The organism is Rossellomorea sp. ABR4_004, from assembly GCF_056159585.1.
This window is the reverse complement of record NZ_JBSWVM010000002.1, coordinates 745,086-799,350: the sequence shown is the minus strand read 5'-3', so window position 1 is coordinate 799,350 and position 54,265 is coordinate 745,086. Positions and strand designations below refer to the sequence as shown.

The window sequence follows — 54,265 nt, the reverse complement described above, 5'->3', positions numbered from 1 at the left end:
ATCCCTGTTCCGCTCAGTGCGTCCATGTCCCTGTAAATCGTCCGCTCGGAAACTTCCAATCTCTCTGACAGTTCTTTTGCGGTCATTTGGCCGTGTGTTTGTAATAATAAAAGAATGGATACCAGTCGGTCGCCTCTCATTTTCTCACCTTTTTTCTAAATGGATTAGTTTTATTTAATTAAATATGACAGTTGGTGTCAAGAATAGGATCGTATAATGAACGTATCTTGTAGATGAAAGGAATGGGATATATGAAATCACTGACTGGTAAGGTTGCACTTGTAACGGGAGGAAGCAGGGGAGCAGGACGCGCGATTGCCGTTGAATTGGGAAAAGCGGGAGCGACGGTATATGTCACGGGACGCAGCACAAAAGGGAATTCCACGCAAAACTTTCCTGGAACAATCGACGACACAGTTTCCCAAATAGAAGAGGCTGGTGGGAAAGGGATTGCGGTCCGTTGTGATCATACCATTGATTCAGAAACAGAAGCGGTCGTCAAACAAATCCGTGAAGAACAAGGGAAGTTGGATATTCTAATCAATAATGTGTGGGGAGCCCATGACATCGGAGTGAATCCGGGTCCGTTCTGGGAACTGCCCCTCACCAATTGGGATACGATGTTCACTGCCGGGGTGCGGGCTCAGCTGGCGACGAACCACTTTGCCATCCCGTTGCTCCGTGAGAATAAAGAAGCGCTTATCATTCACACGACTTTCTGGGATGATGGCAAGTACACGGGGCAGTTCTATTATGATCTGGCGAAAAATGCACTGGTGCGTATGGCGTACGGACTTTCAGAAGAACTAAAAGAGGATCATATCACGGTCCTTGCCGTTTCGCCGGGATTCATGAGAACAGAGCTTGTACTCGACCATATGGGAGTGGACGAGGAAAGCTGGCAGGAATCTGAAGACTTAAGGAAATCGGAGACCCCTTATTATGTTGGACGTGCCATCACGGCGCTCTCGATGGATCCAGGGGTGATGGAGAAGACGGGTCACGTGTTGAAAGCCGGAGACTTGGCGAAGGAGTATGGATTCACGGATGTGGATGGACGTTACATTCCGCCGTTTACGATGTAGGATGGGGGTCCCCCTTTTAAAGGGGGCTTTTTCTATTTGTAAACTCCATTCTTAATCAACCTATAAGCCGAATAGACTATTCATGATAACCACTTTCAAAAGGAATAGGGGTGGCATGATGTTTTCGGTGACAGAGATGCGTACGTTCGAGTTGTTTTCTGTTCCACATATTGCTGTGCTTTTGATGTTTGTGGCTATATCGTTTATGCTTGTCTACTTTAGACGCTTCCTGAAGAGGTATCAGTCATACATGAAGGGGACGTTCTTCTGGATGTTGGTTCTGTCAGAAGTATCGTGGCATATCTGGCTCGTCGCAACAGGGACTTGGGAGGTGGGTGATCTGCCTCTGCAGCTTTGTTCCGTCAGTACCTTTATCGCGATTTATTTATTCCTGAAGCCTAATCAGAAGGCATTCTATCTGCTGTTCTTCATCGGATTTCTTCCTCCGATCTTAAGCATGGTAACACCTGAAATGGCATATCAATTTCCTCACTTTCGCTTTCTTAAATACTTCCTTCACCACGGAGCCATTGCGTGGTCCGTCCTATATTTCATCGTGTATGAGGGATACCGGGTGCCAAGAAAAGCGGTATGGACCGGCTTCCTGATGGTCAATCTTCTTGCCCTGCCGATCTTCTTTCTTAACCTTCTTCTCGACACGAATTTCTTCTATTTAGCCAATCCTACGGAATCTAAAACGATCCTTTCCTTTTTCGGTTCGGGTGTCATGTATTATATCAATCTGGAAATTGCGGCACTTGTGGTGTTTTTCATGACGTATCTTCCGATGGAGATGCTTGTGAAGCGGGAGAAGATGAATGGGTAACTCTTTTCTGATTTCTTTTTCGGTGGAAGTAAAATATGTGAATCTGAAAGGCTCTCCCACCATTACGGTGGGAGAGCCTTCTTTCCTTAAACTTGAATCTCAAACTGCTTTGTATACAGTCGGGAATAAGGACCAACTTGTTTCAGTAACGCTTGATGGGTTCCTTCTTCAACGATCTTTCCATCTGACAACACCACTATTCTTTCAGCGTTCCGGATGGTCGATAAACGATGGGCAATCACGAGGGTCGTTCTTCCTTTTGCCAGTAACTCCAGGGATTCCTTGACGATGCTTTCGCTTTCGTTATCCAGGGCACTCGTGGCTTCATCGAGAATGAGGATGGGCGGGTTCTTTAAGAAGACACGGGCAATACTGAGCCGCTGCTTCTGACCTCCGGATAATCGCACGCCACGCTGTCCAATTTCGGAATGATACCCTTGTGGCAAAAGGGTAATGAATTCGTGGGCGTTCGCCTGCTGAGCAGCCATCATCACCTCTTCGTCTGTCGCTTCCGGATGCCCGTAGCGGATATTATCCATGACGGTTCCTGAAAAAAGGTACACATCCTGCTGAACAATCCCGATGTTGCTTCTGAGAAAATTCAAGTCTAAATTTTTCACATTTTCACCATCTACATAGATCCCGCCACCCGTGACGTCATAAAAGCGCGGGATGAGGGAGCAAAGGGTCGTCTTTCCGGCTCCGGATGGTCCAACGATGGCTGCGTATTCACCTGGAAGGATCTCCAAAGATAAATCGTTGAATACCGGCTCTAGGGACGAGTCGTATTGAAATGAGATGTTTTTCAATGAAATGTGTCCCTTCACGTTAGAGAGAGACTTTGCTTCAGGCTCATTTTCAATAGCCGGTTTGGTGTTCATGATTTCCATGAACCGCTGAAAACCTGTGATCCCCTCCTGGAATTGCGTACTCATATGGGTGAGCCTCTGGATCGGTTCGATCATAAAGCCTATATACAGCAGAAAGGTAATCAAATCAGCCAGGTCAAGGGACGCATTCACAATCTGAATGGATCCGAAGATGACGATGGTGATCGTGATCAGTTGAATGAATGCTTCCGTCCCGTTATAGAAGTAAGCTTCTGCACGATAGGTTCCCTTCCGGCTCTCCAGAAATCGTTGATTCTCCCGGTTGAATTTACTGATTTCAAGAGATTCATTGGCAAACGACTGAACGACGCGAATGCCGGATAAGGAATCCTCCACCTGGGCATTGATATCGCCGATCCGCTCTTTGTTATCCGTCAACGACCGGTTCAGCTTCTTATTGAAATAAAGCGGAAAGAAACCGAGGACCGGAAAGAAACAGAAGACGGTAAGGGTAAGAGGAGCATTGATCCAGAACAGAATCACAAACGCTCCAAGAAAACGAACGAGGTATTTCACATAATCTTCAGGACCGTGATGATAAAGCTCCGATACCATTAAGAGATCATTCGTCACCCGGCTCATCAACCGGCCCGTCTTCTCTTTATCATAAAAGTTGAAAGAAAGCTTCTGCAGGTGAGCGAATAATTCACCTCTCATATCGGTCTCCATTCGCGCCCCGATCTCATGCCCCTTGTAGTCCACAATATAATTGCCGATATTTTGGGCAATCACAAGAAGAACCATCAAAACGCCTACCCAAAGGACATCGGCAAAAGCCGTGGAAAGACTTCCGGCCAGAACATCCTTCGTCACATAACGAACAAGCAACGGAAAAACGAGAGTCAGGGAAGACGTGATCAACGCACAGAACAATACAATCAGAAAAATTGAACGATACGGCTTGTAATACGAAAGAAATTTTTTCACTGGAAATGACATACTATACCCCTTTATGTGTTAGTTCACAAAACACATATAAGAGGGAAAACCGTCAACGTTAAAAAGGTGTTCCACCCTTATATGTTTGTACGGTTACCATATCAATGTTTCTCATGAAAACAGCCTCCTTTAGTTTCGATATTTACATTGTATGATGGGGAGGTAAAAATATAAAGTTAATTTTCTGATAATAAAGGTGAACATGTGCAAACAACAAATGGATAAAAACTTTTATCTCAAGGCATCCAGTTTTGATTCAAATCTCTATATAAAGGTCGAGGGTGAATGGGTGATCAGTGGAAGGGGGTAACGCAAAGTGGTGATATGGTACGAATTCAATTACTAGAGGCAGGGGTATACACCTAAAATGGCGACCCTCCATTCCCCATGCCCGAAACACAAGAAAACTGAACCTCTTTTTGTGCTGGACGTCCATTACAGGGGTGAAAAGATTTTAAGTATGAAGGTGAACATGCGTGAAGAACAGGAGAACAGGTGGGGGAATGCTACTGAATGAAGCAAAGTCTTTCTTTCAGGTGTCACCCGAAAGGAAGACTTCATAAGTATTGATTTAACTTCTCGTAAATCGATAATAGATAGTGTCTTTCCTCTTTGGTTAGCTTCTCAAAAAGGTTTTGCCGCAGGGCTTGTCCTTCTTGTGAGGCTTTGTGGGTCATTTCGATTCCGAGATCCGTAATTTCCAGGTAGCTGATTCTGCGATCGTTCTCATCGATGAGACGGACCACCAGTTTTTTTGTCACTAGTTTTTCGGCTAAGTGGGTCAGGGATGGGGGAGTAATGCCCAGGTTCTTAGCGATATCAGACGGACGGCTTTTGCCGTTTACCCGCAAATGACTTAGGACAAGAATGTGGGAAATTCCAAGGCTTTCTTTAAATCCCTTGTTCCATTGGATTATTAATTTATTTGTAACTTGGTCCATTGTATGGAGCAATTCAAATATTGTTTGATCTTTCATAATGGGAAGGGCCTTCTTTCTGTTTAAGGATAAGAAGCCCCTAGTAGGAAAGGGGCTTTAAGCATTACTTTTCTTACCATACCATATTATTGAGCGGAAAATCCTCCATCAATGACTAATTCGGCACCTGTGATAAATGAGGATTCGTCTGACGCAAAATATAATGCTGCATGGGCGATGTCCTCTGGCTTACCTAAGCGTTGCAAAGGGGTTGCCTGAACCAATTGTTGAAGAAGACCTTTGGATTCTTGCAGGGCTTGAGTCATTGGAGTTTCAATAATTCCAGGAAAAAGGGCGTTTACTCGCACGCCTTGGCGACCGAATGTAGTGGCCGCTGCTTTTGACAGGGATCGCACAGCTCCTTTGGAGGCTGTATAATGATTAAACCCCTGACCGATTTGTGCTGTATAGGAAGATATATTAATAATGGATCCCGTTTGCTTTTGTGCCATCAAAGGTGCTACATGCTTGATACCTGCGAACGGACCATAACCATTGATTGATAGCATCTTATCCCAATCTCCCAGTCCGATTTCCTGGTAGGGCTTTTCTGATGAAATACCAGCATTATTGACCAGGATATCGATTTTACCAAATCGGTTATTTACGTCATGGGCAAGCGTCTCCCATTCTTCATCGGACGTGACGTTTAACTTCATTCCATACACATTCTTCTTTTCGCTTGCTTTTTTTAATGCCATTTCATTAATATCTGCAGCGATCACAATCGCACCCTCTTTACTGAAGAGATCGACCATCTTTTCACCTATACCTGAAGCACCGCCTGTAATGATTGCTACTTTATTGTCCAGTCTTCCCATCATGTTTCCCTCCATTACCTTCTTTAATTGATCTATTTTCGTTTCTATCGACAATGGCAGCCTGAGCCTCCTTGCTTTTATTTAGATGTCTAATTATTAGACATCTAAATAATATCATCTTTCACATCAGAAATCATGGGGTTTGATTTGAATAATTTTACCAGGGAAGAGGTTGTGCTAGCTTCAGATATAGAAGGGAAGCATGATAATCACGTGAGGCTTAGGGTGATCCCTGATCACTGTTTGTGTGGCGAGGGGTCGAAGACGGAAAAATAGTTGGAGGAACCAACATGTACAGGTTTCCTGCTTTATTAAGTGGTGGATGGCCAGATGGTTTATGTTCCTTGGAACCGGTTAAACTAGCTTTAACCAATAGCCACACTGAGGAGGAAAAGGATGTTCTTGCAGGGGCAAATGATAACAGGTGAGTTTGACTCAACCATGAATGAATTTTCTTTACAGAAAGTGAAAGAATTCGATACACAAACGGTCCTTAATAAAAATCAGATCGATAGTATTTATCACTATTTAAAAAAGCATGAACACGAGATGGATGGGCAGATCATCACGTTAAACGATCAAGTACTTGTACGCTTATCTCACAGTGAATTAAACCAGTTACTTGGTGATATGGAGAGAGTGTTGTCTATGTATCACTAGTATGGAGTTGGGGAATAGGATGCTGCTGCATACCGGAGCCCTTAGAATTTGGTGATTGATTAGTAAAGAAGGTCCGTCCCTCATGTGGATTGAGGGACGGACCTTCTTTACTTCCCTATAAATTGATGTACCGAGTAAATGAATGCTTACTGCCTCGGACCAAGCAGCATCACACCAACCCCAACCAAACAAATGCCGGCACCCACCCAGTCATACACATCTGGAGTCTTCTTATCGATTCCCCATCCCCATAGGACGGACAACACAATGAACACCCCGCCATAAGCGGCGTAGACCCGCCCGAATGAGGGGAAGGACTGGAAGGTTGCGATGACACCGTACAGGGCAAGGGCAATTCCGCCGGCGAGTCCCCAAGAGAGTGGTTTCCCTTCCCGGAGCCATAGCCAGATGAGGTAGCCTCCGCCGATTTCCGCAATCCCGGCAAGGACGAATAAGATGATGGCATTTAGCATGAGGATCACTTCCTTTACAAGTTTAGGTACTTGGATTATAACGCACTTCGATGCCTAAGGTTTAAAATCCAGCTTTCCAAACATTTGTCTATTTCCACCAAACCTTCTACAATAAGAGGAACAAGAGATGTTCACTCGTCTCATGACGGAGGTGGAAGTGAAATGGATAACACCGAAAAGCATTTTTCAGAGGAAAAGTTTTGGGATAAGTTGAAAAGGTATGGCTTGAAGGCGGGACATTCCGTTGTGTATACGGCGCTGCTTCTTTATTTTGTCCTGCAAAAACCGGATGTTCCGAAGAAGTCGAAGATGATCATCATCGGGGCACTTGGCTATTTCATCCTTCCGACAGACTTCATTCCCGATATGGCAGTGGGAGTTGGTTTCACTGACGACTTTGGTGCGCTGGGTATTGCTTTACTGCAGGTGGCCATGTATATCGATGATGAAGTGAAAGCGAAGGCCAAGGCGAAGTTGAGTGACTGGTTCGGGGATGATGTGGATACGTCTGAGGTTGATGGGAAGTTGTAGGGAGCCCCTTTGGAAGAGATTCATCCCTTTGCTCCCAAATAAAAGGCGCCTGGTTCTGATGAGTTTTCTCTTCAGGCCAAGTGCCTTTTTTAATGGGTATTCATCATGTGATCAATCTGCACCCGGTCATAATCCAATATCCAATCATGACATTCTCTGTATAGGGAACGCAGGTCCTTTTTATCAGACGCGATGATGTCGCAACCACGGTCATCGTAAAGATGGAAAATCATCTTTCGTGTGACATTCACGAAGTAAATATCGATACCCGCGTGTTGGGAACCTTTTAAGAGTTGAGTCGGATGTGGGAAGTCCTCGTAGGAAATCGCCATTAGGAGTTGTTGATACCGGATATCAAGCTTTTGACAAGGCAGGATGAACCGATGGGTGACCATGTTTTCATCCTCTTCTTCAATATGGAAGAGCTCATAAAAAAGCTTGTACCTAGTTTCTTTACGCCTGATATATTTCTGATACACTTTTGTGGGTCTATTCTCAAGAAATCGGTCATGCTTTATCGTATGAACATCCGTAATAAGAAGGATATCATCTGAATCCTTGAATACCTGATCGAATAGACGAGTGGTTCGATCCTTTATTTGCTTCAGGTTCCTCTTGTTTAAATGTTCGACGCCAGGAATGGATATTTCAAAGCGCAGACCATATGTAGACGAATAAAATAGGGATGGCCGAAGCACTAGACCGTCGAAATGATTTTGCATAAAAGGGTATAATTTATTCTGCATACAAGACTCCTATATGAAATGATTGAGATGGATCATACATGGTCCAACGTCTTCTGTTCCTCTTTTTTTTCATATTTTTTCGTAAAGTAAAGCGTAAGGATCACACCGAGTACCACTATGCCGATACAAACAGATAGAGGGAAGTCCCACCGTGTATAGAGGACTGTCGAAGCCCCGATGATCGTGATCCATTCGAAGGCTAAAAAGGATTTAAGGTATTTCATTGTATGCGCTCCTTTTGTTCCAATATTTTAATTTGAGATAGTAATTGATAATCATCCATTACTTTTCATCGAATAAATCCTCGTCTCCTTGTGGTTCTTTAATTCCATGCTTATCTTCGAGGAATTGCCCGATGGAGGAGTTGTTGATGCCGTCTCTAACGGCTCTTTCAATAACCAGGTAAAAGATTAGTAGGCTAAAAAGTGCCCCCAGAATCATAAATGGGAGTTCCATACTAACACCTCCGAATAAATTAATCCTATTCGATTCTTTGAATCTTCAAACCAGGTACAGTGTGGATTAATTGTCTGTAATAATCAGACCGAATGGAAAAGCCACCAAATTCCTCATGGGTGGTGGATGAAAACCAGGTGAACGAATTTTTGATAAAGGTTAAGTCTTCCGGCAAATTTGGAGCCACCCAGTCATATAAACCATTGGCATGTTGTTGCAGTAACTTGCAGGTTTGTTCATTTGATTCCATTAGATAAACGGTGGCCGGTGGTCCCATGGTGATGGTATTTGCCCATTCTTTTGTTTGGTATGATTCGATGATGTGTTGTTTAAACTCTGCAAGAACATCCTGATCATAAGAAAGTTCTTTTCTTGTGATGAAGTAAAAAGTATCTGAATGGTCGCAAAGCACTTTGATGAGGGCTTGGTACGTTTCATCTATGGGGTTGGTGGTCAGGTCCCAGTATTCTATTTTATTCATCTTATTTTTCTCTCTCTTTCTTGAAGAATCCAAAACTAATGTACCCACCCATTCAAGAAGGATGATGCCTGCTAAAAACAGGGCGGCCGAACATATAAGGGAAATCGATTGCTGTGAACGAATCATCTGGCCCCCTTTGTTATCCCTGAAAATATTTTAGCATAATTTTCCTTTTTAAATGAACTCTTTTTTACATTGTAATGGTGAGTGATTTGTATGTGGTAAAATAAGGATAGTTTAATAAAGGGGGAATGACCATGTACAAACATATCATTTGGGACTTCGATGGCACACTTTTTGATACATATCCCGTGATGGCGGGCAGCTTCAAGGAAACGCTGGATAGTCATGGATTCGAAGAGCCGTTAGAGGAAATTATGAAACAGATGAAGGTATCGATTTCGTCTGCTCTAAAACACTATGAAAAAAAGTATGGCATTGGGAAAGAATTCGTCATAGCCTACGATTCCCGGAGAAAAGAAGTGGAATTCGATTTGTCCAAGCCCTTTGTAGGGATCGGGGAGCTTTGTAAGTATATTCATGAAACAGGCAGAAAGAATTATTTGTACACTCACAGAGGCGAGTCTTCGATCAAGATGCTGGAGAATTCCGGGCTGTCGTGCTATTTTTCTGACTTCATCACCTCCCAGCACGGGTTTGAGCGAAAGCCGAGTCCGGATGCCATACGGCACTTGATCCAAACCCATCATATCGATCATTCGGAAGCGATCATGATCGGGGATCGGGATTTGGATTTAGAGTCTGGGAAGAATGCCGGGATCAGTTCCTGCTTTTTTACGGATAAGATGGAAGAGAATCCTCATGCTGATTTTGTTGTGACGAGTGCGGAAGAATTGTATTCAATCATTTGAGGTTTGTGATTGGGTTCAATGGCTGCAGTGAGTGACAAACTTAAGTGAGCCGAGCAGGAAGCATTTGTCATTAGCAAGACAAGCGGTTCGTCCTATAGGATGACCGCTTTTTATACTGCAAAAACATAATCGGTCATTTTCATGCTCATACTATAGCATATACGTTTGAAGGAGCGAGTACCATGACTGAATCCCAGCAGACCATGCTTGGCCGTTTAAAAGAGATCCAGGAGAATCAAACTGAAATGTGGACCAGCTACTGGCAGCAATATTCTGATTTTGCCACCTGGCCATTTTGGGTGTTGGCAGCATTGTTTATTCTTCCATTGATTGTGCTATTTTTTGTGTTGGATAAGCGAAAGGCCCTTCTTATAGGATTCTATGGGTATAATGTCCATGTATTCTTTACATACGTAGATGCCATAGGAGCCAACATGGTGGAATGGTTCTATCCATATAAAATTTTCCCGGTGCTCGCGAGCTCGGTTTCATTGGATGTGTCCTTGGTCCCGGTTGCCTATATGCTCATGTATCAATTTACATTAAATCGTCATAAAAATTACTACCTGTTCATGTTTCTACTCAGTGCAGTCTTTGCATTTGCTTTCAAGCCATTGCTTGTTGCGATAGGTCTGTTTGAGATGAGCAGGGGGACGAATTATTTCACCTTATTCATTGGATACGTAGTTGTCGGACTGATTGCAAAATGGATTACGAATGTCTTTGTTTATTTTGAAAAGAAAGTCCATTGATTTTTCAGGGTTTTCCATCTGCCTTTCCCATGACATTGATAAAATCCTCGACAAACATTGGATAGTCCAATTCAAGGAAAATGTTGATGTTTTTTTCAGCCGGCTTGGAACTGGGCCTGAAATCTGCGATGGACGTTCCCATTCCTGTTCCTGTGGTCAAGATGTTGATCTCCCTTCTGATGGACTTCCCCATTTCCGGGTTCACCATCAGCGATAGGGTCACGACATCGTGCATGGGTGCCCCGTTTATTCCGGGAACGAGCTTTTTATAAGCAGCAATATAGTATTCCATGACTTCATCCATGATTTCAATCAATGGGTTATCTGACATCTGCTGGATGTAACGGATTTGATCCATGGTGATGATGGCTTTGTTCGAGACATTCAAGGGAACGACGTAAAGGTTGTTCAGATCCCTGACCACCACCTGTGACGCAATGGGATCTCCATAGAAGTTCGCTTCTGCAGAAGGGGTGACGTTTCCGGGAACCAAAAAGGCGCCTCCCATAATGTAAAATTCCTTGATGTCCTCGACGATGTTTTCACCTAATAAGTAAAGGGAGGCAAGGGATGTATTCCTCCCCACGTCAACGATGGTGATATCGTCCTGGTCCTTGATGATTTTGTAGAGTTCTGAGAAATTGGTCAGTTCACCAGATAAGCTCTCAGGGGGTCTGATTGGACCGAGCCCTTCCTGTCCGTGGATCTCAGGATAGTACGTTGGGATTTCCCCTGACGATGGACTATTGGTTCCACCGATGATCGGGACATCCTCTCGTCCGGCAAGCTTGAGTAAGTAGGCGATATTATCCGTTGCCTGCTCTTTTGAAGTGTTCCCATAACTTGATACGATGGCGAGTACTTTGATCTCGGGGTTCAGTAAGGCGTACATGATGGCAATGGAATCATCAATGCCGGGATCCGCAAACAAAATGATTTTCTTCATCGGACATTCTCCTAATCAATTATGATGTATTTATATAACGTATCGATGGGAAAAAGGGTTTATGCCTTTGAATGAAACTACTGCCCAAACAGAAGATTTGTCATCATTCACGAAACATGTGATGATTAATTCATATCAAATTTATCGGAATAAGGAGATGAGGTTATGAACGTAGCAGTAGTAGGGGCGAACGGACAAATCGGGAAGCAAGTGATCGGGCTCTTAAAAGAAAGCAGCGAGCATACGCCAAGGGCCATCGTGAGAAAGGAAGAGCAGGCCCGGGCCTTTGAACAGGATGGGGTCCAATCTTCACTGGTTGATTTGGAAGGGACGGTGGATGAGATTACACATGGTCTCAAGGGTGCGGATGCCGTTGTATTCACAGCCGGATCCGGTGGCAAAACGGGAGCGGATAAAACCTTGCTCATTGATTTAGACGGAGCGGTAAAAACGATGGAGGCGGCCAAACAGGCAGGAATCGACCGGTTCATCATGGTGAGTGCCCTGCAGGCTCACAATCGTGACAACTGGAACGAGTCTTTAAAGCCGTATTATGTGGCAAAGCATTTTGCCGACCGTGCATTGGAACAGAGCGGATTAACCTATACCATCATCCGTCCAGGCGGTTTGTTGAATGAAACGGGTACAGGAAAGGTGACCGCAGGAGAGAATCTATCAAGAGAATCGATTCCACGTGAAGATGTAGCGTCCACGATCGTAACGAGCCTGGACGAAGAACGAACATTTAATAAGGGCTTCGATTTGATTTCAGGTGATGAGGAAATTGAAGAGGCGGTTCGAAACGTATAAATAGAGAAGAAGGAATGATCATCCTCAGGGTGGTCATTCTTTTTTTTTTAAATGATTGGGTGTAGAAGACTCCTTTTTTGAACCATTCAGGCTTAGAGATGCAAATATCTCCAAGCTTTTTTGAATTTTCTTTTTTCACTAAATATCCGTAAGTTGTACAAGTTCATGAGACGCTAAAGCGGGGCGAGTCTGATAAATAAGCGGAGAATTTACTCTTAATTAGGAAATAACACTGAAAATAGCTTAAATAGGCGGAAAGATTTCCCCTATTGAGTCAAAAACGTGAGAATCGTAAATTTTGCTTTGCATAAAGGAAAAAACTCCGCTTATTTACCCGAATAGAGCTCTATTATACAGAATAGCGGGAAATTCTCCGCTTGTTTTACATATCACTGGTTGCTCAATTAACGATAAGATTTCTTACTAAATCACACCTAATACACATATCCTCCAATAATTATTTCACCCCTGTGATTTAGTATGTGAATCAGGAAACCATAAGCAATTAACATTCGTCAAAATGCTGCTGAATCAAAAAAAACGCACTGTGAATTATAGTGTGAATTCAAGTGCGTTTTCCTATGTGTTTTACAGTGTTTGCACCTCTAAAGTAAACCCGTTTTCCTGAAGAGGGATCATTCCTTTTTTGTGAAAATTAATGATTGTGATCAGCAGCCTATTTTGAAATAATTGGTAGTGAGCTAGGGGGAGTCAAATGGAATGTACTCATTGTAAAAGTGAAATTGATGATTATAAACAATTCAGAGAGTAGACTAGACAATGGCTGGAGAGTCGTTGCCATGCATACTATTATAAAACTACTGCAATTCCGGGGTTTCTTAAAAAGAGGGAAGCTTTCATGGAATAATATATTGAGTTCACTAACTAGTCAAACGAGGGTGAGATATAAATGGAATTCAAGATTAATAAAAGGAGAGGTTTCACTCCACAGATAGGGCATCTTGTCTCTCAAATGGATTATGCCAGGCACACAACATTGGAAGCTGTAAAGGGTCTGACGACGTCTGAATTGGATTTCTTGCCGAGTGAGGACGGGAATAGCATCGGAGCCCTTTTATTACATATGGCCGCAATTGAAAAAGGGTTTCAAATCGAAATATTCGATGGGAGACGTCCGAATGAACAAGAGATGGAGGAGTGGGGAGCCCCGTACAGCCTCGGGGATAAAGGTCGAAAGAATATCAAGGGTAACCCGCTGGAGTTCTATATCGAAAAGCTTGATGAAGTAAGGCGCAGAACGCTGGAGGAATTCGCCAAACTGCATGATGCTTGGTTGTATGAGGATAGACAATGGGATGGTCGTCCTTCTAATCACTATTTTATATGGTTTCACGTCTACGAGGATGAGATATATCATAGAGGACAGATAGGATGATACGAAAGATGTTGCCAGCGGGTTGAGTCTCCATAGAGGGTTGAACAGAATGTCATTAAATGATCTGAAGGCTGCATCGAAGTGCTACTAATAAAAACATAAGGGAGGGAATCATGGGCTTTGTTATTACTTTTATGAGCATATGGTTATGTAGTTTTTTGATAGCCAGATTACTTAGTCCGTTTGGGAAGACACATTGGAAAAATGATATAACGATTACTTGTGCACAAGCATTTCTGATTACCATCCTCTTGTTCTTATTTTCAAGATGATTCACGGACGTTAATGGAATTAAAATGGTAGCCACTTAAAAAGAATACCGGATTGACGTTCTGTTCTATGAAGAGGTTATAACGAGTTTCGAAGGGAAGCTCATGGATGGAAATAGATTGGTAGAGGAGTATTTTCAAATGCTGAAAAATAAAGAAGATGTCATCAAATTGATTGAGAACGACCCTGGAATGATGGAGATTATTAAGACTGCAAGCTCATTGGTTCTTCCCGATTGGTGGGTATGTGCTGGATTTGTACGTTCAAAAATATGGGATACTCTCCATGGATATATAGAAAGAACCAATCTTCAAGATGTGGATGTCATCTATTTTGATAAAGAACATTGTGATGAAGAGATCGAAAAAAGGTTAGAAGCAGAATTACGATTTATCATGCCTCACATTCCCTGGTCTGTTAAAAATGAGGCAAGGATGCATGTTGTAAACGACCTTCCCCCTTATACGTCTTCTGAGGATGCGATTTCAAAGTTTCCTGAGACAGCCACTGCTCTTGGAGTAAAGATGGACAAGGAAGGTCAATTGGTACTTACGGCTCCTTGTGGATTGGATGATGTAATCAATTTGGAAGTGAAGCCGACTCCCTTTTTTAGAGAGACGGAAGAGCGGGTGTCCATTTATGAAGAACGGATTAGGAAGAAGGATTGGAAGGGGACTTGGCCTGGGATTAGGGTTCATCATGTATAAAAGGGGAGAAGACACTCTTTTTGAATAATGAGGGAGTTGAACTGTCAACTGGGAAAACATAGAAACGATTAATTTGAAATTCTAGCAAGTTTACATAAAATATGAGAAACAAAGGGAAAGGCCATGAGAAAAGGAGAGGTGACTCCCATGTACAACGTCATTTATTTATATCCTGTTCCAGAACACAATATGGATAAATTCATTCAGATTAACAAAAAAGCATCTTTTATTTATAAACAGCATGGAGCGATTGAGGATGATACGTTTCAAAGTGCTTTTGTTGATCCTGTATATGGTTGTGATGGAATGAAATCATCAGTGACTTTAGATGAAAATGAAATGTTGATGGTGTCGATTTCTACATTCTATGATCAAGATCATCATAATCGTGTAATGGAAAAGGTAGATAACGATAAGGAGATCATAGATTTATATCATGAGATGTTGACCTTGATCGATATGAGTCGTGTGGTTCGAGGAGAGTTTGAAAAAGTGTGAGCAGAGGCTATAAAATCTATTCAAGGGAGAACAATGTATGGAAGATAAGAAGGTACTAACACTAGAATCATTTTGTCATGCTGACATCCCGGGCCTCATTGACCTCTCTGCCTCGGTGGGATGGGATTATCATCAAGACGAGATTGATACAGTTCTAACATCGGGGAGAATATTCGGGCACCGAAATGCTGAAGGAGTCATTGTGTCAAGCGCAGCCATCATACTATATGAGAAGGTGGCATCACTTGGAATGGTCATTGTCAACGAACACTATAGAGGCTGGGGTTAGGAAAATCAGCTACCCAGAAATGCATAGATAGTGTTTCGAAAGACACAACCATCCTGTTAATCGCCACGGAAGATGGTGTTCCATTGTATGAAAAAATGGGCTTTATCATGGTGGATCATGTTCATAAGTATGTAAGTGATGGTATGAAGGGGCTGAATCCATCCAAACTATATCTTGACGAATATAAGGAAAGTGATTTAGTGGGTGTAATCAAGGTTGATGAAAGAGCATTTGGTGACAACAGGAGGCCATTTTTGATCAATAGGATCAAACAATCGAAAACCTGTGTAGTGGTAAAAGATGAGGATTCCCATATTGTTGGCTACGGGATGTCTATTTTGGGACCCATCAATCTGATTGCAGGTCCGATCGTTGCACCTGATCACGAAACGGCGGCACACATCATCCAAAGATTAGCTTCCACCCATCAAGGGAAGCTAAGGATTGATGTACCGGCTGGTCAGGATATGTTTAGACGTTTCTTAGAGGAACATGGATTTACTCAAGTTAATGAACCTCCCGTTATGGCTTTGAATGCAGTCTCTATGCCAAATCGAAACCGTCAGTTATATGGTATTGCTGCTCAGATTTTCGGGTGATCCTTCCTGATACATAGAAAGGAGAAAAGGTGAAAAACGCTACAATTCTAAAATATGTATTTTTATTTATAGTGGTTATAGCCCTAACTGCTTCTTGGGCTTATGCAGAAAGCCAGGACTCGTATTCGGAACCGCACAAAGCCATTCAAGCGGTGGATAAGGATCTTCGGTTGATTCCTGTCTATAAGATAGGGGATGAATTCCTGTACTTTTTCATTAAAGATAAGACCAATCTTGGGGCTGCGAGGGTTCGAAAGGGCATATTCGGCTGGAGAAGCGGGATGTTTACCTGGGGGCCGTTAGATCCTGACCGAGATTTTGAAAAGCTGCAAGGAATCCAAGGACATGGAGAGGGCTTGGTTTATGGCTTAATCAGAAATGGTGATGAGAGAGTCGTGACCGTTGATGGACAAGAAGCTTCGATGGTAAATTTGTCCTTGTTATCTCCCTCTGTAGTAAAGGAATATCAATTGGAGGGATTGTACGTTTGGTATTTTGAGAGTGATGCCCATGCACAGGTTAAGTTGCTGCGTAAGGATACACGGGAAATCATCGATTCGGTAGATTTATAGAATCTAATACATACAGGGAGGGGAGGACGTAAAATGGATTCAGTATGGTTGAAATTCATTCTGTTTATCACGAGTTATGCTTTATTGATCTTTTTGTTTAATAAAGGAATGAGAAAATTGTTTAAAGTAGAAAAGAAGAAGCTCTTCTCCTATCATCATTTGAATGGGAAGCACAAGAAGATAGATTGGACGATCAGAATTACTTTCGTTATCTTGATTTTTGTTGGCGGTTTTTACAATGCTACCCTGCCTCCACTAGATAGAATGTGGTTCTTGGAATCTCATATCCTGCTTATTGTCTTCGTCCTTTTGTCTGAAACGGTTAGAGCGGTTATGGAGAAGCAATACGCAGGAAATAGGGATGATTATAAATTCACTATTTCGCAGTTAGCCTTTCTTTCATTGTCGTTGATCCTGTTTTTTAGCACTGATTTTTTTGGTTTGTTTGATTAAATCGTTGTTTTTATATCCGGAAAATTCGCGTTAAAGGGAGAGAATCTGGTGAAGGAAATGAATATTTTCTTTTCTTTATTTATGTTGTCATTGCTTTTCTTGAGTGGATGCCATTCAAGTCCTGTTCAAGAGGAGGAGGATCTATTTCAATTTAAAGATTCGTATGTAGGGGATAACGGTGCTGTTGGCCAAATTACCAGGAGACTTCCGCACCCGGATCGTGAACATGTCAGTGGATTGGAGCTAAAAACGACTGAAGAGCCATACGGCATTGTATTAAATTATACCAGTGTAGAGAAAAGTGAAGGGGTCGAAACAAACTATAAAGAGCTTGCTCTCCATAATGCCACTTATATTCTTGCGTTAGTTCAGAATGCAGAATGGGTGGAATTTCATTTTGTTGAACAGGAATTCAACGTAACCAGAGAGGAACTTCAACACTTGTATGGTAAAGACATAAGACAATTTTCTAGCGAAGAAGAACTGAGCAAGTTTACCCAAGGATATTTGGAGGATTCGGATAGAGTGAACGAGTTTTTTGAGTGAAGAGATATTTATATGGAGAAAGGGTTATGAGAAATGAAACAACTACTGGAAAAAATTATTTACTTTGCCTTCACTCTATTTATTTTTATCGTGCTATGGAAATTGATGGCTCTATTTTGGGACACTTTTGTGCCATGGAATTATAAGACGGACTTAATAGGAATATTTTTTGTAATACCAATACTTATAGCAACGGCATTTATTTTATCGAGCTTGTCTTTAAAGGTGATCATGGAAAATGAAAAGGATTGAATGAAGGCACATTTAAATAAGGACAAATAAACGGTTACAGCTTTAGTTAAATAAGTCATTTGATCTTCAGCTTTCTTTGCTTTTTTCCTATAAATGAAACCTTCACCGGTTTCAAACGTATGTAAGAAAAAGTAAAATGCGCAACAGGATAAAAGGTGCAATTGTCCATTTTAAGGAAAGAAAAGAGGCTGGAGAGCGTGGTTGAAAAGGAAAATGTGGTATTAGAATGGGTTAAAGCTTTGGTGATAGCGTTAGTCGTTGTATTTATTGTCCGTACTTTTCTGGTCACACCAATCATGGTGAAGGGATCTTCGATGAATACGACTCTGCAAGACCGGGAACGGATGATTGTGTCCAAATTAGGGGATACAGAGCGATTTGATATCGTCGTGTTTCACGCAAATGAGGAACAGGATTATATTAAGCGTGTGATTGGTCTGCCTGGGGATAAAATCGAGTATAAAAATGATACGTTGTATGTGAATGGAAAAGCGCTTGATGAGCCGTACCTTAATGAGCAAAAAGAGAATGTACAGGGTGATCTGACCAGACCCTTTACCTTGCGGGATACGGCTGTTGGACAATCGACCGTTCCTGAAGGCCATCTGTTCGTAATGGGGGATAACAGAAGGGATAGTAAGGACAGCAGACATATTGGGGCGATTCCAATGGAGGAGATAGTTGGGACTACGAATGTTGTGTTTTATCCGCTTAAGGATATGAGGATTGTTGGGGAGTAGTTTATGGGAGGAGAGGTTACTGTGAAGGGGACTTTGTTGTTTTTCATGATTGCCATGCTGGTGTGTGTGGGGTGTTCTGATAAGCGCGACCCCGATCAACCTACCATTTCCATGAACACAAATTCAAAATACGAAGATACGTTTAAAGATTTAAACTTAGGGATTTTATTCGATTTTGATTTTACTTTGCCTCATGCAGATAAAAGGTGGGTAAATCTGTGGGTGGAACGTTACAGTAATGGAAAAAAAGATTCTGAGCCATTAACGGAATTATCATATGGAAATAACCCGGAAGAAGTGGAAAAAGGGCAGATAGGGTTTGGAATAATCAATCCGAGAACAGAAGACACGTCAGTTTTTCTTTACGGACCTGGTGTAATCATACACCCCTTAAGGTTTGAACAAGATCTTAGGACGAATGTTCAGTCCTCTTGGGATTATGGCATAGGAAAAGAAAAAGTGGAGTTGAAATTAGGAGAAACGAAAATACTGGCAGCTTATAAAGAGACGGGGAGTAACTCAATGCGTTCATTTGATCTTCAAGATGAGGAATCGGTCAATAATATGATCAAGGAAAATGATACGGTACTGGTACTGAAGATAAAAGTAGAAGAGAAAAAGGAGGATTCTTAATAAAGATATTATTTAGAGAGTTGTCCGAAAGTTCGTGGCCATCTGATGAGGGAACCCCATGAAACATAAGGATACTATCTTGAAGAAAATGGATTGAAGGAAATTTAGGTTGTAAAATACACCTTGGTTAAAAGGAGCATTAAACCAATGCCCCTTTAACCAACTAAACCATCTTTACCTAATCCTTAAAGATAACTTGTTACAATGAATTTGCTCATGTCAGTTAGTCGCTCGTTTCGCATAAGGATAAATGGGATCTACCAAACTGAACTCATATGTTTCACCGTTAACAATTCCAACGACTTTTTCACTATCATATAGATCCAGCATGAACTGAGCCATTTCCTTTGCAGTGTGGAATTGAGGGACGGTGCCTTTATATTCGAACATATGGAATTAAAAGTATCAAAAAAAGACGAAAACTTAAATATCAAATGGCAATTAAGCAACATCACTATTCCATTACCTGATATTAAAGAAGTGCGAGATGATGATACATATAGCGGTAAAGAGAAAACAGCAATGAGAATAGGTTATCCATATGGACACACGGATAGAGTCGTGATCCAAACAAGTTCAGAAACGTATATTCTGTTCACAAGTAATGGTGGTTTGAAAGAGAAGATTTTGTCGTACATTGGGGCATAAAGAGCACAGTCCTGAACAATACGAGGACATCGAATTAAGGAAGCAATATAAACAGGGGGAACTACATATGAACAAAACCATCACCATTCTTCACACCAATGACCTTCACGGAAACTATGATCTGGTCATACGCCAAGCTGCGTACATAAAGAAACGTGTCAGGGAGCTTAAAGCGCAAGGGGAGAGTTACTTATTGCTGGATGGCGGGGATCACATGGATATGAGTATCAATGAGTGCCTGGCGACGAATGGCCATTTGCATTTAGAGATGCTTGCGGATGTCGGGTATCATGCGATGTCGGTGGGGAATAATGAGCTGCTGAGATCGACACCGGCGTTGGTTCGAAAGCATAGCCTGGAGTCCAGTGTTCCGTGGTTGTTATCGAATATTGTAGAGGGCGATGGGACTCACATCGGCGGGATGAAGGAAACGCTCCTCGTGACAGTGGATAACGGAGCGAAGGTTGGGCTATTTGGAGCGACCGATCAATTCGGGGATCTTTATGAGAACAAGCATGGATTCAGGAATCGGGAAACCCTTAAGGCCATCAAAAAAGCGGTGGCGGACTTGAAAGCGCAGGGTGCGGATGTCATCGTCTTTCTATCCCATCTGGGGTATGGTGCCGATGTGGAGATCGCGAAAGAAGTCAGTGGCCTGGTCGATGTAATCGTAGGGGCTCATTCTCATACGGTGCTTCAAAGTCCCGTTGTGGAATCAGGCGTCGTGATTGTTCAAGCGGGGTCTCACGGGCAATTTGTCGGGGAGTTGCAATTGGATGTACATATAGAGAACGGTCTTCATACGATTGAATCATTCGAAGGGAAATTAGTGGAAATCACACTCGAATCCGAAATCGATGCCAGCATGGGAGCCATTTTAGAAAAGGGTCGCGAGGAAACGAATGAATTTCTGTCTGAAGTTTTGTTTACGACGAGGGAAGATCTAACTCATGTTGATATCATTCAATTAATGGCAGATTCTGTTCGGGACTACTGGAAGTCTGAGGTTGGCATTATGTATGGTGGAGCCGCAGTGGACCAAGGCTTGGAATCCGGCGATGTGACGAAGGGGGATGTGTACAACAGATGCAAAAGCATGCATTCTCCTGTGTTGATGGAGCTTAAAGGTGAACAAATTGTGAGATTGATAGAAGATAGTTTTAATGGGGAGGTTATCTCCAAACAGGTATACGGAAATGGATTCAGGCCACACGGGATCCCGATTGGGGCTTTAGCGTTCTCTGGAGTCACGTGGTGTCACCATGACGGGATAATTTCAGATGTTAAAGTGAATGGGGAAAGCCTGGTGGAAGAGAAGGTCTACAGGGTAGGGACAGGGTCTCCGTTATTGTACGAAGAAGTATGTGGATATTCTTCGGTGAAGGGGAATCAGTTGATCGAGGTTGGAAAGACAGTGATGGTGAAGGATGTGTTTATGAATTATTTAAGAGCCAACAAGGAAGGTTCAGTCATGTTCAATTAGGTGGTGTGTAATCTGGAAATATGGAGCTTATGGCCCCTTTATTGAAAAAAGAAGAAAAGATCAGCAGTTCAGGTGCTGCCGATCGTTCTTCTATACCTAACCATGGGCTGCTTTTTCTTTTCTCGACTTCCAGAATACCATTACGCCCAGTATCAGCGGGATAACGAATTGTACTGGAATATGGAGGTAGTAGGGGACGAGTTTCAACCCCACATATAAGTGCTCGGCGATATTGTCACTTCGGTGGAGGGAAAGCAGGTAGATGGCCACCATGAAAAGGAGGACATGCCAGCTCTTTTGTTTCAACTTGAACAATTGTGTCAGTACGACCTGTGCTGCGTAAAGGAATATAGATACTTTCATAAAGCCTCCGCCGATTAATAGCAGGTAGGTGAAAATTTCCAAGTGTTCGACGATGCCTAGATAGGTAACCAGTTCCATCGCTTTGACAAATGGAAAGTAATACGTGTTGGCGAAGGGGGCATGGAGGATACCGATGATCATCTCCATGGTGATCATGACGACCAGACCGGCGATGACGATGGGAATCCATACAATTTTTTGAAGCTTTTCTTTTCCTGCAATGGACGGTAGTAAGACGAGAAACACGACCAATTCACCGTAGGGAAAGGTGAGACCGGTCGGGAAGATCATTTTCTTCAGAGGCTCCCATCCTTGTGAGAAAAATGGAAACAGATATTGGATGTGAAATTCTTCCGACAAGAAACCGAGTAGCCATAAGAACACCAGGATGATGAAGGAAAAAAAGGACAGGATGACGGCACTCCTCCCAATCGCTTCTATCCCAAGCATCGTACAGTAGCCAACGACAAGCAGGAATGGGATGGAAGCGATCCAATTGGGGGCATCGGGATAAAGGATCTGGGTAGTAAAGAAGGCGAAATCATTCATCACCCGTCCCGCTATGTAGAGAAAATAAAAGCTGAATACCACGGCGAGAATCTTGGATAGGAAGGATCCGAACCCCATTTCCAGAAGAGGGACGAATTCCAGCCATAAACTCCTTTTTACTATGAGAAAGTAGAAGTAGAAAAGGATGACTCCAAACGTTATTTCCATTGCTGTTGCCAGCATGCTGTCTTCCATGGCCGTGAAGTTCAAGCCGATCACGATGGTACTCCCGGTTAAGAAGAGAAGCATCATCGAGCATAATTCAAGCCTGGATATGGATACTTTGTTCATCACTTTCATCCCCCTTCATTGATTATTGCTTAGTATGCCCGAATCGGATGAATCGGATATCGACGCTAGTGTCCGCATTAATCGTTGAGAAAAAATCCTTGTCTTTCCGTTTCTTTTTCCATATATCCGGGTGCTGCCGGTAAAGGGCATCACTCAGTCCAAGAATATCGGTTCCATCCTCCTGTGACTTTTTGATAAGCGCCTGTATATCGGATTTGATCTTTGTCTTCAATTGGTTTTCAAGCTTTTTTTGTATTCCCAGCTTTGTGAGATCCTTTTTGCACGACTTTTCCTCCAAATTTCCGTCAATGGCTATCTTCAGATTGAAAGAGACCGGGTCCGTTTCCGCCTTAAGTGTTGAAGATGTCTTGAACGTGTTGATGGTGAAATCTTCTTCTGCGTCCGGACATGGAGCGGATAGGGATACGACTTGGTTGATTCCTCTTATTAAAGCTAATGTATTGCTTTCCTCTAGTGTTAAATAGGAAACAAGATTTTCCCCTTTGAAAGTGGCAAACCCCTCAAGTGACACATGGGCTGCTGGTGAGAAATCTTCGATATTGCTTTTAGCTGTCCCTTCTTCAATATCGCCATGGACCTCTATATATGGGATGACCATGTCTGACGTATTGTCTTCTAAATAGCTTTTGATCCGTTCTGAAGAAGAGTTCACTAAATGCCCCCAGGCTTCTTTGGAATTCTTCAGCATGATATTCGTGTATAGAGCGGATAGTTTCTGCTGAGGGGTGAACAACTGTAAAAATAATTCCGGACTTTGATTCTTAATAACGATGGTGCTGATATTTGCTGGAACCTTTGGGTCACGTACAAGAAAATCCAATGTTTCTTTCAAGCCTTCTTTTTTTGCAAGCCTTTCACTCAATGCCACCACCTGCAATGTGTCGAGGATCGGATCTTTGAGGGTTTCTTTCTTGATTTTCTCGATGGCCTCAGGAATGGTTTTCCCCGTCTGGTTATAAGTGAAGCCGCCAGTCGGATCAACGGCATTCTTTTGATTGGCGGAAGGATTGAAGACCTGCAGGGTAATGGAATAATGATCGTCCACCTTGTCAATGCCGAGACCTGATACCAGCTCGACTTCATTTAAACGGCTTGTCTTCATATATCCAACGATTACGCTTGCCATCAGAATAAAAAGGATGATGAGGTGACGGAAATTGGAAAGGTTCACGAGTCATTTCCTTCTTTCTCAGGGTTTTCCATTGGTTCCTCCTTATGAAACGCTGGAATGTTCTTATTAGTGTCCGGGATGGAATTCCGGAAAAATACATCCTTTGACATGTCCTTCCAATTGAAAGGGGACACGGGTGCCAGATAAGGGACCGTGAATGACCTTAAATAACAGAGATGCACTAATAGCATTAAGGTAAACAAGGCGATCCCATACAAACCGAGCAGGGCCGCAATTAAGATCAAACTGAGCTTAATGATCCTTGTGGCATAGCTCATGATGGCAATCGGGATGATACTGGATAAGATGAACGATGTACTGATTATCACCAGGGTGATGGGCTGTACAAGCTGAGCTTCCACAGAGGCCTGGCCGAACACGATCGCTCCAAACAGGGAGATGGTGATGACAACGCTCTGGGGAAGGCGGCTTGAACCCTCATAAATGGCCTCTGTCAAGACGAATACGAGTAGGATTTCAAAGACCGTCGGAAAAGGGACCGATTCTCTCTGGGCCAAGAACCCCACCAGTAAATTGACTGGCAATAGCCCCTTGTGGAACGTCGTAAACGCCACATAGAATGCCGGGATGTATAGGGAGAGCCAGAATAGGATGAAGCGCATGGGCCGGATGAATTTTGTTGCTTCACTGTTAATATAATAGTCATCCGATGATTGAAAGAATTGCATGAAAACGGCAGGGGCTATCAGGGCGAAGGGAGTCCCGTCAACCATGATGCAAACCCTTCCCTCCAATACTTCCGCCGCCGCCACATCCGGCCTGTCCGAGTTCATGACTAAGGGAAAAATGGTTTTTGACTCTTTCGTCAAATATTCCGAAATATAGTTAGACCCGATGACAGAATCAAGGGAGATTTGTTTAAGCTTGTTCCTTATTTCATTCAGGATGTCCCCGTCGACCATGTTTTCCAAATAAATAAGGGATACGGACGTACTGGTGAATTCACCATAAACTTGAGTCTCGACATGCAGGGAGGGGTTTTTGATGTATTTCCGAAGCAAGGCGACGTTTCCACTGCGGCTCTCCGTAAATCCTACGTCAGGCCCCTCTATTGTCCGCTGCCCCTTCGGATTGGTAAGGGAGCGTTCCTCCCACTTCGAAGTATCAGCGGCAAGGATGTCCGCCCGTCCTTCAAACAGAATCACGGTGGACCCATCCACCAGTTTGCCGATGGCATCATCCATATCCTTTACCACTTCTATATCAGAAACCTGAATGACGGACTGAATCAAGAAAGGGATGAAGAGTTCTACTTCCTCAGGTGTTGGGTCGTTCAATAAAGGTTCGATGATATGTTCCTGGATGGACGCAGTATCAACGATGCCATCTATATAGAGGAGGCATGCCGAAAGACGTCCCCCGGGCAACTTCAGGTATCGTGATTTCACATCCGAGCTATCGCTCAAGCTAGTGAGAAGCCGTGAAACACGTTCTTCCAACGGTGCAACTTGGTTTATGTTCATTACTCTCACCCTTTAGATTATGTCAATATGGTAGTATGCTCTAAGATTGCTTGATTATTCCATGGGAGGAATCGTTTATAGAAAAGAGGGAGAAAATGTTTCGACAAGCTATTTCCTGGATTACACACCTAAGATGACAGGGGAATGGATTTTATTAAACATTACATTGGAGAATTGAATTGGTCTTCACGTAGGTTATAGTGGCTAGTGGTCAATGGGGTATCCTTTTTTCTTAATATTGTAAATTCAGATAAGTAGAAGTTGGAAGAAAGTTCAAAATAAAGTAAAATAAGAACGTATGTTTTGATTGGTACCAAAATAGGGGGAGCGTATGATGACTCAAACAAAGTATCAACAAGTGTGGAATCTCAACAGCATTTTCGAAGGTGGAAGTGAATCGCCTGAATTACATGAGCATATGAAACAGACTGAAGGCAAGATTTTGAAGTTGGATGACAAGCTGAAAAAGTGGACGGCACCATTAAGCGATTCATATCCATTAGCACGTTTTCTTGATTATCTTAGAGAAATAAAGATGTCCATATCACAAGCAAGATCCTACGCCATATGTCTTCTTTCAGAAAATCCGAAAGACCAGAGTGCACAATTCTATAGAGGGGAAACCACGGTGCTTCAATCAAAATATGATTCTATGATCAGTGACCTGAAAAGGAAATTAGCCCATACGGAGGAACCGGTATGGAAGAGTTTGCTTGATTCAGAGGACTTGAAGGAGTATCGATTCATCCTCGGTGAATGGCGTGAAGAAGCGGACCGGGAGCCTTCTCAGGAAGTGACGGACCTCATGCCAGACGGGTACCACGCCTGGGGGCAGTTCTATCAATCGTTCATGAGCAGTATAAAGGTCCGGGTGGATGGTCAGGAATTCTCGGTTGGACAAGCCATCAATCTACGTTCGCACCACGATGCTTCGGTTCGAAAAGAATCTCATGAGGCACTGGTTGAAAAGTGGACGGAACATGAGGGACAGTTCGCGCAAATCCTGAATCATCTTGCAGGCTTCAGATTGAACATGTATAAGAGCGTAGGGATTGAAGACGTCCTCCAAGTCCCTCTCGCCCAAAACCGGATGAAGGAAGAAACGCTGAATAGCATGTTTTCAGTCATGGAGAGATATAAAGAATCGTTTGCCGATTATCTGAACGTAAAAGCCCGGATGAATGGTGATGCCAAAATGAAATCCTATCACTTTTGGTCCCCAATGAATCACCATCATCAAGGAATTGAATACGGGGAAGCCGCAGCGTTGATCGAGGAACAATTTCGTACGTTCGGGCCGGAAATGGGTCGGTTCGCGGAACAGGCTTTCCGTGAAGGCTGGGTCGAAGCGGAAAATCGTCCCGGAAAGTCTGCGGTTCCCATTTGTGCGGGGTTTCCGTTAACAGGGGAGTCCAGGGTGTTCCTCACGTTTCCCGGCACCTTCAAAGGGGTGTTGACCCTTGTGCATGAAATGGGTCATGCCTTTCATAACCATGCGATGAAATCGGTGAACGGGATGAACAAAGGCTATCCCATGAGCTTGGCCGAAACGGCGTCGACCTTCGCAGAGATGATCATCTTGGAGGCGGCCATGGAAAAAGCGGAGACTGCCGAAGAGAAGCTGTTTATCCTTGATGAAAAATTGAAAAGAAGCGTCATGAACTTTATGAATCTACACGCACGGTTCATCTTTGAAAAGGACTTTCACGAAGAACGGAAAAAGGGGTTCGTCCCGGCAGCACGCTTGAACGAACTGATGAAGTCTGCCATGGAGAAGGGGTATGCCGGCTCCCTTGATGAGGTCCCGGTGCACTCCTGGATATGGACGCCCCACTTCTATAAAACAGAATCTCCTTTCTACAACTTTCCTTACACCTTTGGATATTTACTTGCACTCAACTTCTTCGCAAGGGCGAAGGAAACGGGGAAAGGATTCGAGGAGCAGTATATGGACCTCTTGCGGGATTCAGGAAGCATGTCGGCAGAAGACCTCGTCATGAAGCATTTGGGGGAAGACATTACTAAAGAAACCTTTTGGGAAAAAGGGATGAAGTTATGTGTAGGGGATAGCGAGGAATTTGTGAGGTTGTCTGCTTCTTTAATAGATTGATATGAGTATGAGTAACAGCTGATACCTTTAAATAATAGAAGTGATAAGGAGAATATCATGGACAAGATCTTATACACTATAGCCAATTTACTAAACAATCAGGATGGAAAAATGGTCATCGGCATTTCAGGACACGGTGCTTCCGGTAAAACTACGTTTGCCAAAAAGCTTTTGACGCTTCTGGAAGGGAAAGGGGTCAATTATATCAACACTGATCCCTATATCGTCAATTCAGACGTCAGAAAACACACCTCCATCCAATATGAATACAACAATGAAATCCATCAATCCAAAATGACCGCCTGCCATCCTGCGGCCCACCATCTACTCGCCCTCGACCGGGATGTCAAGATGGTAAGGGAAGAGATGGACTTCTACACCCTGGACGTCCCCTATGAACGAAGTCGGTTCATCTCGTCCCTAAATAACCTGACGATTGTAGAAGGGATGTCTGTTGCATTCAGCAATGCCGATCTATACGACCTAAAGATTTACTTTTATACGGATGGTGAGACCGAGCTCATGAGAAGGGGAATCCGCGATGTTTCCGAAAGAGGGATGGATGTGGAGTATTTACGTAAAACCCATCAGGAACGCAGAATTCAATATGAAGTCTTTATGCACCCGAAGCATGAGAAGTTTGATGTGGTGGTGAGGAATTCGGATGAGGGGTATTGGGTGGAGAAGGACATAGAGTAGGGGCATTTCTAATTATAATTATGATTTTTTAACATGACATATAAACCGCTGGAGGTAAAATATGAAAAGACCTTTTGGTGTATCAATCATTGGCTATTTTTATATTTTCGGAAGCATCGTATTATTGTTTACGGCTATTTTTTATCAGGCTGATGTTGACACCATTGGCATATCAGAACGGTTTGGAGTATCGGTTGTGCCTGAACGAATCATGAGAGTAGTAGTGGCATTCTTTTCTCTGTTGATGGCTTATGGGTACATGAGGTTGAAAAAATGGGGTTTTTGGTTATTGATCTCATACTCGGTACTATTTGGATTCATCAGTTTCATATTATTAACGAATGAACCTCAACAGCCCTTTATAGGGAATGTTGTTTTTTCAATCATCGTCTTGATTTATACGATTTATGTGAAAGAGGCATTTTTCAAGACTGCTCCGAGAAATCAGTCTATTTAAGACAGGAGAGATACGATGAAGGATAAGAAAGGTACTAACATACTGATCTTCGTCGGTTGGTTGTCAATCATTTTGGCGTTCTTCACCCCCTCAGTCCTTCACGGTTTCATCGCTTTTTGCGTGGGCCTGGTCCTGAAAAAGGACTACGAGAAAAAACGGTATGGAATGTTTTTCATGGTTTTAGGGATTATGAGCGAGATATTACCTCATGTGATAGGATTTCTATTGATTGGGTACATGGAAAAAGCGTTTTAAAGGAGTTTATCTACAGAAGATAAGCTGCAGTTGGAGTGAAAGTATTACAATTCAACGTTGACTGAAAATTGAAACTTTTCTACAACTCTTTTCGTAAGTATTAATAATACGAGGGGGAATGAATATGAAGAAATTCAAAACACGAACGTCAGTAGTAACGGCTGCGATACTTGCTGTTGGTATTTGGATCGGTAGCCTTCTATTCTCTTTTTCTTTCGGGGAATGGAGCTTTTTCATCGGTCTAGGAATAACGGTGGGGCTTTTCTTTTTCAATAGTAGCGGAGGTGCGTTATCTAAAGGGGCTACCCTTGAAGCGAGTGAGGCAGGGTGGAAGATTCAGAAGGACAATGAACTCAAAGCAAATGTAGGTTCAGTGTTTTATGGAGCGGTCTTATTTACGTTGATCAGTTTGATTTTCATGATCGTTACGTATATTTAACGATAGATTAAAAGGTTTCGAGACTATAGCTAATCTGCTATTCATAACTAGCGTTGATTGTGTATGGAAAGCGAAGGAACCAGCTGAAAAAAACGGTAGGAACTGCCTCGAAGCAGTCTAAATAGAAGGACAAAGGTGCTTACAACCACCTTTGTCCTTTTCTTATTTCAAAAAAATAAAACTTTATTTTAAAAAAAGTGATCCATATCAATATACGCTGCGTTATCTTACCAGAACACAAAAAACAAAACGAAAAAGGAGAGTTCAAAAAATGAAAAAAGCAAAGATACTTAAGAAAATCGCAGCACCGATGTTAGGATTATCTCTATTAGCTCCAACGGTAAGTTTTGCGGCAGAAACGCCGACAGCGGTGACGCCGGCTTCCGATCTTCGTTCCACACTGGATCAATTACTATCTGAACACTATGTTCTAGCGGTCAATGCCATGGTGAAGGATTATAATGATGCACCCGATGAGAAACAGGCATATGAAGCACTCAATCAAAATGCACTGGATATGACACCTGCAATCGAATCGATTTACGGTAAAGAAGGAGCTCAAAAATTCGAAGAAATCTTTGCCGGGCATAATGATTACTCTCCGGATTTCGTAGAAGCGGCACAATCCGATGATGCGGAAATGAGAAAAGCTGCGGAAGCCGAAGTGAAAGAATTCGTCAATGAATTCTCGGCATTCCTTTCAACAGCAACAGAAGGAAATCTTCCAGAAGCGGCAGCGAAAGAAGTATTAGCAGCACATGAGCAGGATGTCATTGAAACATTTGACAGCTATGTAGAAGAAGATTATAAAGCGTATCAAACGAACTTCAAAGAAGGGTACGACAGAATGTTTGATATCTCTAAAGCATTATCCGGAGCGATTGTAACGCAGATGCCGGATAAGTTCAATAACACAAAAGTGGACGCACCTGCAGCGGAATTACGCTCTACATTAAATAATCTGGCAGCAGAGCACTTCGCTTTAGCCGCAATGAGCATGCAAAAGGGTGTAAGTGAAGCACCTGATTATGATACGGCTACTTGGGCGGAAGATATGAATACCGAAGCCTGGACGAAGGCCATCGGCTCCATTTACGGTGAAGAAGGAGCGGCTCAATTTAAAAAGGTATGGACGAGTGAGCACATAAACGCCCAAGCAGAATTGGTAAGTGCAACAGTAGCTGGAGATGAGGAAGCAGCGAAAATGGCAAGAGAAAGTCTGGGAATGTTCACGGAGGAGTTTGGTACTTTCTTGGCAACGGCGACCGATGAAAACCTGCCTAAAGATGCAGCAATCTCTTCCCTTAAAACACATGAAGATCAAGTACTAAGTACCTTTGATAAATATGTAGCAGAAGACTACAAAGGAAGCATGGATAGCTTCCGTGAAGGATATGCGTTCATGTTCGGTGTAGGGAAAGCCCTTGGTGATGCGATTGTGAAGCAAAATCCTGAGAAGTTCGCATCGAGTGACATGCCGGAACAAATGCCAAACACAGGTATGGGTGGTGCAGCTGATCAACAAATGCCAATGGCTGCATGGATCACATTTGTCGCGGTAGCATTAATGGCTGGTGGAATCATCATCAAGAAAAAATTTGCTGACCAACAATAATTCATAGAAGAGCCATGGGAAGAGCGGGAATCTGCTCTTCTCTCTTCTCTTAAGTGGAGGGAATAGGATGAAGAAACGGATACTTATCATACTGATCGCGGTCCTTATGATTGGTGTTGTCAGCTTTCAGGCGATTGCAAAGGACGGACCTAAGAAAGAAAGTCAGGCAACTCAATCTGAAAAAAAACAAAAAGTAGAAAAAGTCAAATCCGGGGCTGGTACCGCTCATAAGGAAGAAGAGTTTGTTCTTCTTGACTCTTTAATGAAGAAGAAAACAGAGCTTGAAGAGCAGGTAAAGGTTCAAGAAGAAGGAATTACGCCTTCCCGTGTCCAAATCCCGAGCATGGACATCGATACCAACATCATTCCCGTCGGCTTACTTGAAAACGGGGAAATGGAAGTTCCTGAAGAAACCGATGTGGTCGGCTGGTACGATCGCGGTGTGAAGGTCGGTGCAAAGGGAAATGCCGTCCTTGCTGGACATGTCGACAGTAAGAAAGGCCCGGCGATCTTCTTCTATCTAAAGAACATCAAGGAAGGGGAGAAGATCATCGTCACGGATGAAAAGGGAATGGAACGAACCTTCGAGGTGAAATCGAAGGAAAGCTATCCGAGTGACGAAGCACCAATCGAGAAAATCTTCGGACCCTCTGACAAACGGAACCTGAATGTCATTACGTGCACAGGTACGTTCAATCATGACGAACACCTTTATCCGGACCGGCTAGTCGTGTATACAGAGCTCATCTCTGAAACCCAAGTCAATGAGCTCGAAGCTCCTGAACCACCGACCGCAGTCGAATACGATACCGGATCCCTTTCTTGGCACTCGGTCAATGATGATACAGTATTGGGTTACAGAGTGTATAAAAAGTCCTCAGGCACGGAAGAGTTCGAACATATCGAGAGCATTTCAGCACATGAACGGAAGAACTTTTTTGATGGAGAGGCTGAAAAGGGAGATTCATATTATATTACAACGGTGAATATTGAGGATAAGGAATCTGATCCTTCTGAAAACGTAAAAGTAAAATAAGATCTTGTACGGGACCCTTCTGCATACGGAGGGTCTCTTTCTTTCGAATGATTGAGAAAACATAGAATTACTTCCTGTAAGGAGGTTTTTTTGTTTGAGAACATTCCATGCTCACTTATGCCAGAAATTGTTCAAAAAGATGGAAAAAACAGGATTATTCCCGCGATCTGGCGAATATTTTAGAGTGTGAAGGAGGGGGCGTATGTCTGAAATCAGAGTCTTGCCCGAACCGCATCGTTATTCAGTGTGTTCAGATGCGGACTTGCCGATAAAAGAGTTCTATAAAAATGTATTTGAAGACATATTCATTTTCTTCCATCCATTTATTAAGCCACTGACTATCGACTTTGCGTTGTTTAATCCGGATACGTATCCCGGTAAACGGGAGATCGTGGATCATTGTGAGAAAATCAGCTGGCAGGAGTTCATGGGGACATCCAGATTATCGAACTTGGCAGAAGTGGATATCGGCCTCAGAAGTATCATCTTTGGACTGAATAAAAAATATGAAAATCGAACCTTGGCAAAACGTATCATGGAAGTGTGTGAAGTGAGAAAGATTGTGTTTCCTTCCGAGGGACTCTTCCCAGACCTCGTCATGGATAATCTGCTTCGTGCCATAAAAAAAGAGGGGTATGACTGGATATGGTGCGGAGATGAATTTTGCACAGAAAGAAAGCTTGAGCATATGGACGATGTTATAAAAGATGATGGCACCATTCTTCATCGGGAACGTCGAAACCTCTTCACCCACGATCAAAAAATCCTTGTGACCACCCATTGGGACAGTCATTTTTCTATGATATGCGGCGATAGTCAGACCTTGAATCGAATCGTGGAGTCGGCTGATCTGGAGGGATTCTTCTGTGATGAGGAGACGGAGATCTATTGGAGTATCAAGAATGGTGCTCCATAAAGGAGGAACACATGACCCAACATACAAAAGAAAAACAAAATCGGGTTCAAGAACTCTACAGGAAGAAAAAGAGTGAGGGTCCTTCAAATAATAGTTGGACGGTGATCCTGATTCTCTGTGTAGTCCCTGTGCTGATCTTTATTATGACGAGCGCATTATTCGATCTTGGTGTACCTTTGCCGGATTTTTTCGGAAGATGAAAGATAGGACGTGGAGAAATGAAACAATTACTGATTGGATTGATTTGCTTATTGGTAAGTGCCATTCTATATGGTTCAGCGCTTATAACGGCAGCCATCTATTCCCGCCTGTTGGGTGAAACGGATGGCCTCGGGTGGGACAGTAGATACGGAATATATGGGACGGCCATACGGGACGTGGGGACATTTCCACTTGTATTGGCGGCTTTAACGGCGATCACTGGCATTTCTTTGATCGTAGTTTCCCTCAGGAAAAATATCCAAGGAGGAAACAATGGAAAAACCATGGTATGAGGCGGTATTATCACAATCTGTGAAATGGGGATAGACGGATGAAAAAACGCTGGATCACAGCTGTACTGCTCTTGGTTGCCGTCGTAGTGGGAGGGACTTATTTCTGGGTAAGTGAGAATCCCCCAATGGAGATTGGCATGATTAGTCAAAATGAGGATGGGAAATCTGTCTTGGTTGAAGTAACCAATCATGGTTTCCGTGAAGCGAAAGTGGTGAGGGTCACAGTCAATCATGATGATGCTCCTGAAAAAGTGAAGATGCAGGTGAGTAATCTTCTGAAAGGATACGTCCTTGGTGATGATGACCGAGATGAAAAAGTAGAATATAAGAACCTAAAGGATGTAGTCATCGAAAGGGGATCTTCTCAATCAAAACAAATGGAGAAATTAAATAATGGAACTGCGACGAAAGACGATCCCCTTTATGCCGTGCATGTATTTCATGACGAAAAAGTCCGTCAGGTGAAGATCGAGTATGAGTACTTTGGAATGACGTATATTGAAACTGTGGAGATCCCTTTTTAATAAAAAGAGGATCTTTTTGAATAGATAATCACATGTAAAGAGGAAACGCCACTCTCTATCTTGAAAGTATTAGTGATATGAAAATACAGGAGGGGAAAAAATGAACGCCAAACAAGTCCTACTCATTCAACTGGATGCCTGCCACGCTCAAAATACCTGGTTTGTATCGTTGATCAATTCCATCAAGGATCTCACGGAGGAACAAGCAACGTGGAAGCCGAATGAAGCCACCAATTCCATTTCTGAAATCGTCCATCATCTCATCTACTATAATCAACGCCATTTAAATCGATTGAAAGGTATTGAGAATGAAGAGAGTACAGGTGAGAGTACGTTCAGGAATAGGGAAGGTCTCAGTTGGAGTGAAACGTCAGAGCGGATTGATCTGTTGATGGCTGACTGGAAGAAGGAGGTTGAAGCGGCGGATGAGGTGAATTTGACTAAGTGGACTGAAATCATTGCCCACCTTACCATCCATACGACTTACCATGCAGGTCAAATTCTTTATATCCGAAAATTACAGGGGTCTTGGGATCCGCAAGCGGGAGTGAAAGGGTAACGCCTAAGAAAGAGGACTTGGTGGCAAGTCCTCTTTTATATTGATCGTGCTAGGTCCCTTCTCCCCAACCAAAGTGAAATCCCAATGGAGATCACGGAAAGGGCAGCGATCATCCACACAACACCGGGCCAGTTCAATTGATGATAGAAGCTTCCACTGACGGTACCGCCTACACTTGATCCTGCGTAATAGGCGGATAAGTAGAGGGCCGAAGCCTGCGCTTTATCATGGACAGCCAATCGTCCGACCCAGCTGCTGGCGATGGAGTGGCCGGCGAAGAATCCGTAGGTGAAGACGGCGATCCCGATGATTTTCACCCACAGATTTGGATGAAGGGTGGCTGATACCCCGGATAACATGATGATTAACGATAGAGGCAGGATTCTTTTTTTTCCATACTGATCGGCGAGCATTCCCATCCACGTCGAGCTGAAGGTGCCGACGATATAGACGATGAAGATGAATCCGACAACGGTCTGGCTGAGTGAATAAGGTGGTGCGATCAGCTCGAATCCGATGTAATTGTAGAGGGATACGAATCCTCCCATCAATAGAAATCCGATGGTGAAGAGATGCGTGAGCCCAGGCACTTTGAATTGGCTGAACAAGGACCCGGCCAATGATTTCAGCTGGAATGTCTGCGGTTTGAAATGGGCAGACGGCGGGATAAGCACAAGGAAGATGACGGTTGAAAGCAAGCTGATGATCCCGACTCCCATCAATGCGACATGCCAGTTGAAATGGTCGGTAAGGACGCCGCTGATGATCCGCCCCGACATTCCCCCGATGGAATTTCCGCTAATGTATAACCCCATGGCCATCCCGAGACTCTTCGCTTCGATTTCCTCACCCAAATATGCCATGGCGACAGCAGGAAGCCCGGCGAGTGTTATCCCCAGAAGGATTCGGCCAATGATGAGCATATGGAAGCTTGATGCAAATCCTGTGCAAATGGCAAGAATGGAAGATGTCAGTAAAGAGAAGGTCATGACGGATTTTCTTCCATAGACGTCCGATAAGGAACCTGCAATTAATAGACTGATAGCGAGGGCAATCGTTGTGGAAGACTGGCTGAGACTTGAAGTGGCCGGTGAGATCTGGAACTCACTAGCAATATCCGGAAGCAGGGGCTGTGTTCCCCACAGTATGGCAAAGGTGCTGAAACCGCCTGCAAACAGGGCCAGGTTTGCATGTTTGAAGGCCGGTGTTCCCCGTTTGATGTAATCCATGTAGCAAGACTCCTTTTATACTAATCCTCTTTATCTTCATCATACACCTCTTGGGGAAGCACTTCTAATAGTATGGATTCAGGAATCCTTCTGAAGTGTAAATTAAATTACAAATATGTTAAAAACCCCCACTATCTGTTTAGCTCTCTTCTCACGAGGTATATATCCAATGTACAAACGTACAACACCCACTACACTTAAGGAGGATTTTATTTATGGCAAACAGTAACAACAATAACAACAGCAACAAAGGTAAAATGAGTTACGAAGAAGCTGGTCGTAAAGGCGGAGAACAAACAGCGAAGAACCATGACAAAGAATTCTACCAAGAGATCGGAGAAAAGGGTGGAGAAGCAACTTCTGAAAATCACAACAAGAAATTCTATCAGGAAATTGGCGCGAAAGGCGGAAGTCAGTCCGGTAATTCCAGTAATTCCAACAATAAAAATAACTAGCAGCTAGAGAGAATCCCCTATGCTTCTTTTCAATAGAAGAAAAGCATAGGGGATTCGTGTGTAAACTACTGTTTCTTTCTCGTTGTATAAACATCCCAAACAAAGATGATTTTATGATATACTTTTATTGTGAATATTTTCACAAGCTGTGTTTGGGGGGGACAGGATGAATAAATTTAAGCCTGCCATTTATACGAGTTTGATACTTTCTACTTTTTTGATGATCATAAGCATACTGGATGGGGGCATCTGGCTCTTTCCAATTGTCTTTACATATTCCTTAGCCGGTAACCTGGCGTATGGGGCTCCCGTTTCCTTGCTATCGGATTGGTTAACGAGAAAGCTCGGCAAGGGGCGGTTGTTTTTGGCGGGGTTCATCCATACGTTCTTTGGAGCTATTACGTATTTTGTGATAGACGGGTTTGCGTGGTTTGCGGTGATCTGCGCGGTAATCTTCTTCTGTGTAGATGAATGGTTGAAAAGGAAAAAGACACCGGGCCCTGACCGGGAGAACAAGAGATTTTATCTCACAATAGGTAGCGTTGTCTGCGTTGTGGCGATTGTGATGGTAGCTGTGAATTGGATAGACGGTAACGATCAAGGAGAAATAATAAAAAACCGCTACCTGATCCCTGAAGGCTACGAGGGTACCATTGTCATCTTCTATGGTATGAAGGATGAACCCTCCCTTGAAGAAGAAGGAGAGTTTTCCGTCATTCCCGTTGAGATCGAGAGCCTTCCCACGTTGATGAGGACGGATATTGAACGATATGGAATCTATCGGACGTCTATACAAGACAAGGGCTATAATCTGAGTCAGAGTCAGTATTTCTATGTGGATGAAGAAGGAAATCGGACCCTCCTTGAAGGTGAATGTATTCACCATAGCAGAGGCGGGGGTGTGACGTCATCCGATGGCAAAGAGATTGTATATGATAAATTCCAGGTCACGAATTCGGCCTGCGGGGAGGAATTTTCTTTAAACGGGAATGAACGATACTCTGCACAGGGGCGGGAGATCTGGAAGTATTATAGTGATCAGTAGGAGCTCGATGAATAGGTTGAGCTTCTTTTTTATATGGGATTGAGTTCACGGCTTATTTTTGAAATAATTGGTAGTGACATAGTTTAGGAGATAAAGAAGATAAAATTTAAGGAGAGCTCATCTAAATAAAGGTGAGCTTCTTTTTTTGAGGCACTTTATAAATACGTGAAACGTTTTGGTCTTGTCATTAGTCTAACGGATAGAAAGCGGGTGAGAGCAGTTGATTGAGAAAAAGGTCAAGAAAGCGAAAAGGGGAGATGAAAAAGCTTTTCAAGAGTTGATTCATCATGAAAAGAACAAGCTTTATCGGATGGCATACATGTATGTGAAAAATGAGAATGATGCTCTTGATATTGTTCAGGATGCTATTTATAAAGCTTTTATATCCATTAAAAACTTGAAAAATCCTCAGTATTTCTCAACTTGGTTATCAAGGATATTAATCAATTCAGCATTGGATTTTATTAAGAAGAATGAACGTATCATCCTGACGAATGAAGTGGATGTACTTCCTAAAGAGCAGAATCTTAGAATTGAAGAAAAAATGGATTTAACAGGGGCGATCGAACGGTTGGATGTTCCATATAAAACGGTCATTATACTTAGATATTATCAAGACCTTACCATAAAGCAAATCGCCGAAATGTTACATTGCCCTGAAGGAACGATCAAGACACGATTGCATAGGGCCATTAATCTCTTGAAATCGGATTTAAGGGAGGGGTGTATCTGATGAAGGATCATTTAGGCGACGACGTAAAAGAAGAAATGGATAACATTCGGGTTCCAGAAGATAAATTGAATCATACAATCCAAGTGGCCATAGAGAGAGGGATGAAGGATCGAGGAACCCTTAGAAAGAAGTGGATCTATTATAGCAGTGCCGCCGTCCTATTATTTGGGTTATTGATTGGTTCGGCTCTGGTATCGCCCGCAATGGCCAATGTCGTATCAAAGATTCCGTATCTGGGCAGCATTTTTGAATCCAAGGAAGATGTAGTGATGGGAATTTCAGAAGAACTAAGAGAAAAAGGATACCCTGTTAATGGTCTAGGGGTATCTTTTCCAGAGAAAGTGATTCGCATCGTAATTGCAGGTGATCAAGACTATTTTAATCGTGTGAAAACAGAGGTTGAAGAAGTGGCAATGGATTTTCTGCGATCGAGAAACTATGATGCTTATACAGTCAAAGTGAGTAGATATGAGGAGCCTGAGGTTCCACAAAAAGATAAGGAAACACAGCAGAAAAGTAAAGACTTCCGAATAATTGACAGTCGTGTCAGGGAAGAGCTAGGGAAACGAAACATAGAAGTATTGCTAATGGGATATATGGCGAAACCTGAGAGCATTCAGTTAGAGATCCCGAATCATACCGAAGCCACGAGCGATGAAATCAAAGAAGTAGTGAGAGGGATCTTGAGTGAAAATAATATTCGTTCTATTCCAGTTGAGATAAAAAAGGTTAATATGAAGAAGAGAGAGCAGGAGAGTAGGTGGATGGAAATCCTGCAAACCGTCAGTGATGATCTATTAGGAAAGAAAGATTACAAAGTGAGGATGGTTGGATATTCCGTGTATCCGGATCCGGAGATTCAAGCGCATATCACTCTATCAAGTAAGGACGAAAATGCAAATGATTTTGCCAAGCAGCTAGAGAACGTCATTGATGAATTTCTGAAATCCGACCAAATGAAAGAGAGGATCAAGGGTGATCCCTATCACATCACGATCTACAGTAAGGACGAGAAGATTATCAACTGAAGCTAATCTTTGAATAGAGGTAGAGGGACGGACCTCCAAACGCGCCCTTAAGAGTTTGTATTTTTAGAGAATGGAGGTCCGTCCCTGATTGAGGCGATTCGCTGATAAATGGATTCGGTGGCTTATGATGCAGTGGATGACGGGGGAATTTCTGTATATAGGCCTATCCAGGATCGGTTTTTTCACCTAATAGGCATTTTACTGAGAAATCGATAGAACATGATCAAAATAACGCATGCTTTTCAAAAGGAGTACAACACGTGGTGGCAAATACCGAATCAATAGAAGCGCAGGGATTCCGGAACGGAGATACATAATGTTACAGACAAATTTTATATTGTTATTGAAGGAGAGAGCTCATGAAATTTGTTCTTGTATTTGGACCTCAAGCAGTTGGTAAAATGACAGTTGGACAGGAATTAGCAAAAATAACGAATCTGAAACTTTTTCATAATCATATGACGATTGACTTGGTCAGTCATTTCTTTGACTACGGCACGAAAGAAGGAAAGAGATTAGTCCATTTGTTTCGTCGGGAGATATTTGAAGAAGTTTCAAAGAGTGATTTGTATGGAATGATTTTCACTTACGTGTGGGCATTTGATATGCGAGAGGACTGGGATTATGTAAATGAAGTCTCTCGGTTGTTTGAGTCCAGGGGAGGCACGGTTTACTTTGTGGAGCTTGAGGCAGATGTAGGAGAACGACTTGAGCGAAATAAAAGTTCAAATAGACTTGAACATAAGCCATCCAAAAGGGATATTGAATGGTCTGAAGGTGATTTGAAAAAGTCGATGGAAACATACAGATTGAATTCATTAGAAGGTGAGATTAAATCTTCAAACTATATAAAGATAAACAATACAAACTTGAGTGCAGAAGAAGTGGCAAAGATCATAAAGGAAAAATTTCAATTATAATAGAGAAAAATACGCTGCTCATTTATTTTTAGCGGTGAAGTCATGATCGAGTTCATTAAAAAGGGTCAATAGTACAATATCGTAATCATGGAGGTACATATGAAAACAGTCATAGCATTCAGCGGTGGAAAGGATTCCACCCTGGCATTATATAACTTACAACAAAATCCGGAATACGAGATTGATTCATTGCTCGTTACCCTGACAGAGGGCTTCGACAGGGTTTCGATTCATGGCGTCCGGTATGAACTGTTGAAGAGGCAGTCGGAGTCGCTCGGAATTCCGCTTCGTGAGGTCTGGATCCCGGAGCAGTGTTCGAATGAGCTGTATCAGGAGCGGATGGAGAGTGCGGTCTCAGATATGCTGGAGGAGGGGGTCACACACATGGTCTTCGGGGATATTCACCTTCAGGATGTCCGGGAGTATCGGGAGAAGATGCTTTCAGAAACGGGGATCACTCCGGTCTTTCCTCTTTGGGGGCGGCCTATCGGGGAACTCGGCCGTGAATTTATTGACCTCGGGTTTCAAACCGTGCTCACTTGTGTGGATATGGATCAATTGGATCGATCCTTTGCAGGGAGAGTATATGATGAGGCGTTCATGCGGGATTATCCGGAAGAGACCCGTGATATCTGCGGGGAGAATGGGGAGTTTCATACGTTTGTGTTTGACGGGCCGAACTTTGCCTTTTCGGTTGAGTATGTGTTAGGGGAAGAAAGGGTGGTACCTGACCATCTCACTAAAAAGGATAGGTTCTTATTCATAGATTTACTACCAGTTAAACCAAGATAATTTCTAAATCAATACCTACGGTGGAACGACGGTGAAATGCTCATGGGGTTAGTAATTGAACTATCATCTAGAGCAGGTATACCGGCCAATGCGGAATTGGCCGGTATTTTAGAAAAAGCGAGCAACCCTGTTCGTTTGTTGTAATAAAGAAACTAAGTTTTTTACTCAACAAATGAAAAGATTTACTTAAGATTGTTAGACCCGAGAATCTCAACGTTTACCTTTGGATTTACCGTCACTTGTTGATAGTCCTGTTTCCACGCCTCGGGATTCCAGGAATCAGGATATTTCGTGGAGAGTTCTTTGGCGATTCCTAAAGCATCACTATTCGCTTTAATTAAAAGGTCGGTAAGTTCCTTTGCTTTTTTCGTGAGTTCCTTTGAAGCCAAACTATTTAAGCTTTTGAGATCCTCGGAAGGTTTTTCTTCATAATAGCTTTGTATCCTTGCTTGAAGATTAGCTGTAACCGTGCAGGTGACTTTCCCGTTTTCTTTCTTGACATCCATCTTTGTCTTGGCATTATCAATGACAATGGTAAAAGGCTGACTTAACTCTTCTGACTTTATGCTTAATAGCGCCCTGTTTCCCAATTCATTTCTTAATATGAGCAGAAGTGAGGTCTGGCTTGTTGTCAGTGTATCACCAGTGAATTTATCACCGTTAAATAAAGCCGACCCTGCCAACATCACCTTGTTTTGGTCATCTTTTTTTATATAGGGGAGAAAGATATCATTGGTCTTGTCTGATATTTCATTCCAGGCCGTAAACGTCGTTTCCTTAGGAATAGATGTTCCCTTTGTCCCACCTGTAAGCAGATTGTCCACCTCGAAAACAATGGGACTGTCTTCAAGCTTCAAGGACAAGATTTCATGCCCCTTTCCCTCACTTATTACGATACGCGAGGAGATATATCCCCTGGTGGATCTAAGAATCGGCTCTACTAGTGAAGTGATGCCCTTGGTTTGGGCCAATTCTTCCCCGACAATAATGACGAATGCTTTTCCTACATCCATATTCCCGGATACTTTGTCTTGTAGATCCACCGCAAGCTGGGTAACCGTTTCGTTATCCGCTTCATAAAATTCATCCGCGACTTCAAACTTACCGCCACCAGCGCTGCGTATATTAATCGCCCTGACTGTCCCCAGAATATGATCGGACTCTTCAGCCTTGTCAAAACTGATCCCGTTAACCAGTCTGTTGTCGTTTAGCTGGTTTTGGTCCCAGCACCCTGTCAGAAGGAATACAGCAATGAAAATAATCGGAATCTTTTTCAATAAGAAACCTCCTTTTCCCGTTTCTTTACCAGGTAAGAAAACAATAACAATATGCTTGGAATGGCGAATACGACGGCATAGCTCAAATATTCAACATAGTTGGAATAAAGTTCTTGGGAGTCGGGATCTTTCTTTGCAATCGTAAATAGGACGAAAATCAAAGTACTATTCATCAAAACCAGGGTATAGGGTTTGCCCTTGAAAAAAGAAAGACTTTTACTGCTCATGTATATATAGATGACAATTGATGCTGCCAGGGGGACAATCCATATGGATATAAAAAGTAAATCGATGCGGTCTACCATTTGAAAGTTAAGGGGACGCAAAAAGTAGATTACAGGATATTTAATTTGCTTCAGGACGGATTCACTGAAAATCATGATGCAAAGAATGACAAAATAAGTAGTTAAACCTGTTACAAAGACATTGGCCCATGTGATCACTTTTAAGAATGTGTTTCCCTTCTTGGAGGCGAGGGGATATAAAAACAGGATCACCTCAAACCCCAAAATGGCTAACAGACAATCTTTGCTGCCGATGGCAATTTCCTTTATGCCGGTGTTTCCTAAAGGGAGAATATGATGTAAGTCCACAGGCAAAAGAAAGGAAAAAAACGAGATTCCGAATAAGAATAGAAAAAGAATGGATATGAGCCCAAAGAATCTGGCGATAATTCGAATGTCACTGATGGCTAAATATGTACAGGTAAGCATCATCAGCAATCCGATTACCCAATAAGGAGTGATCAATAACAGATGTTCTTTAATAATCGACGCAAACCGAAGCAATACAAACGATGCCGTTACAATAAAGTAAAGATACAAGATCATATTTACAAAGCTTCCTACGTACTTCCCCAGTAAGAATATAGTGATTTCGGCATAGTTTAAATTGGGGAAACGTCTCAATAGTAGCCAGATCATCACTAGAAACAATTGGAGAACCACTCCTGCGAAGAGAACCGACATCCAGCCGTCTCCTTTACTTGTACTTTGCAAGGTATTCGGCAGTGTTAGAATGGCGAATCCAACTTGAGTTTGGGTCATAAGAAAGAATATCTGCCAGTTCGTTAGGGATCCTGTCTGTGACATTGACGATTCCACACTTTCTTTCTGGATTACGTTTGCTTTAACGTGTTATTCCTCTTTTTGATTTTGATAAGTGAATCTTTCATTCCCTTGAAGTGTAATGGGGCTAAGGGTTCCAAGTAAGGTTTTCCGAAAGACTCCAGCCTGCAGAGGTGTATCAGTAATACGGAAAGAGCAAGGACAATGCCTAAAAAGCCAAAAAAAGTGGCCGCGAGCATAATCGGGAAAGCCATGATCCTGGCACCTGTCCCCATTTGGTTGACAGGTGCTACGAAAGAGGCGATGGCAGTAAGTGCAATGACGACGATCATCGTGTTGGAAACAAATCCTGCCTCTACTATTGCCGTCCCGATGACCAAACCGCCGACAATCCCGATTGTTTGTGCAATGGGTGAGGGGAGACGGATTGCAGCCTCCTTTAACAGTTCCAGTACAAGCTGCATCGCAATGGCTTCAAAAAAAGGGGGCAGCGGGACGTATTCAATTTGAACTCTGATCGCATATTGAATCCCGATAGGCAGAACTTCTGAATGAAAGGAAACGACTGCAATATAAATGGCGGGTAAACAGACGGCCACCAAAAAGCTGAATATCCGTATGAGCCGGAAAAAAGACCCGATGATCCATCTGCTATTATAGTCATCAGGCGACTGGTAAAAGCTGAAAAAGGTAATAGGAGAAACCAGAACATGTGGAGTGCCATCCACGATGACAAGTGATTTCCCTTCTAATAAATAGGATGCCGCCCGGTCGGGTCTCTCAGTTGATAATATTTGTGGGAATACTGAATAGCTGTTGTCTTCAATTAATTCTTCCAATTCCCCCGAGGATTGAAGCTCCCCGACATTGACCGCTTCTATCCTTTTCATTAACACCTCTAATGGACCATGATCCACCAGCTCTTCAATATAGACGATCGAGGCTTTAGTATTTGTTTTTGTGCCCAGTGTATAATTTATAATACGTAATGAAGGATTTTTCACTCTTCGTCTGATTAAGAAGAGGTTTTTACTGATATTCTCAGTAAAGCCATCATGGGATCCTTTGATGATGTGTTCATTTTCCGGTTCTTGTATGGCTCTATTATCACCGGCAGCAACGGGCATCAGCAGGGCAGTATTTACCCCTTCTGATAACAGGGCGCAGCTCCCCTCAAGAAGACCATTCACGGTCACTTCGAGATCGGTCGTTCTACTATACTCCGCATTCTTTATCACAGATTCCGGGCCAGTCTCCTCTTTGCATTCAAGAAGAGGCTCAATAATATTTCTTTCTATCTGCTTTTTATCCACTAGCGAGTCGATAAAGAGAAGTTTGCAAGGCTTATTCAGAAAAATGAGATCCCTTATCTTCAAATCTTCCGTATCATACAGGGCGGAGTGAATCCCCTTTATATTCTGTTCGATTCTGTCGACGATCTTCTTAGAAGGACTCATTCGTGATTCACCTGCCGTCTTTTGATGGTTGCTATTATTTTGCCTGAAAAGGGATTATTTATGTTCGGAAATAAGGGAGGGTTTCGTGGATGGTGAATGGAACGAAAAGATCGGTGTTCATTCATGAAACAAATACATGGAATCCAGGGGATTACGCAAATTAAGAAAGATGACTTACAATATGACTGAAGAGGGCATGGGGAATCGCAGTGCTTGATGTGACGAGGAGTGAGAGGGAATGACGATACTTGTGACGGGGTTTAATGGAAAAGTAGGGGTAGAAGTAGCCAAGAAATTGAAAGAACGGAATGTCTCCATGAAATGCGCCGTAAGAAATGTTGAAAAAGCGAAAGATATCTATGGAGAAGATTATGACTTTACAACGTTGGACTTGTCCGATCCTGGGACGTTTGATGAGGCCTTGGATCAGGTGGATCAAGTATTTCTGATGTATCCCCCAGGAGACAAACTGGAGTTTCAAGGGTTTCTAGAAGCGATGAAGAAGAGGGGCATCCAGCATATTGTTTACTTATCCGTCAAGGATGTACAATATCTTCCTTTCATTCATCATCATAAAAACGAAAAGATGATTAAAAAACTGGGTATCCCCTATACTTTCATCAGAGCCGGATACTTCATGCAAAATCTCCAGGACTTTTTGGCAGATGAAATCAAAGAAAATAGAAGGATATTCATTCCTGCAGGAAAAGGGAAAACCAGCTTCGTGGATACAAGGGACCTTGCTGAAATTGCCATTCATGCTTTTCAACACCCTCAGGAGCATACGAATAAGAATCATGTCATCACAGGAGATCGGGCTGTCGATTTCTATGAAGTAGCCGAATTGATGTCGACGATACTCGGGGAGAAGATCCAATACGCGAATCCTTCAGTGAAGGAATTTAAATCTTATATGGTGAAAAAAGGTAAAAAAGAGGACTTCGTAAATGTGGTCATCGGGATTCATTTTCCAACCAAGTTAGGGTTAGCGGGAGACGTCACGCATGAATTTAAGAAAATAACCAATACGGATCCCATTCGATTGGAACGGTATATAGAAGATTACCAGGAAAACTGGGAGAAACACTAGGGGATTCTTAGCTTTGAGTCCACACATCAGTCAGAATCCTTGGGATCAATACATAAAGGTCAGAAAGAGTGGATTATCTCAGCTCTTTCTGACCTTTTGAACATCATCATTTGAATTCTCATGAAAACTTACTTTTGGATGGGTCTAAAGTGAATTCTTGTACTTAAATAATGAGAGGCGAAATACATAACTGTATAAATCGGAAATGAATAGATGTATTTCCATCCTGTATAAACCACAAAATCACTCCACACAAAAATCGGCTCTGCTACAAAGGAAATCAAGAAACCATATAGTATTCCTTTAATAAAGAAATGGGCATGTGGTTTGACTTGAATAAAAACAATCGTTAATACAGGAATCAAGGTAATATCCCACGGTTTATAAGAAGGGGAGAATGGGAGGACTTCATAATTGTAATGCCATAAGCCCAATTGAACCCCTATGCTGTCCAGCCAAATCGCGATGAACATGACGAAAAAGGCGATATATAATAATCGGTGGGTACTTTCTTTTGGGCGGTATTTGGCCCATAAGAGCCAAGGGATGATCGTCAGCAGGACCCCGGCCCACCATTGCCAGCTGAACACAATTTCCTCTTGCCATAATTCGAACTTTTCTATGTAGGTTTGATGCATGGCTTCATAAATTTGTTGGACCTTTAGCTCCGTGCTCATCTTTCCCTCCACCTCCGTCTATACAAATATCTCTTACTAACGACCGCCCCCCAAAACACCAGTAAAGATGGCAATGACGTTATCCTGTAGTATAAGAGAAAAAGGGTGATTTATGCATTCAGGATGAAAGAGGGACGGACCTCGAAATGGTTATTGAGGGTGTACAAATGAGAAGAATCTGTAAAAAGAGGTCCGTCCCTCTGGAGGAGAATATGTTAAAATTTAGTGAAAAGTAATTGTGTAGGAAGAAGGTTCATGCTGGCACTATGATTCTATACTGATTATATCGTAAAGAGGGATGAGAGATGGCAACCATAAAAGAACTTCAAACTCGGAGTGAGATGATTCAAGCCTATCCGGTGATGAATGAGTTACGTACCGATTTGTCGGAAAAGACATATCTGGCATTGGTTGAGGGAATGAGGAAAGAAGGATATCGCTTGTTCGCTTTATATGAGGACGATGAAATCGTTTCCCTCGCCGGTATTGGGGAGAGGATCAATTTTTACAACAAACATCATATGTACATCTATGATTTGATCACGTCTTCCAACCATCGCTCCAAGGGATATGGAAAGCAGTTGTTGCAGTATATCCATCGATTGGCTGAAGAGATCGGGTTGGAATATGTGGCGCTGGAGTCAGGACTTGAAAGACGGGATGCCCATAGATTCTATGAAGAGAAGCTGGGATATGAGAAATGGTGTTATTCGCTTCGAAAGAAGTTGTCCTGAATATATAAGAGGTCCGTCCCTCAAGATGGAGGGACGGACCTCTATAATACATCAATTCCTAATAAGGTAGTCAAATGCGCCAAGTGCGGCTGTTGCTCCTGATCCCATGGAGATGATGATTTGGTTGTAGGCACTGTCTGTACAGTCTCCTGCGGCGAATACGCCAGGGACGTTGGTAGCACCGTGTTTGTCAACGATGATTTCACCGAATTTCGTGCGTTCTACAAGGTCGCCGAGCCAGTCTGTGTTTGGAACGAGACCAATTTGGACGAATACGCCTTGCAGTTCGACGTGTTTCTCTTCATGAGTATCACGATCGGTGTAGGTAATTCCATTCACCTTATCCGTACCGGTGATCTCTTGCGTTTGTGCGTTCGTGATCACCGTCACGTTCGGCAGGCTGTAAAGACGTTTTTGCAACACGTCGTCGGCTTTCAGTTCTGAGTTGAACTCAAGGACCGTAACGTGTTTAACGATTCCTGCAAGGTCGATGGCTGCTTCGATACCGGAGTTTCCTCCGCCGATGACAGCAACATCTTTCCCTTCAAACAGAGGTCCGTCACAGTGAGGGCAGTAAGCCACTCCTTTGTTCTTGAACTTCTCTTCACCAGGAACGCCGATGTTACGCCAGCGTGCACCAGTTGAGATGATCAGACTCTTACTCTTCAGGACCGCGCCGTTTTCAAGCTCAAGCTCTACAAGGTCTTTTTTCTCGAGACGGCTCGCGCGCTGAAGGTTCATGACATCAATACCATAGTCCTTCACATGCTCCTCAAGACTCGCCACAAGTTTTGGACCTTCTGTCTGCTTTACGCTGATGAAGTTCTCGATGCTCATCGTGTCAAGGACCTGACCTCCGAAGCGTTCAGCGACGATTCCCGTACGGATTCCTTTACGTGCAGCATAAATAGCCGCACTGGATCCTGCAGGTCCGCCACCTACGACAAGGACATCATATGGCTCTTTATCCGATAACTCATCGGCACTTGGACCTTCCACGATCTTAGAAAGAATTTCTTCTAAACTCGTACGTCCGCCGTTGAAGAATTCCGCATTCAAGTAAACAGCAGGAACAGCCATGACGTTCTTGCGTTCCACTTCTTCCTTGAAGGCAGCACCGTCGATCATCGTATGCGTGATGTTCGGGTTCAGGACACTCATGATGTTCAGTGCCTGTACGACATCAGGACAGTTATGACAACTTAGGCTGACATACGTCTCGAAGTGGTGTTCGCCTTTGACGCTCTTAATCTGGTCGATGACGCTTTGATCCACTTTCGGCGCTCTGCCGCTGACTTGAAGGAGAGCAAGAACCAGGGATGTGAATTCGTGTCCAAGAGGAATACCGGCAAAAATGATACCGGTCTCTTCACCGGGACGGTTCACGCTGAAGCTTGGTGTTCTTGTCAATTCTTCTTTTTCTACGCTGATGCGTGATGACATGGAAGCTAGCTCTTCAACAAGAGCCAGCATGTCCTTCGAAATGTCATCGTCTCCTGCACTGACTTTCAGGACGATGTCGCCTTCCATCATTTGCAGGTACTGTTCTAATTGTGCTTTAATATCTGCTTCAAGCATGCTCAGCACTCCTTATAATTTACCAACTAGATCAAGGCTTGGCTTAAGTGTGTCTGAACCTTCCTGCCATTTCGCCGGGCAAACTTCGCCTGGGTTGTTACGCACATATTGTGCAGCCTTGATTTTGCTTACTAAGATATCTGCGTCACGGCCGATTCCGCCAGCGTTGATTTCAACTGCTTGGATCACGCCATCCGGGTCGATGATGAATGTTCCGCGGTCAGCAAGACCATCTTCTTCATTTAATACATCGAATCCGCGAGTGATGCGTTGTGACGGGTCACCGATCATTGCGTATTTGATTTTACCGATTTTTTCAGAGCTGTCGTGCCAGCCTTTATGTGTAAAATGAGTATCCGTAGAAACTGAGTAAACTTCTACGCCAAGCTCTTTAAGAGTTTCATAGTTATTTTGAAGGTCTTCAAGTTCTGTCGGGCATACAAATGTGAAGTCTGCAGGGTAGAAGCAGAAAATGCTCCATTGACCTTTCAGGCTTTCGTCTGTAACAGTGATGAACTCACCATCTTTGAATGCTTCTGCTTTAAATGGTACGACTTGTGAACCGATTAATGACATAGTGTAAATTCCTCCTAGTAGTTTGTGTGATTGAGAATCATTAATAGATTATAATAATTCTAATTCGATATTTATTATTATATATATGCGTTTCTTTGTCAAGGGAAAAGATTGAGGTTCTGATAGAAAGGAAGATGGAGTTGAACAAACGATTGCTTGTCCTGTTTACGATGCTTTTCACCCTGCTTCCCGTCCATATGTATGCGACGTCACCATTTGTGATAGGGGAAGGGGAAGCGGGGGGTTATCAGTACACGGTCTTAAAAGGGGAAGACGGGCTCATATGGAAAATCGGTTATCAAGATCACCTGGTGACGATCGACGAGAACAAGGAAAATCAAGATCATCTGGAACATTTTCGAACGGCTGTGAATGATCTTGGCAGTCACACATTCGGGCTCATTCTATCGATTTCCTACCTTATCATTGTCGGGATAACCTCACTGGTCTTTTATAAAAAAACCAAACATATCCCCCGGGTAAGTGGGGCGGTCATAGCCTGTTTGGCGTTGGGTGCGGTGTATTATGCTATTACGTCATTTATAGGAATGCAGGCAGCGATCGAGGATGTTGGATATTATTACGTTAGCTTGACAGATTCATAAGTGTCGGAACTGGCGGTTGGTCAGATTCTTTTGTCCACATATCGGTTTAGTAAAGTGGTGCAGGATTAGATTCCTACCTGTCGAAAAATACATAAATAAGAGGTGAAATTACATGTATTCTACAGAAACCCTGCCACAATGGTTTTGGATTCTCTATTACTCACTCATGCTAATAACGATAGCATCTGCCTTATTCTCAATTAGAAAACAACGGTATAGATGGGGGGCAATGCTCACCATTTTTGTCACCCTTTCCATCCCGGTTGTCGGCTTGGTGAATGGAATTTATCGAGGGGAAAATCAGAATGAATTGGAGCAATGGCTGAGCGACCTGGTAAAAGGGGAAATGTGGGCTTTCTATCTTCTGTTCGGTTATATATATGTGATCGTTTGGTGGGTGTCGTTGATTCGGAAGTGGAAGAATGCGGGAAGAGTTAGTAGACATGGGTAGGATTAAGACCAGCGACAAATTAGGAGGGAGATAACATGGCAAACATACTGCGTTACAACCTGTACCTTCTGGTTTTGTATTCAATCATATTCTATTTTTCCATCAGTCGATTGAATCTGTTTGGAGGTTTAACGCCTTTTATCAATCTGTTTACAATTCTCATTCTGCTCGGATTAGGGATCTATTACCCCAGATTCAGTAAAGGGATTAGTGAGGAGAAGGTGAGCAGGATAAAATTGATCTGGAGGATGTCGTTTTTGCTGCTATTATTTGCGGTTCAAATGACTATCCAAATGATTAATAACAGTATCCTTTATGTCATTGTCACTGTCACGATGGTATTGATAGTGATGGATTTCTGGAAAGTCCGGGGGAATAGCTCGAAATGATGCCCTGGGATCAGTGATCTTTTTTAAGTCTTGGAAGTCTGAGAAGTTTTAGCGGTAATGATTGATTTTTTATCGATCACTTGCCAGTGGTCAAAGGGTGTCAACGTACTTGTTCCCTTAAATTCCAAAATCATAGAAGCTGAAGATCAGAATAAAGATCTTCAGCTTCTATTCATTCAAGTGTACTCACTGATTTTTAGGCGCCCCCGGAGGATAATAGTAGGGTGGTACCTTTAGCCATCCTCTTTTGCGCATCGCTGTTTTCAGTTCCATACCAAGCACCATTTTTTCGGCCTGAAATCGTGCCCACATGAGACCGACATCATTGCGGATGCTTTGACTCATATTTGTGGCACACATCACAATATTCGTTGCAATTTTGATGGAGATAAAGTTGGCGATTTCATCATCTGTCATTTTAGCCCCTAATGGAATACTGTTGGGGTCGGATTTAGGTCTGGCTTCTGAGGTTTTCGAAAGGGGTATGCCCTCATCTACCATGAATTGTTGAAGTATTTTCAATTGGTGTTCCCCTAGATCCTTTGATTTGTTAATGAGTTGGATTAGTTCGTTGTCTGTCGTTGTATTTAATGAAGCTTCAAGGACAGGTACTTCTTCTGCCAAGGCAGTGAAATAAAGCCAACATCCCATCGCTTCACCGATATGTGGAGGTGACTTTGGTTCTGTATCAAAAGTGGTTCGCAGGTAATCAAAAGCGGTTTCGAAGATATTCTGCATGTATGGTCATCCTTTTTTTTACTACCATTGTTTCCAATTTTCATCCTTTTAATCTGTTGTTCTCCATTGAGAAATTGACCACAGTAAAGGTAAGAAAATTCGTTCCGGTGCTTAGAATGTAGCAACTGTACCTGTCCCCGTGGCTACCTGGCCTCCTCTGTCACCTTGGTTTACCAAACAACCAAACCGGCAACCCTTAGGACATATGTCCTTTCGCAAAAATCCGTCCTCCTATTTAATAGAACAAAGAATAGGAGGATGAACGATGAAAGGTGCTTTATTTGCGCTGCTTGGTGGACTTTGCATCACCATGCAGGGGATATTCAATGCAAGGATGAGTGACGCGATCGGCGGGTGGCATACGACTTCGATGGTTCATCTTGTGGCCTTTACGATTTCGATGACAATATATATGAAAGTAAGAGATGGGAAAGGAAAGAGCTTCAGGCAGGTGCCGTTCCTGTACTTGATCGGTGGATCGTTCGGTGTGATCGTGGTGTTCTCGGAACTGACGGCAATCCACATGATCGGACCGGCATCGGCCATTGCGATCCTTCTCGTGGCACAGATCGGGACGGCATTCCTTATTGAGTCACGTGGATGGTTCGGAGAGAAGAAGATCCCGGTTACGCCGAGGCAGGCAATTGGCCTCTCGATGATGCTTGCAGGGGTCGTCCTTTTCCAATTGTAGAAGAAGGAGCCATACGATGAAAGAAATACAGAGTGTTGAACCAGATCATTATATAAAACAATTCGAGCTGGATGAGTTATTTCCGGCGGATTTCAGACAGTATATCAAGATGTATTCCTTTGAAAAAGGGGACACTCTTTTTTCAACGGGGGAAGAACTCGACGAACTGTACTTCCTCATGGAGGGGAAAATCAAGATCTTTACCCATACACCGGAAGGGAAGCTGTTGATCAACCGGTTCAAGCGTCCCCTTGCCCTGATCGGGGATGTGGAATATGCGAAAGGTACTGCGGTTCTCAACTCAGTGGAAGCTGTCACGGATGGGGTGTTCCTATCGGTTCCGTTCACGGATCTCTCAAGGCTTGAGAAGGAGCATCTGGCGATCCTGCGTTTTCTATTTGATACAGTGGCCCACAAGTTTTACACGGAATCACATATTACCAGTATGCACATGCTGTATCCCGTCGAAGTACGATTAGCGAGCTATCTGCTATCCATTTCAGAAGCGGGGGAAGGGACCATGTTCCATCAGGAGATGCATACGTCCAATCTCATGGAGCTCGCCGAATGGATCGGCACCAGCTACCGTCACCTGAACCGGGTACTGAAGAAGATGGCAACCGACGACCTCATCGAGCGGGTCAACGGGTCCATCACCATCAAAGATCTTGAAAAGCTCAGCATCCTTGCGAAAGGAAACATCTATGAATAAGGAGGGTCTCAAATGATCGGAATCGTACTCGCCATCATGGCAGGGATCTTAATCAGTTTACAAAATGTATTCAATGCACGAGTCAGTGAAAAAACTGGCCCATGGGCAACGACGAGCCTGGTACTCGGCCTCGGTCTCGTCTGTTCACTGCCGGTCTTTTATACAATGGAAGATAAAAGCCTGCTGGACTTCAGCGGGGTCAATCCTGTCTTTCTGTTTAGCGGGGTATTCGGAGTCGGCATCGTGTTCTTCCTGATGAGGGGAGTCACGTTGATCGGACCGGCGTATGCGATCTCGATTGCGCTTATTTCTCAAATCACCATTGCATTTATCGTCAACACAGGTGGATGGTTCGGTTTTGAACCTTCTGCACTTTCCTGGGAGAAGATTCTTGGGATTGGACTGTTGATTGGCGGGGTGTTGGTGTATAAGTTGGAGAAGCGGACGGATGAGAAACAGGATGTTGGTCGTGAACGTGAGAGAGTGGGGGCTTGAGGGTTTCCGGCTTGAAAAGACGGTCTCTATCCGGGCAGTAACGTAAAACAAAAAGCAAAAGAAACACGCCCCATCCCGGTTAGGGTAAGGCGTGTTTTTTCCTCTCTCATGACCTACCAAATTCACTTCAGTTTCAATGATTTGATCGCTTGTTTAAGAGTTGCTTCCACTCTGATGCCTGAAAAGTCATTGCGGTATTGAAGGACTTTTTGGGCGAGGTCAGGACGGAAACCGGTCAAGATGGTGGCAACTCCGACCAATTTGAGAGAATCTGAGATTTTCATTAAATGGAAGGTGCTTTCTGAATCGATGCTGACGAGACCGGATAAGTCGATGATGATGTACTCCAACTCACCTTTGGACGCTTCGAACAGGGTATGCTCGATGACGCGTGAGGTTCGTTCGTAATCTACCTCCCCAATGAGAGGGAGGACGGCGACTTCATCAAAGATTGGTACAAGGGGAACGGATAGCATATTCACCTGCACGTTTTTCTTTTCAAGGTCCAACACGTTCTCGAGCAATGCAGCCATGGCCATAAATAAGTCCTGGTGCTCCTGAGTAAAATGAAACGGACGCAGGTCCATGCCGCAAAGGGTACCGTAATTCTCCCCATCCCTATAATAAATGGGGACCCCGATAAGCGAGCCGCCGCCAAGACTTTTCGTCACGTCCATATCCTTGGTTAAGGCTGATCCATTCAAGTCTTCAATGATGAGCGGTTCACGACCACCCTTTACAATGAATTGTCAGAATGAATCACGATATAAGGTCTCGAAACCAGTTGGCAGAACCACGTCATCACGATTGTATGCCCGGACGATATTGACTTCTTTTTTGTCATTTTTAGCAAGAAAAAAGGTGTTCACATCTACAAACTTACTGATGAGTTCGAGTACATCATCAGCTGCTTCTTCAATCGGTTTAAATGCTCTAGACAATGTATTTGTCATTTTTGTCACCTACTTCCCTTGCTGGTTTCATACAGCTTTAGATATAGGTGAATAAATATACCTATACTGACAGTCTATCAGATTTGCTGTTTAATAGTATGGGTTTTGGTTCCGTTAGTGAAAAAAAGATGATGTTCATAAGAGGTGTTTTTATTCGAAAGACCTTTACACTCATCCCATCAAAAAACACGCCTCCCCCCAACACGGAAGAGGCGTGTTCACTTTATCTCAAATCAAAC

69 protein-coding genes and 1 pseudogene (2 of these 70 only partly in view) are annotated in these 54,265 nt (G+C 43.1%); 45 read left to right on the top strand and 25 right to left on the bottom strand.

What is annotated here, in order from left to right; translation table 11 throughout:
• On the bottom strand, positions 1-140 hold the 5' end (the start) of the coding sequence (locus tag ACXAF2_RS17015) for a helix-turn-helix transcriptional regulator (RefSeq protein ID WP_475140350.1). The gene continues 829 nt to the left of window position 1, outside the view; the window shows 140 of its 969 coding nt (coding positions 1-140); it begins with the start codon at positions 138-140; its stop codon lies beyond the left edge, outside the window.
• A 111-nt stretch (positions 141-251) separates the two neighbouring features.
• On the opposite strand from ACXAF2_RS17015, the gene ACXAF2_RS17010 reads away from it, so the two are divergent.
• Together ACXAF2_RS17010 and ACXAF2_RS17005 are read left to right on the top strand one after the other, a co-directional pair.
• Positions 252-1,085 (top strand): SDR family NAD(P)-dependent oxidoreductase, encoded by an 834-nt coding sequence (locus tag ACXAF2_RS17010; RefSeq protein ID WP_475140349.1) that lies wholly within the window; start codon positions 252-254, stop codon positions 1,083-1,085.
• Between the two features lie 118 nt (positions 1,086-1,203).
• Positions 1,204-1,911 carry a YwaF family protein gene (locus tag ACXAF2_RS17005; RefSeq protein ID WP_475140347.1) on the top strand — a complete coding sequence of 236 codons (708 nt, stop codon included), beginning with the start codon at positions 1,204-1,206 and terminating at the stop codon, positions 1,909-1,911.
• Between the two features lie 86 nt (positions 1,912-1,997).
• Here the strand turns inward: ACXAF2_RS17005 and ACXAF2_RS17000 are convergent, their stop codons facing one another.
• The 3 genes from ACXAF2_RS17000 to ACXAF2_RS16990 all read right to left on the bottom strand — a co-directional run bounded on the left by ACXAF2_RS17000 (position 1,998) and on the right by ACXAF2_RS16990 (position 5,538).
• Positions 1,998-3,740: an ABC transporter ATP-binding protein gene (locus ACXAF2_RS17000; RefSeq protein WP_475140345.1), complete on the bottom strand. Its 1,743-nt coding sequence runs from the start codon at positions 3,738-3,740 to the stop codon at positions 1,998-2,000.
• A gap of 557 nt (positions 3,741-4,297) precedes the next feature.
• Positions 4,298-4,717 carry a MarR family winged helix-turn-helix transcriptional regulator gene (locus tag ACXAF2_RS16995; protein WP_475140344.1) on the bottom strand — a complete coding sequence of 140 codons (420 nt, stop codon included), beginning with the start codon at positions 4,715-4,717 and terminating at the stop codon, positions 4,298-4,300.
• Positions 4,718-4,803: 86 nt separating this feature from the next.
• Positions 4,804-5,538 carry an SDR family NAD(P)-dependent oxidoreductase gene (locus tag ACXAF2_RS16990; RefSeq protein WP_475140438.1) on the bottom strand — a complete coding sequence of 245 codons (735 nt, stop codon included), beginning with the start codon at positions 5,536-5,538 and terminating at the stop codon, positions 4,804-4,806.
• Positions 5,539-5,934: 396 nt separating this feature from the next.
• Here ACXAF2_RS16990 and ACXAF2_RS16985 point away from each other — a divergent pair, with 396 nt between their 5' ends.
• Complete coding sequence (locus ACXAF2_RS16985; RefSeq protein ID WP_475140343.1) at positions 5,935-6,198, top strand: hypothetical protein; 264 nt, start codon at positions 5,935-5,937, stop codon at positions 6,196-6,198.
• A 146-nt stretch (positions 6,199-6,344) separates the two neighbouring features.
• Here the strand turns inward: ACXAF2_RS16985 and ACXAF2_RS16980 are convergent, their stop codons facing one another.
• Positions 6,345-6,671 (bottom strand): YnfA family protein, encoded by a 327-nt coding sequence (locus ACXAF2_RS16980; RefSeq protein WP_282137517.1) that lies wholly within the window; start codon positions 6,669-6,671, stop codon positions 6,345-6,347.
• Between the two features lie 162 nt (positions 6,672-6,833).
• Between ACXAF2_RS16980 and ACXAF2_RS16975 the strand changes: the two genes are divergently transcribed.
• Complete coding sequence (locus tag ACXAF2_RS16975; protein WP_475140341.1) at positions 6,834-7,202, top strand: YkvA family protein; 369 nt, start codon at positions 6,834-6,836, stop codon at positions 7,200-7,202.
• Between the two features lie 89 nt (positions 7,203-7,291).
• On the opposite strand, the gene ACXAF2_RS16970 is transcribed toward ACXAF2_RS16975, so the two are convergent.
• The 4 genes from ACXAF2_RS16970 to ACXAF2_RS16955 are packed head-to-tail and all read right to left on the bottom strand — an operon-like array spanning position 7,292 to position 9,011.
• Complete coding sequence (locus ACXAF2_RS16970) at positions 7,292-7,948, bottom strand: DUF3885 domain-containing protein (protein WP_475140340.1); 657 nt, start codon at positions 7,946-7,948, stop codon at positions 7,292-7,294.
• 32 nt (positions 7,949-7,980) lie between these two features.
• A complete protein-coding gene (locus tag ACXAF2_RS16965; protein WP_475140339.1) occupies positions 7,981-8,172 on the bottom strand; it encodes a hypothetical protein in 192 nt (63 codons plus the stop codon).
• A 58-nt stretch (positions 8,173-8,230) separates the two neighbouring features.
• Entirely contained in the window at positions 8,231-8,404 is a 174-nt protein-coding gene (locus ACXAF2_RS16960; protein ID WP_475140337.1) for a hypothetical protein, read from the bottom strand.
• 25 nt (positions 8,405-8,429) lie between these two features.
• Positions 8,430-9,011, bottom strand: a complete 582-nt coding sequence (locus ACXAF2_RS16955; protein ID WP_475140336.1) for a hypothetical protein — start codon at positions 9,009-9,011, stop codon at positions 8,430-8,432.
• A gap of 131 nt (positions 9,012-9,142) precedes the next feature.
• Between ACXAF2_RS16955 and ACXAF2_RS16950 the strand changes: the two genes are divergently transcribed.
• Positions 9,143-9,757 carry an HAD-IA family hydrolase gene (locus ACXAF2_RS16950; protein WP_475140335.1) on the top strand — a complete coding sequence of 205 codons (615 nt, stop codon included), beginning with the start codon at positions 9,143-9,145 and terminating at the stop codon, positions 9,755-9,757.
• Between the two features lie 182 nt (positions 9,758-9,939).
• Complete coding sequence (locus ACXAF2_RS16945) at positions 9,940-10,509, top strand: CBO0543 family protein (RefSeq protein WP_475140333.1); 570 nt, start codon at positions 9,940-9,942, stop codon at positions 10,507-10,509.
• A gap of 4 nt (positions 10,510-10,513) precedes the next feature.
• Here the strand turns inward: ACXAF2_RS16945 and ACXAF2_RS16940 are convergent, their stop codons facing one another.
• Positions 10,514-11,455 carry a nucleoside hydrolase gene (locus ACXAF2_RS16940; RefSeq protein WP_475140332.1) on the bottom strand — a complete coding sequence of 314 codons (942 nt, stop codon included), beginning with the start codon at positions 11,453-11,455 and terminating at the stop codon, positions 10,514-10,516.
• A 165-nt stretch (positions 11,456-11,620) separates the two neighbouring features.
• Between ACXAF2_RS16940 and ACXAF2_RS16935 the strand changes: the two genes are divergently transcribed.
• The 11 genes from ACXAF2_RS16935 to ACXAF2_RS16885 all read left to right on the top strand — a co-directional run bounded on the left by ACXAF2_RS16935 (position 11,621) and on the right by ACXAF2_RS16885 (position 19,220).
• Positions 11,621-12,265, top strand: a complete 645-nt coding sequence (locus tag ACXAF2_RS16935) for an SDR family oxidoreductase (RefSeq protein WP_475140331.1) — start codon at positions 11,621-11,623, stop codon at positions 12,263-12,265.
• 910 nt (positions 12,266-13,175) lie between these two features.
• Positions 13,176-13,661 carry a DinB family protein gene (locus ACXAF2_RS16930; RefSeq protein ID WP_475140329.1) on the top strand — a complete coding sequence of 162 codons (486 nt, stop codon included), beginning with the start codon at positions 13,176-13,178 and terminating at the stop codon, positions 13,659-13,661.
• A gap of 410 nt (positions 13,662-14,071) precedes the next feature.
• Positions 14,072-14,638, top strand: coding sequence for a nucleotidyltransferase family protein (locus tag ACXAF2_RS16925; protein ID WP_475140328.1), 567 nt, complete (start codon positions 14,072-14,074; stop codon positions 14,636-14,638).
• 147 nt (positions 14,639-14,785) lie between these two features.
• Entirely contained in the window at positions 14,786-15,136 is a 351-nt protein-coding gene (locus tag ACXAF2_RS16920; RefSeq protein WP_475140327.1) for a DUF1428 family protein, read from the top strand.
• 37 nt (positions 15,137-15,173) lie between these two features.
• Positions 15,174-15,425, top strand: a complete 252-nt coding sequence (locus ACXAF2_RS16915) for a GNAT family N-acetyltransferase (protein WP_475140326.1) — start codon at positions 15,174-15,176, stop codon at positions 15,423-15,425.
• Positions 15,426-15,508: 83 nt separating this feature from the next.
• Entirely contained in the window at positions 15,509-16,024 is a 516-nt protein-coding gene (locus ACXAF2_RS16910; protein ID WP_475140324.1) for a hypothetical protein, read from the top strand.
• A 29-nt stretch (positions 16,025-16,053) separates the two neighbouring features.
• Positions 16,054-16,596, top strand: coding sequence for an aspartyl-tRNA synthetase (locus ACXAF2_RS16905; protein WP_475140323.1), 543 nt, complete (start codon positions 16,054-16,056; stop codon positions 16,594-16,596).
• A gap of 33 nt (positions 16,597-16,629) precedes the next feature.
• Complete coding sequence (locus ACXAF2_RS16900) at positions 16,630-17,049, top strand: DUF4181 domain-containing protein (protein WP_475140322.1); 420 nt, start codon at positions 16,630-16,632, stop codon at positions 17,047-17,049.
• A gap of 57 nt (positions 17,050-17,106) precedes the next feature.
• Entirely contained in the window at positions 17,107-17,595 is a 489-nt protein-coding gene (locus ACXAF2_RS16895; RefSeq protein WP_475140436.1) for a DUF4825 domain-containing protein, read from the top strand.
• 449 nt (positions 17,596-18,044) lie between these two features.
• Positions 18,045-18,587, top strand: a complete 543-nt coding sequence (gene lepB, locus ACXAF2_RS16890; RefSeq protein ID WP_475140320.1) for a signal peptidase I — start codon at positions 18,045-18,047, stop codon at positions 18,585-18,587.
• Between the two features lie 21 nt (positions 18,588-18,608).
• On the top strand, positions 18,609-19,220 hold the full coding sequence (locus ACXAF2_RS16885) for a hypothetical protein (protein ID WP_475140319.1): 612 nt from the start codon (positions 18,609-18,611) through the stop codon (positions 19,218-19,220).
• 219 nt (positions 19,221-19,439) lie between these two features.
• Here the strand turns inward: ACXAF2_RS16885 and ACXAF2_RS16880 are convergent.
• Positions 19,440-19,607: pseudogene (locus ACXAF2_RS16880) on the bottom strand (SDR family NAD(P)-dependent oxidoreductase); the annotation flags it as partial.
• Between ACXAF2_RS16880 and ACXAF2_RS16875 the strand changes: the two are divergent.
• A complete protein-coding gene (locus tag ACXAF2_RS16875) occupies positions 19,581-19,868 on the top strand; it encodes a SunI/YnzG family protein (RefSeq protein ID WP_475140317.1) in 288 nt (95 codons plus the stop codon). The pseudogene ACXAF2_RS16880 and the gene ACXAF2_RS16875 overlap by 27 nt on opposite strands.
• A gap of 67 nt (positions 19,869-19,935) precedes the next feature.
• The gene (locus ACXAF2_RS16870) at positions 19,936-21,351 is read left to right on the top strand and encodes a bifunctional metallophosphatase/5'-nucleotidase (RefSeq protein ID WP_475140316.1); all 1,416 of its coding nucleotides are present in this window, start codon (positions 19,936-19,938) and stop codon (positions 21,349-21,351) included.
• Between the two features lie 96 nt (positions 21,352-21,447).
• Here ACXAF2_RS16870 and ACXAF2_RS16865 read toward each other — a convergent pair whose 3' ends face one another.
• From ACXAF2_RS16865 to ACXAF2_RS16855, 3 genes are read right to left on the bottom strand one after another with little or no spacing between them, the layout of a single operon-like run.
• Positions 21,448-22,554, bottom strand: a complete 1,107-nt coding sequence (locus tag ACXAF2_RS16865; protein ID WP_475140315.1) for a GerAB/ArcD/ProY family transporter — start codon at positions 22,552-22,554, stop codon at positions 21,448-21,450.
• 22 nt (positions 22,555-22,576) lie between these two features.
• Positions 22,577-23,746: a Ger(x)C family spore germination protein gene (locus tag ACXAF2_RS16860; RefSeq protein ID WP_475140313.1), complete on the bottom strand. Its 1,170-nt coding sequence runs from the start codon at positions 23,744-23,746 to the stop codon at positions 22,577-22,579.
• Complete coding sequence (locus ACXAF2_RS16855; protein ID WP_475140312.1) at positions 23,743-25,230, bottom strand: spore germination protein; 1,488 nt, start codon at positions 25,228-25,230, stop codon at positions 23,743-23,745. The genes ACXAF2_RS16860 and ACXAF2_RS16855 overlap by 4 nt, the downstream gene beginning before the upstream one ends.
• A gap of 334 nt (positions 25,231-25,564) precedes the next feature.
• Here ACXAF2_RS16855 and ACXAF2_RS16850 point away from each other — a divergent pair, with 334 nt between their 5' ends.
• The 12 genes from ACXAF2_RS16850 to ACXAF2_RS16795 all read left to right on the top strand — a co-directional run bounded on the left by ACXAF2_RS16850 (position 25,565) and on the right by ACXAF2_RS16795 (position 34,334).
• Positions 25,565-27,340, top strand: coding sequence for a M3 family oligoendopeptidase (locus ACXAF2_RS16850; RefSeq protein WP_475140310.1), 1,776 nt, complete (start codon positions 25,565-25,567; stop codon positions 27,338-27,340).
• Positions 27,341-27,397: 57 nt separating this feature from the next.
• The gene (locus tag ACXAF2_RS16845; protein ID WP_475140309.1) at positions 27,398-28,039 is read left to right on the top strand and encodes a uridine kinase family protein; all 642 of its coding nucleotides are present in this window, start codon (positions 27,398-27,400) and stop codon (positions 28,037-28,039) included.
• 61 nt (positions 28,040-28,100) lie between these two features.
• The gene (locus ACXAF2_RS16840; protein WP_475140308.1) at positions 28,101-28,496 is read left to right on the top strand and encodes a hypothetical protein; all 396 of its coding nucleotides are present in this window, start codon (positions 28,101-28,103) and stop codon (positions 28,494-28,496) included.
• 15 nt (positions 28,497-28,511) lie between these two features.
• The gene (locus ACXAF2_RS16835) at positions 28,512-28,751 is read left to right on the top strand and encodes a hypothetical protein (protein WP_475140307.1); all 240 of its coding nucleotides are present in this window, start codon (positions 28,512-28,514) and stop codon (positions 28,749-28,751) included.
• Positions 28,752-28,875: 124 nt separating this feature from the next.
• Positions 28,876-29,190: a hypothetical protein gene (locus ACXAF2_RS16830; RefSeq protein WP_475140305.1), complete on the top strand. Its 315-nt coding sequence runs from the start codon at positions 28,876-28,878 to the stop codon at positions 29,188-29,190.
• A gap of 271 nt (positions 29,191-29,461) precedes the next feature.
• Positions 29,462-30,805 (top strand): copper amine oxidase, encoded by a 1,344-nt coding sequence (locus ACXAF2_RS16825; protein ID WP_475140304.1) that lies wholly within the window; start codon positions 29,462-29,464, stop codon positions 30,803-30,805.
• Between the two features lie 67 nt (positions 30,806-30,872).
• Positions 30,873-31,841 (top strand): class F sortase, encoded by a 969-nt coding sequence (locus ACXAF2_RS16820; RefSeq protein ID WP_475140302.1) that lies wholly within the window; start codon positions 30,873-30,875, stop codon positions 31,839-31,841.
• 202 nt (positions 31,842-32,043) lie between these two features.
• On the top strand, positions 32,044-32,757 hold the full coding sequence (locus ACXAF2_RS16815; protein ID WP_475140301.1) for a DUF2711 family protein: 714 nt from the start codon (positions 32,044-32,046) through the stop codon (positions 32,755-32,757).
• A gap of 11 nt (positions 32,758-32,768) precedes the next feature.
• Entirely contained in the window at positions 32,769-32,957 is a 189-nt protein-coding gene (locus ACXAF2_RS16810; RefSeq protein WP_475140299.1) for a hypothetical protein, read from the top strand.
• A gap of 18 nt (positions 32,958-32,975) precedes the next feature.
• The gene (locus tag ACXAF2_RS16805; protein WP_475140298.1) at positions 32,976-33,251 is read left to right on the top strand and encodes a phosphatase; all 276 of its coding nucleotides are present in this window, start codon (positions 32,976-32,978) and stop codon (positions 33,249-33,251) included.
• A 38-nt stretch (positions 33,252-33,289) separates the two neighbouring features.
• Positions 33,290-33,775, top strand: a complete 486-nt coding sequence (locus ACXAF2_RS16800) for a hypothetical protein (RefSeq protein ID WP_475140296.1) — start codon at positions 33,290-33,292, stop codon at positions 33,773-33,775.
• Positions 33,776-33,875: 100 nt separating this feature from the next.
• Positions 33,876-34,334 carry a DinB family protein gene (locus ACXAF2_RS16795; protein WP_475140294.1) on the top strand — a complete coding sequence of 153 codons (459 nt, stop codon included), beginning with the start codon at positions 33,876-33,878 and terminating at the stop codon, positions 34,332-34,334.
• 35 nt (positions 34,335-34,369) lie between these two features.
• On the opposite strand, the gene ACXAF2_RS16790 is transcribed toward ACXAF2_RS16795, so the two are convergent.
• On the bottom strand, positions 34,370-35,563 hold the full coding sequence (locus ACXAF2_RS16790) for an MFS transporter (protein WP_475140292.1): 1,194 nt from the start codon (positions 35,561-35,563) through the stop codon (positions 34,370-34,372).
• 215 nt (positions 35,564-35,778) lie between these two features.
• Between ACXAF2_RS16790 and ACXAF2_RS16785 the strand changes: the two genes are divergently transcribed.
• The 6 genes from ACXAF2_RS16785 (at position 35,779) to ACXAF2_RS16760 (ending at position 40,536) form a co-directional block, all read left to right on the top strand.
• A complete protein-coding gene (locus ACXAF2_RS16785; protein ID WP_475140291.1) occupies positions 35,779-36,018 on the top strand; it encodes a KGG domain-containing protein in 240 nt (79 codons plus the stop codon).
• Positions 36,019-36,184: 166 nt separating this feature from the next.
• Positions 36,185-37,063 (top strand): DUF6843 domain-containing protein, encoded by an 879-nt coding sequence (locus ACXAF2_RS16780; protein ID WP_475140290.1) that lies wholly within the window; start codon positions 36,185-36,187, stop codon positions 37,061-37,063.
• Between the two features lie 220 nt (positions 37,064-37,283).
• The gene (locus tag ACXAF2_RS16775) at positions 37,284-37,796 is read left to right on the top strand and encodes a sigma-70 family RNA polymerase sigma factor (RefSeq protein ID WP_475140288.1); all 513 of its coding nucleotides are present in this window, start codon (positions 37,284-37,286) and stop codon (positions 37,794-37,796) included.
• Positions 37,796-38,824 carry a DUF4179 domain-containing protein gene (locus ACXAF2_RS16770; protein WP_475140287.1) on the top strand — a complete coding sequence of 343 codons (1,029 nt, stop codon included), beginning with the start codon at positions 37,796-37,798 and terminating at the stop codon, positions 38,822-38,824. Before ACXAF2_RS16775 ends, ACXAF2_RS16770 begins: the two co-directional genes overlap by 1 nt.
• 359 nt (positions 38,825-39,183) lie before the next feature.
• A complete protein-coding gene (locus ACXAF2_RS16765) occupies positions 39,184-39,744 on the top strand; it encodes a DEAD/DEAH box helicase family protein (RefSeq protein ID WP_475140286.1) in 561 nt (186 codons plus the stop codon).
• 99 nt (positions 39,745-39,843) lie between these two features.
• Positions 39,844-40,536, top strand: a complete 693-nt coding sequence (locus ACXAF2_RS16760) for a Dph6-related ATP pyrophosphatase (protein ID WP_475140284.1) — start codon at positions 39,844-39,846, stop codon at positions 40,534-40,536.
• Positions 40,537-40,718: 182 nt separating this feature from the next.
• Here the strand turns inward: ACXAF2_RS16760 and ACXAF2_RS16755 are convergent, their stop codons facing one another.
• The 3 genes from ACXAF2_RS16755 to ACXAF2_RS16745 are packed head-to-tail and all read right to left on the bottom strand — an operon-like array spanning position 40,719 to position 44,337.
• Positions 40,719-41,813: a Ger(x)C family spore germination protein gene (locus ACXAF2_RS16755; protein WP_475140283.1), complete on the bottom strand. Its 1,095-nt coding sequence runs from the start codon at positions 41,811-41,813 to the stop codon at positions 40,719-40,721.
• Positions 41,810-42,904 (bottom strand): GerAB/ArcD/ProY family transporter, encoded by a 1,095-nt coding sequence (locus ACXAF2_RS16750; RefSeq protein WP_475140281.1) that lies wholly within the window; start codon positions 42,902-42,904, stop codon positions 41,810-41,812. Before ACXAF2_RS16750 ends, ACXAF2_RS16755 begins: the two co-directional genes overlap by 4 nt.
• A gap of 26 nt (positions 42,905-42,930) precedes the next feature.
• Positions 42,931-44,337, bottom strand: a complete 1,407-nt coding sequence (locus ACXAF2_RS16745; RefSeq protein WP_475140280.1) for a spore germination protein — start codon at positions 44,335-44,337, stop codon at positions 42,931-42,933.
• 238 nt (positions 44,338-44,575) lie between these two features.
• On the opposite strand from ACXAF2_RS16745, the gene ACXAF2_RS16740 reads away from it, so the two are divergent.
• Positions 44,576-45,427: an SDR family oxidoreductase gene (locus tag ACXAF2_RS16740; RefSeq protein WP_475140279.1), complete on the top strand. Its 852-nt coding sequence runs from the start codon at positions 44,576-44,578 to the stop codon at positions 45,425-45,427.
• Positions 45,428-45,555: 128 nt separating this feature from the next.
• On the opposite strand, the gene ACXAF2_RS16735 is transcribed toward ACXAF2_RS16740, so the two are convergent.
• Positions 45,556-46,104, bottom strand: a complete 549-nt coding sequence (locus ACXAF2_RS16735; protein ID WP_475140277.1) for a CBO0543 family protein — start codon at positions 46,102-46,104, stop codon at positions 45,556-45,558.
• Between the two features lie 305 nt (positions 46,105-46,409).
• On the opposite strand from ACXAF2_RS16735, the gene ACXAF2_RS16730 reads away from it, so the two are divergent.
• A complete protein-coding gene (locus ACXAF2_RS16730) occupies positions 46,410-46,838 on the top strand; it encodes a GNAT family N-acetyltransferase (RefSeq protein ID WP_475140276.1) in 429 nt (142 codons plus the stop codon).
• Positions 46,839-46,889: 51 nt separating this feature from the next.
• Here ACXAF2_RS16730 and ahpF read toward each other — a convergent pair whose 3' ends face one another.
• A complete protein-coding gene (ahpF, locus tag ACXAF2_RS16725; protein ID WP_475140275.1) occupies positions 46,890-48,416 on the bottom strand; it encodes an alkyl hydroperoxide reductase subunit F in 1,527 nt (508 codons plus the stop codon).
• 12 nt (positions 48,417-48,428) lie between these two features.
• Positions 48,429-48,992 carry an alkyl hydroperoxide reductase subunit C gene (gene ahpC, locus ACXAF2_RS16720; RefSeq protein WP_475140273.1) on the bottom strand — a complete coding sequence of 188 codons (564 nt, stop codon included), beginning with the start codon at positions 48,990-48,992 and terminating at the stop codon, positions 48,429-48,431.
• A 140-nt stretch (positions 48,993-49,132) separates the two neighbouring features.
• On the opposite strand from ahpC, the gene ACXAF2_RS16715 reads away from it, so the two are divergent.
• The 3 genes from ACXAF2_RS16715 to ACXAF2_RS16705 all read left to right on the top strand — a co-directional run bounded on the left by ACXAF2_RS16715 (position 49,133) and on the right by ACXAF2_RS16705 (position 50,437).
• Positions 49,133-49,597 (top strand): geobacillin-26 family protein, encoded by a 465-nt coding sequence (locus ACXAF2_RS16715; RefSeq protein ID WP_475140272.1) that lies wholly within the window; start codon positions 49,133-49,135, stop codon positions 49,595-49,597.
• A 112-nt stretch (positions 49,598-49,709) separates the two neighbouring features.
• Positions 49,710-50,048, top strand: a complete 339-nt coding sequence (locus tag ACXAF2_RS16710; RefSeq protein ID WP_475140270.1) for a hypothetical protein — start codon at positions 49,710-49,712, stop codon at positions 50,046-50,048.
• A 35-nt stretch (positions 50,049-50,083) separates the two neighbouring features.
• Positions 50,084-50,437: a hypothetical protein gene (locus ACXAF2_RS16705; RefSeq protein WP_475140268.1), complete on the top strand. Its 354-nt coding sequence runs from the start codon at positions 50,084-50,086 to the stop codon at positions 50,435-50,437.
• 186 nt (positions 50,438-50,623) lie between these two features.
• Here ACXAF2_RS16705 and ACXAF2_RS16700 read toward each other — a convergent pair whose 3' ends face one another.
• Entirely contained in the window at positions 50,624-51,175 is a 552-nt protein-coding gene (locus ACXAF2_RS16700) for a DUF3231 family protein (RefSeq protein WP_475140266.1), read from the bottom strand.
• A gap of 265 nt (positions 51,176-51,440) precedes the next feature.
• Here ACXAF2_RS16700 and ACXAF2_RS16695 point away from each other — a divergent pair, with 265 nt between their 5' ends.
• Genes ACXAF2_RS16695 through ACXAF2_RS16685 form a run of 3 tightly spaced genes read left to right on the top strand, consistent with a single transcriptional unit; the run spans position 51,441 to position 53,073 of the window.
• On the top strand, positions 51,441-51,866 hold the full coding sequence (locus ACXAF2_RS16695) for a DMT family transporter (protein ID WP_475140265.1): 426 nt from the start codon (positions 51,441-51,443) through the stop codon (positions 51,864-51,866).
• A gap of 16 nt (positions 51,867-51,882) precedes the next feature.
• Complete coding sequence (locus tag ACXAF2_RS16690) at positions 51,883-52,578, top strand: Crp/Fnr family transcriptional regulator (protein WP_475140264.1); 696 nt, start codon at positions 51,883-51,885, stop codon at positions 52,576-52,578.
• A 12-nt stretch (positions 52,579-52,590) separates the two neighbouring features.
• Entirely contained in the window at positions 52,591-53,073 is a 483-nt protein-coding gene (locus ACXAF2_RS16685; protein ID WP_475140263.1) for a DMT family transporter, read from the top strand.
• Positions 53,074-53,195: 122 nt separating this feature from the next.
• On the opposite strand, the gene ACXAF2_RS16680 is transcribed toward ACXAF2_RS16685, so the two are convergent.
• From ACXAF2_RS16680 to katG, 3 genes are all read right to left on the bottom strand, one after another.
• Entirely contained in the window at positions 53,196-53,789 is a 594-nt protein-coding gene (locus ACXAF2_RS16680; RefSeq protein ID WP_475140434.1) for an STAS domain-containing protein, read from the bottom strand.
• 33 nt (positions 53,790-53,822) lie between these two features.
• The gene (locus tag ACXAF2_RS16675; RefSeq protein ID WP_475140261.1) at positions 53,823-54,026 is read right to left on the bottom strand and encodes a hypothetical protein; all 204 of its coding nucleotides are present in this window, start codon (positions 54,024-54,026) and stop codon (positions 53,823-53,825) included.
• Positions 54,027-54,249: 223 nt separating this feature from the next.
• Positions 54,250-54,265, bottom strand: partial view of a catalase/peroxidase HPI gene (gene katG / locus ACXAF2_RS16670; protein WP_475140259.1) — the 3' end only. Its footprint extends 2,201 nt past the window's final position; only the last 16 of its 2,217 coding nucleotides appear in the window; its start codon lies off the right edge, out of view; its stop codon occupies positions 54,250-54,252.

Excerpts from the sequence above, each read along its gene's own strand:
- ACXAF2_RS16935 (WP_475140331.1), top strand. The coding sequence starts at position 11,621 with ATGAACGTAGCAGTAGTAGGGGCGAACGGACAAATCGGGAAGCAAGTG.
- ACXAF2_RS16925 (WP_475140328.1), top strand. The coding sequence starts at position 14,072 with ATGCTGAAAAATAAAGAAGATGTCATCAAATTGATTGAGAACGACCCT.
- ACXAF2_RS16895 (WP_475140436.1), top strand. The coding sequence starts at position 17,107 with ATGAATATTTTCTTTTCTTTATTTATGTTGTCATTGCTTTTCTTGAGT.
- ACXAF2_RS16800 (WP_475140296.1), top strand. The coding sequence starts at position 33,290 with ATGAAAAAACGCTGGATCACAGCTGTACTGCTCTTGGTTGCCGTCGTA.
- ACXAF2_RS16930 (WP_475140329.1), top strand. The coding sequence starts at position 13,176 with ATGGAATTCAAGATTAATAAAAGGAGAGGTTTCACTCCACAGATAGGG.
- ACXAF2_RS16765 (WP_475140286.1), top strand. The coding sequence starts at position 39,184 with ATGAAATTTGTTCTTGTATTTGGACCTCAAGCAGTTGGTAAAATGACA.
- ACXAF2_RS16955 (WP_475140336.1), bottom strand. The coding sequence starts at position 9,011 with ATGATTCGTTCACAGCAATCGATTTCCCTTATATGTTCGGCCGCCCTG.
- ACXAF2_RS16970 (WP_475140340.1), bottom strand. The coding sequence starts at position 7,948 with ATGCAGAATAAATTATACCCTTTTATGCAAAATCATTTCGACGGTCTA.
- ACXAF2_RS16710 (WP_475140270.1), top strand. The coding sequence starts at position 49,710 with ATGTATTCTACAGAAACCCTGCCACAATGGTTTTGGATTCTCTATTAC.
- ACXAF2_RS16695 (WP_475140265.1), top strand. The coding sequence starts at position 51,441 with ATGAAAGGTGCTTTATTTGCGCTGCTTGGTGGACTTTGCATCACCATG.
- ACXAF2_RS16825 (WP_475140304.1), top strand. The coding sequence starts at position 29,462 with ATGAAAAAAGCAAAGATACTTAAGAAAATCGCAGCACCGATGTTAGGA.
- ACXAF2_RS16985 (WP_475140343.1), top strand. The coding sequence starts at position 5,935 with ATGTTCTTGCAGGGGCAAATGATAACAGGTGAGTTTGACTCAACCATG.
- ACXAF2_RS16705 (WP_475140268.1), top strand. The coding sequence starts at position 50,084 with ATGGCAAACATACTGCGTTACAACCTGTACCTTCTGGTTTTGTATTCA.
- ACXAF2_RS16995 (WP_475140344.1), bottom strand. The coding sequence starts at position 4,717 with ATGAAAGATCAAACAATATTTGAATTGCTCCATACAATGGACCAAGTT.
- ACXAF2_RS16870 (WP_475140316.1), top strand. The coding sequence starts at position 19,936 with ATGAACAAAACCATCACCATTCTTCACACCAATGACCTTCACGGAAAC.
- ACXAF2_RS16855 (WP_475140312.1), bottom strand. The coding sequence starts at position 25,230 with ATGAACATAAACCAAGTTGCACCGTTGGAAGAACGTGTTTCACGGCTT.
- ACXAF2_RS16760 (WP_475140284.1), top strand. The coding sequence starts at position 39,844 with ATGAAAACAGTCATAGCATTCAGCGGTGGAAAGGATTCCACCCTGGCA.
- ACXAF2_RS16785 (WP_475140291.1), top strand. The coding sequence starts at position 35,779 with ATGGCAAACAGTAACAACAATAACAACAGCAACAAAGGTAAAATGAGT.
- ACXAF2_RS16840 (WP_475140308.1), top strand. The coding sequence starts at position 28,101 with ATGAAAAGACCTTTTGGTGTATCAATCATTGGCTATTTTTATATTTTC.
- ACXAF2_RS16675 (WP_475140261.1), bottom strand. The coding sequence starts at position 54,026 with ATGACAAATACATTGTCTAGAGCATTTAAACCGATTGAAGAAGCAGCT.
- ACXAF2_RS16805 (WP_475140298.1), top strand. The coding sequence starts at position 32,976 with ATGAAACAATTACTGATTGGATTGATTTGCTTATTGGTAAGTGCCATT.
- ACXAF2_RS16940 (WP_475140332.1), bottom strand. The coding sequence starts at position 11,455 with ATGAAGAAAATCATTTTGTTTGCGGATCCCGGCATTGATGATTCCATT.
- ahpF (WP_475140275.1), bottom strand. The coding sequence starts at position 48,416 with ATGCTTGAAGCAGATATTAAAGCACAATTAGAACAGTACCTGCAAATG.
- ACXAF2_RS16850 (WP_475140310.1), top strand. The coding sequence starts at position 25,565 with ATGACTCAAACAAAGTATCAACAAGTGTGGAATCTCAACAGCATTTTC.
- ACXAF2_RS17005 (WP_475140347.1), top strand. The coding sequence starts at position 1,204 with ATGTTTTCGGTGACAGAGATGCGTACGTTCGAGTTGTTTTCTGTTCCA.
- ACXAF2_RS16830 (WP_475140305.1), top strand. The coding sequence starts at position 28,876 with ATGAAGAAATTCAAAACACGAACGTCAGTAGTAACGGCTGCGATACTT.
- ACXAF2_RS17000 (WP_475140345.1), bottom strand. The coding sequence starts at position 3,740 with ATGTCATTTCCAGTGAAAAAATTTCTTTCGTATTACAAGCCGTATCGT.
- ACXAF2_RS16950 (WP_475140335.1), top strand. The coding sequence starts at position 9,143 with ATGTACAAACATATCATTTGGGACTTCGATGGCACACTTTTTGATACA.
- ACXAF2_RS16980 (WP_282137517.1), bottom strand. The coding sequence starts at position 6,671 with ATGCTAAATGCCATCATCTTATTCGTCCTTGCCGGGATTGCGGAAATC.
- ACXAF2_RS16920 (WP_475140327.1), top strand. The coding sequence starts at position 14,786 with ATGTACAACGTCATTTATTTATATCCTGTTCCAGAACACAATATGGAT.
- ACXAF2_RS16770 (WP_475140287.1), top strand. The coding sequence starts at position 37,796 with ATGAAGGATCATTTAGGCGACGACGTAAAAGAAGAAATGGATAACATT.
- ACXAF2_RS16915 (WP_475140326.1), top strand. The coding sequence starts at position 15,174 with ATGGAAGATAAGAAGGTACTAACACTAGAATCATTTTGTCATGCTGAC.
- ACXAF2_RS16700 (WP_475140266.1), bottom strand. The coding sequence starts at position 51,175 with ATGCAGAATATCTTCGAAACCGCTTTTGATTACCTGCGAACCACTTTT.
- ahpC (WP_475140273.1), bottom strand. The coding sequence starts at position 48,992 with ATGTCATTAATCGGTTCACAAGTCGTACCATTTAAAGCAGAAGCATTC.
- ACXAF2_RS16730 (WP_475140276.1), top strand. The coding sequence starts at position 46,410 with ATGGCAACCATAAAAGAACTTCAAACTCGGAGTGAGATGATTCAAGCC.
- ACXAF2_RS16735 (WP_475140277.1), bottom strand. The coding sequence starts at position 46,104 with ATGAGCACGGAGCTAAAGGTCCAACAAATTTATGAAGCCATGCATCAA.
- ACXAF2_RS16965 (WP_475140339.1), bottom strand. The coding sequence starts at position 8,172 with ATGAAATACCTTAAATCCTTTTTAGCCTTCGAATGGATCACGATCATC.
- ACXAF2_RS16900 (WP_475140322.1), top strand. The coding sequence starts at position 16,630 with ATGGATTCAGTATGGTTGAAATTCATTCTGTTTATCACGAGTTATGCT.
- ACXAF2_RS16810 (WP_475140299.1), top strand. The coding sequence starts at position 32,769 with ATGACCCAACATACAAAAGAAAAACAAAATCGGGTTCAAGAACTCTAC.
- ACXAF2_RS16790 (WP_475140292.1), bottom strand. The coding sequence starts at position 35,563 with ATGGATTACATCAAACGGGGAACACCGGCCTTCAAACATGCAAACCTG.
- ACXAF2_RS16815 (WP_475140301.1), top strand. The coding sequence starts at position 32,044 with ATGTCTGAAATCAGAGTCTTGCCCGAACCGCATCGTTATTCAGTGTGT.
- ACXAF2_RS16740 (WP_475140279.1), top strand. The coding sequence starts at position 44,576 with ATGACGATACTTGTGACGGGGTTTAATGGAAAAGTAGGGGTAGAAGTA.
- ACXAF2_RS16690 (WP_475140264.1), top strand. The coding sequence starts at position 51,883 with ATGAAAGAAATACAGAGTGTTGAACCAGATCATTATATAAAACAATTC.
- ACXAF2_RS16745 (WP_475140280.1), bottom strand. The coding sequence starts at position 44,337 with ATGAGTCCTTCTAAGAAGATCGTCGACAGAATCGAACAGAATATAAAG.
- ACXAF2_RS16685 (WP_475140263.1), top strand. The coding sequence starts at position 52,591 with ATGATCGGAATCGTACTCGCCATCATGGCAGGGATCTTAATCAGTTTA.
- ACXAF2_RS16780 (WP_475140290.1), top strand. The coding sequence starts at position 36,185 with ATGAATAAATTTAAGCCTGCCATTTATACGAGTTTGATACTTTCTACT.
- ACXAF2_RS16845 (WP_475140309.1), top strand. The coding sequence starts at position 27,398 with ATGGACAAGATCTTATACACTATAGCCAATTTACTAAACAATCAGGAT.
- ACXAF2_RS16750 (WP_475140281.1), bottom strand. The coding sequence starts at position 42,904 with ATGTCACAGACAGGATCCCTAACGAACTGGCAGATATTCTTTCTTATG.
- ACXAF2_RS16795 (WP_475140294.1), top strand. The coding sequence starts at position 33,876 with ATGAACGCCAAACAAGTCCTACTCATTCAACTGGATGCCTGCCACGCT.
- ACXAF2_RS17010 (WP_475140349.1), top strand. The coding sequence starts at position 252 with ATGAAATCACTGACTGGTAAGGTTGCACTTGTAACGGGAGGAAGCAGG.
- ACXAF2_RS16975 (WP_475140341.1), top strand. The coding sequence starts at position 6,834 with ATGGATAACACCGAAAAGCATTTTTCAGAGGAAAAGTTTTGGGATAAG.
- ACXAF2_RS16820 (WP_475140302.1), top strand. The coding sequence starts at position 30,873 with ATGAAGAAACGGATACTTATCATACTGATCGCGGTCCTTATGATTGGT.
- ACXAF2_RS16945 (WP_475140333.1), top strand. The coding sequence starts at position 9,940 with ATGACTGAATCCCAGCAGACCATGCTTGGCCGTTTAAAAGAGATCCAG.
- ACXAF2_RS16865 (WP_475140315.1), bottom strand. The coding sequence starts at position 22,554 with ATGAACAAAGTATCCATATCCAGGCTTGAATTATGCTCGATGATGCTT.
- ACXAF2_RS16960 (WP_475140337.1), bottom strand. The coding sequence starts at position 8,404 with ATGGAACTCCCATTTATGATTCTGGGGGCACTTTTTAGCCTACTAATC.
- ACXAF2_RS16990 (WP_475140438.1), bottom strand. The coding sequence starts at position 5,538 with ATGGGAAGACTGGACAATAAAGTAGCAATCATTACAGGCGGTGCTTCA.
- ACXAF2_RS16835 (WP_475140307.1), top strand. The coding sequence starts at position 28,512 with ATGAAGGATAAGAAAGGTACTAACATACTGATCTTCGTCGGTTGGTTG.